A 56,938-nucleotide genomic window follows, 5' to 3' on the forward strand; every position below is an offset into this window, starting at 1 on the left:
TATCTCGTATATCCCGAAGAAAAAGGCAATCTCAAAGTTTGAAGTTTTTGGAGGTTTAATGTGGACAGCAATATGGGCTACCCTTTACTTTTATGCAAACCATCTTGTAGGCGTATATAATGGTACGGAAAACGGACTGAAGTTTATCGCGCCAACGTTTAATCAAGATGTTTTACTTCAATATTGGCCGATTATTTTGGTTATGATCGTTTTTGAAGTAGCTATATCTCTTTATAAGTTAGTACAAGGACAATGGACGAAAAGATTGGCAATCGGAAATGGTATTCTTCAAGTAGTCGGAACGATAGTATTCATTGTAATTGTAGTAAATCCACATATATTTAACGAAGGATTTATTACGTATTTGGCAAATGTGTTTACTATTTCCCCAGAAGGATTTAAAACGTGGTTAGTTGGCGGTGGAATTATCATTTATACGTTGTCCGCTGCGATTAATATATTTGATGGTTTCCGAAAAGCAAGTATTCGTATGTGGAAATAAAACAGAAATTTCGGTAAAATAAAATTATTAAAAAGATAGCGAAAGAAGATTAACATTAGGAAAGGAAGAAAACGATGATCAGGGAAGCAACGAAAAGAGATGTAGCATATATTTTAGACATTTATAACGATGCGATACTTTATACAACAGCTGTATATGCATATAAACCTGTAACCCTTGAAAATAGAATAGATTGGTATGAACAAAAAAAGGCTGATGGCTATCCAATTTTCGTATACGAACTAGATAATAAAGTAGTAGGATTTGCGACATTCGGCTCATTTAGAGCGTGGCCTGCTTACAAATATTCAATTGAACATTCTGTGTATGTTGATAAGGAATATAGAAAAAATGGAATTGGCTCCTCTTTGATGGAAGAATTAATCGCAACCGCAAAAGAAAGAGAATATATGACCTTAATTGCTGGAATCGATGCGGAAAACGAGAAAAGTATAGCCTTGCATCAAAATTATGGATTTGTTCATGCCGGAACAATACAAAAAGCTGGTTATAAGTTTAATAGATGGCTGAATTTAGCCTTTTATCAATTGGAGCTTAACGGGCCTGAAAATCCTATAAAAGAATAAAAGTCTTTCGTGAAAATGAACGTTTTAGGTAGCAAAGAGTAATTCATGCTACCTTTTTCTAATTGTCATTACAAATATAACTTGTCAAAAAAAGGTTTTTTATATTCCATATTGAATTATTAGAAGGTGATATAACGATATGAAAAGAGGAATGGAAATGGAAACTGTCATTCAAAAAATGAAAGAGATACAAGTTGGTCATGTAGGAGTAGCTATTTATTCTACAAAAAACGAATGTATAATTACTTCATATAATAGTGAATTATATATTCCATTAGCATCGGCAGCAAAAGTAGTAATTGGATTTGTAGCAGCACAAATGGTGAAGGAAAATAAACGTAATTGGAATGATATACTTCATCACGTTAAATTTCATCCACATGAAGATAGTGCACAGTTATATCCGCATCTACAAGGAAGAAGTACTTTAACACTTAGTAAAGCAGTAGAAGTGATGATAGCTTGTCACGACAGTTATATTGCTCACTCGGTTGTAAAGCACTGCGGTGGATGGGATGCTGTGAAAATAAATGCCCAAACGTATTTTTCAAATATTTATATACAAGAGAATGCTAGAGATGAGAAAAATGTTGGAGAATTAAATCAAGTTCTTTCGCTTTTAGTACATATTTTTCAAGACTATAAAGTAGAACCAGCAGTATGGGAACCAATTATTAATGGAATGGTAAGACAACAAGGGGATTATGAAAGTATACCGTATTATCATTTAGCTCATATGACAGGTGGATTGTCTACAGCTATAATAAATATTGGTATAATGGGAATGTTTAACGAATTCCCGTTTCTTTATGTAATTGGGGGAAAAGATTTACCCGAGCGAGTTCATAATATAGAGGTTGATGAAACAATTACAACAGCTTTGAAATACATATACAAAACATATAGTGAAAGCATGCTAGGAGTGAGCGATTGAAACGAAACTTAAAGACTTCAACAATTATTATTTTAATTGTAACGATTATTGCTCTTGAAGTTGGAATCGCACTATATGATCACAATTTGTCATTAGATACCATTTACTTTGCAGCGATTCTTATTTGTATTGTATTGCTTTTTGGTACACGTGTTTCTGAAGAGAAAGAACGTACATCGAAACAGAGACGAAGAAAAACGGCTCTAATATTTTGGCCATCTATAATAATGTTAATTATTAGTTTTGCAGTTATAAGTTATGTACGAACAGGCTATGTCTCTGTACCTGGGATAATTGGTTTTTCGTGTTTTGTTACATATGGTGGATTTGTATTCATTAGTATTTTAAAAAGGCGAAATAAAAATTAGATGTAATTTACTAAGTTGAAAGGAAGAAATATATATGAAACACATAGAGAATGGTACTCGTAATGAAGGAGAATACATTAGAAATAAAGTCATTCAATATAATATGTCCATCTTAACAGATGAAGTAAAGCAGCCGATGGAACAAGTAAGCCTTGTAGTGAAAGATGAGGAAGGAAAAATCTTTGGCGGCGTAACAGGAACGATGTATTTTTATCATCTTCATATCGATTTTTTATGGGTTGATGAATCCGTTCGTCATGATGGTTATGGAAGTCAACTGATACATAAAATCGAAGACATTGCGAAGGAAAAAGGATGTAGACTCATATTACTAGATTCATTTAGTTTCCAAGCACCGGAATTTTATAAAAAGCACGGCTACCGAGAATATGGTGTCGTTGAAGATCATCCGAAAGGGTATAGTCAACACTTTTTAGAAAAGAGATTATAATAATATTATGTATACTAGTTGATGGGAGAAAGAATATGTACACGTATAAATTACAACATGAACGACCAATTTGTGCAGAGAAAATAAAGAAGCTTTACGACTCTGTCGGTTGGTGGCCAGAAAGAAAAGAAATCGATATTGAAAAAATGTTAAAGAATAGCATAGCAATTGGGGTATGGAAAGAAAATGAGTTAATTGGGTTTGCTAGAGTCGTTTCAGATGGTGTTTTTCGAGCGTACATAGAAGATGTTGTCGTACATGCAAGTGTAAGAAATAAAGGCATTGGAGAGAATATGCTTACAATGTTACTGGAAGAGATATCTCATATTGATATTGTTAGTCTATTTTGCGGAGAGAAACTCATAAAGTTTTATGGGGAACAGCAATTTAAAGCGACGAAGCAAATTGTGATGCATCGTAATCAAATAGTGAAAGAATAAGAGGTGCCATTTAAAATGAATGCAACGAGAGCATATTGTTTATCAAAAAGAAAAGCGACAGAGGATTCTCCAAATGGCTGGAGTGCAACATGTATGAGACTCAATAATAAAATATTTGCGATAGTGAACCATGAAGAAGGTGAAAAAGCTGCGATTACATTAAAATGTGATCCTGAGTTCGCTTTACGAATAAGAGAAGATTATCCAGACACAATAATTCCAGGGTATCATATGAATAAGAAACATTGGAATACAGTGTATATACATAAGGGAGTAGAACAGGAGCAAATTAATAAAATGATCGATTGGTCGTATGAGTTAGTACTACAATCATTTTCAAAGAAAAAGCAGCAAGAGTTAATGGATTAATATGTATTAGGGGTGGATATAATGAAAGACGCAGTCAAAGATACGTATGATAAATTAGCGAGTACATATAAAGAAAATATAGATTTGGCAAATCCATATAATAGTTATTATGAAAGACCTGCGATGATGGAGATTATTCCAAGGGAACTAGAAGGGAAGAGAATACTAGATGCTGGATGTGCCGCTGGATGGTATACTTCTCAATTCGTAGGAAGAGGGGCTAACGTTACAGCAATTGACATAAGTCCTGAAATGGTAAAAGCCGTAAAAGAAAGTATGGGAGAAAAAGCAACGTTCCTTTGTCACGATTTGCAAGAAACATTGCCATTTGAAAATAATACGTATGATATCATTGTAAGTTCGTTAACTCTTCATTACTTAGAAAATTGGACGCAAGTATTTCAAGAGTTTCAGCGCGTATTGAAGCCGGGTGGAGAACTTATATATTCCGTTCATCATCCTTTTATGGATTTCACAAAGTTTACATGTGAAGATTATTTTGAAAAACAATTATTAGTAGATACTTGGGTTAAACCAAATATTACAATAGAAGTTAGTTTTTTTAGGAGGTCGCTCCAAGACATAATCAATGAAACAACAAACTATTTTGTATTAGAAAAAATAGTGGAACCGAAGCCGATTGAAAAGATGAGAGAAGTAGACAGAAAATCATATCATTATTTAAGTACAAATCCACATTTTCTTATTATGAAAGCAAGTAATAAATAGCTAGTAAAATGATTGTATTTTACTAGCTATTTGCAGTTTTACATGATGAATTAGGAGCTTTTGAAATGAATATAAAACGAAATCAATTACTATATGTAATGTTTACTATAGTCGTTATTATGTTAGGTCTTAGTTCTAGAAAATTTGCTTTTGCGTTACCTCATTTATTAAATGATTACTTAGGTGATGCTTTATGGGCATTAATGATTTTCGTTGGATTCGGATTTTTGTTTCCTAAAATAGAAACGAAGAAATTAGCTTTTATGAGTTTAATATTTTGCTACGGGATTGAAATTAGCCAATTGTACCATGCACCTTGGATTGATAATATTCGTGCAACGACTATAGGGGGACTCGTTTTAGGTTACGGATTTTTGTGGAGTGATGTAGTTGCTTATACAATTGGTGTTGGGATAGGAATGCTTTGTGAATTTATGTTACGGAAGAAATAAGTGAATTTTAAAAGGGGTATTTGTATATGGAGGATATATTAGAAATTGCAAAGTTTTGGTTTGAAGATGAAGATATCACAACTATTGAAGTTCAACCAAACGTAACGAAGATTTACTGTAATAATAAAGCGTATATTTTAAAGGAAAAGGGATCGATAAAACATTTTCTAGTTGAACTAAATGTATTAGAACAGCTTGATGAAAAAGGAGTTAAAGTACAGAAACTAGTAAAAATGAGAAATGATGAAAGGTACGTATTTTATAAAGAGAAGTATTATTGTTTGTACGAATATATTGGTGGAAGTGTACTAGAAATAAAAGATACAGAAAAGCTAAAAGAGCTAGGAAGTACAATTGGAGAGAAGATAGCTAATTTACATCAAGCACTATATTCAATGAATAGTGCTAACGAGTTAATAAAAAGAGAATTGTATAAAGTGGTATACAAATGGGCCTTACCAATTTTAGAAAAGAATGCATCTGTCCATCGGAATGTCGTTCGAAAAATGGATCAAATACGTACAGTTTTGAAGGAAACGGTTCACCCACTACCAAAACAAATTATTCATCGTGATATGCACTTATCGAATGTGATTTTTCATGACAATGAATTTCAAGGATTTATAGATTTTGAACTTTTAGAAAGCAATGTAAGAGTATTTGATTTATGCTACTGCTGTACAAGTATATTAAGTGAGCTATTTAGTGATGAAACAGGAAGAGGGAAATGGTTACATATTGTCAGCAAAATCTTTGAAGGATATTATAAACAAAGCATTTTAACGAGAGAAGAACTACAATCTATTTGGTATGTCATGCTTTCTATTCAAGTTATCTTTATTACTTATTTTGTTCAGTTACCAAATTTATTAAAGTTGAATGAAGAGATGTTCTTCTGGATTTTTGCAAATAAGGAAGATATTGAAGAATCTATAGTAAGGACCGTATGAATATGAAAAAAATCATATTAATTGGTTCTGGTGGTTCAGGAAAATCTACATTAGCAAAGCAGTTAGGAAATAAACTAAATATTAAGGTGCATCATCTTGATGCATTGTTTTGGAAAGCGAACTGGGAAGGTGTTCCTCGAGAAGAACAAAGAAAAGTTCAAAAAAACTTAATTAAAGAAGAAGAGTGGATTATTGATGGGAATTATGGCGGGACGATGGATTTAAGACTGAATGCAGCGGATACAATTATCTTTCTTGATATTCATAGAACGATTTGTGTTTATCGTGCTTTTAAAAGAATTGTACAATATCGAAATAAAACAAGACCGGATATGGGTGCCGGATGTGAAGAAAGACTAGATTTACAATTCTTTAAATGGATATGGGAGTATCCGAATAAGAAAAAACCTGCCATTTTAAAAAGACTAGATCAATTAAGTAAAGGAAAAGAAGTGATTATTTTAAAATCTCCAAATGAAGTGAAACGGTTTTTGAAGAAGTACGATAAGTAGTTAGATTTTAAAAAGAAGTAATATGGGGGGATACTATTGAATACATTCATTCGCTCGATTGATTCTAATATGATGGAAATTCCAGCAGGAGAGGTAGTATTAAGAGATGATCGAATAAAAAAAGAATGGCAAGTTCAAATAAAACCATTCCTTCTTGCAAAGTATGCTGTAACAATGGAAATATATAATGCCATTACAAATCCTACATTAAATAATGATAAAGATAGTAATAAACCAATTGTAAATATTTCATGGAATGATACAATTGCTTTTTGTAATTTACTTTCTAAACAAGCGGGATTAACAGCGTATTATTCTATTAGTGATGATGGAAAAAAGGTTAGTTGTAATATAGAATCTGACGGCTACCGATTGCCATATGAGGCAGAGTGGCAATACGCATGTAAAGCAGGTACGACGGGATATACATATGGGGAACTTCAGAAAATAGCGTGGTATAATGAAAATTCAATTGGACAAATTCATGACGTCGGTAAAAAAGAGCCGAATGCATGGGGACTTTATGATATGTTAGGAAACGTTTGGGAATGGTGCTATGATTTGTATGATGAAAAAGTGTACGGATCGTACCGAATTTTTCGTGGTGGTAGTTGGGCTGAAGCAGCTAGAGGTTGCGGTGCGACTTGTCGCCGTCGTAGCCATCCTACATTTCATATAGACGATCTCGGTTTTAGGCTTGCTAGGTCAATTAAGCAGGAAAATGATACATAAAATACCGTGAAGAGTATGGAAAATATCCATACTCTTTACAACATAGAAATTTTAAAATGTAAGGAGTATTTTGAATGGCACGTATTTTATTCATTAACGCTGGATCAGAAGGACATATAAATCCAACATTACAAGTTGTAGAAGAACTGATTTCTCGCGGTGAAGAGGTCGTTTATTTTTCAATAGAGGCTTTCAGGGAGCGTATTGAGAAGACAGGTGCTACTGTACGAACGATAGATGATCAAAAATTTATACAAGCATTTCTTTCCGGTGGTCGAAATTATTTACAGGAAAGAATAAACGGCCTTCTACATACAGCAGATATTGTAATACCTAGTGTTTTAGAGCAAATTGAAGGAGAATATTTTGATTACATGATCCACGATTCTATGTTTGGCTGTGGTCATTTAATTGCCCAAATTCTTAATCTTCCGGCCATAAATTCCTGTACATCTTTTGCGCAGGATGAAAAATCATTTAAACAAATGTTAGACCATCTTTCTAAAAATATCCCAGTGGAAGTGCAGAATAGAATATATAATGATTTTCAAAACTTAACTAGAGAAATTGCAGGGAAATATGGTGTTGAAATAAATTCACCGTATGAAGTTTTCTGTAATCCAGCACCGCTTACTATTGTGTATACGATTAAGGAGTTCCAACCTTTTGGTAATACGTTTAATGAAACATTTAAATTTGTAGGTCCATCTATTTCTGCACAAGGGGAAAATGAAGATTTTGATTATACTTCAATTGAAGAACAAAGCCTGATTTACATTTCACTAGGTACTGTTTTTAATGAAGCAATTAATTTTTATAAACTTTGTATGAAGGCATTCGAAAATAGTAAACATACAATTGTTATGTCTATTGGTAGTAAAACGAAAATAAGTGATTTAGGTGATATTCCTAAAAACTTCATTGTGAAAAACTATGTACCGCAAACTGAACTACTTACATATACAAAATTATTTATTACACATGGCGGGATGAACAGTACGCATGAAGGACTATATAACGGAGTTCCACTCGTTGTAATTCCGCAAAGTGCAGATCAGCCAGTAATCGCAAAGCGAGTAGAGAGTCTCGGAGCAGGAGTTAAATTGCAAATGCAAGGATTAACTGCGGATAAACTTAGTAAAAGTGTAGAAATAGTATTAAGTAATCCATCATATAAAGAAGCTGCTTTGAATTTGAAGGAGTCTCTCCGAAAATCAGGTGGGTATACGCAAGCAGTTGATGAAGTTTTTAAATTTACTGGCCGGTATTAAAACTATATATGTGAAAGGGTGTCTATATTAAATGATGTAGACACTTTTATGTTATATGAAGCGAGGAATTAATTATATGGAAAGAATGAAAGTATTAAATGTGAATTTTGAAGATATGACAGCTACACCATTTTTTCAAGTGGAGGCAAAAAATAGAATTAGATTTGATATAGAATTATTTGAGGGGAATTTGAGAAAATTAAGAGGACTACTGACTGAACTTTTTAAAAGCCCTGATACAATTGACGTTTCATTTACTTCCGGTTATATAACATATGGTAAAAGTAAGAGAGTAAATGAGAAAACAAAAATTGGAAGGTTCATGAAGATTAAAAATTGGACCGAAACGCAAGTAGACGTTGATGATCTTGAAAGTACAATCATATTTACTACGATTAAAGGTGTCAATGAAGATGAAGTATATAAATATTGCAAGTATGTCGTTAATGGTGGTCAGCAAGCGTATATTTCTTTTTATAACGATACTTATTTGCTGTATATAAGTACAGACGTAATTGACATTATTTCACCAGATACAAGTTTAATAGAAAAATTAAAAATCCAATACTATGAAGAGTATGACAAGTTTTATGAGACTATTTTGAAACATTAAGGATTATTCGCAATACATAAGTAATTTCACGTACCCAATAGATATATATATTGAATATGGAAATGGAAGGGTGTTTCAAAAAATTTAATCTCACATTACTATGCATATCAAGTTGATTAAGAAATATTTCGAGAAGACTTGGTGCAATCCATCCGCTTATACAAAATGCTTTTATATGGCCTTTTTTTACAAGATTTATAATTGCTATTGCGAACTTTTACTTTATAATTTTAAGATGTAGTTTTATGTGTTAGTAATAATTTCACTGTTTCTGCACAACTTCTGCACGTGTTTAGGTAATTTCTATGTCATGATATATTCAGTAAGTGAAATATATCACATGGAATGAAATATTTCTTTACTACGGTGTATGCATAACTTATGCATACATCACTACAATATTGTCTCGTGTTATTCTTTTACATCAAAGCCCACATTACACTACGAAGTATAACAAGAAGGGGACATGAACATGAATAATCGAATTTTAAAACATCTACAGAACATGAAAATGAACAAAAAAAGTCTAGGAGCTGTTGCATTAACAGCGGGAATTATCGGCACGACACTTATTCCTCAAAATGCTTACGCGCATGGTTTTGTTGAAAAGCCTGGCAGCCGTTCCGCTTTATGTAGTCCAACTTATGGTGCACTAAATGTAAACTGCGGAAGTGTTATGTATGAACCACAAAGCTTAGAAGCACCAAAAGGATTCCCGCAAGCTGGTCCAGTTGATGGACAAATCGCTTCTGCAGGCGGAAAATTTGGTGGTATTTTGGATCAACAAACAGCGGATCGTTGGTTTAAAAATACAATCACTGGCGGAGAAAATACGTTTACTTGGAAGTTTACAGCGCCACATTTAACAAGCAAATGGCACTACTACATTACTAAAATAGGCTGGAATCCAAATAAAGCACTAACAAGAGCAGACTTTGAGCCAATTGGAACTGTACAACATGATGGTTCCGCAGCTTCAAATAATGTAGCACACAAAATCAATGTACCTACGGATCGTAGTGGCTACCATGTGATTTTAGCTGTATGGGATGTAGCTGATACAGCAAATGCGTTCTATAATGTAATTGATGTAAATCTCATCAATAATGTGAAACCAGACACAGAAGCGCCAAGTATTCCAAATGGAATTCAGACACAAAAAGTAACAGCGAATAGTATAGAACTAACATGGAACACTTCTACGGATAATGTAGGAGTAAAAGGGTATCAAATCTTCCGTAACGGAGAGATGATTGACACCGTACCAGGCACTCATTTTATTGATAAGAAATTACAACCAAGTACAGAATACTCTTATACTGTAAAAGCAATTGACGCAGCTGGCAATGTATCGAAAGAAAGTACAGCGCTTACAGCAAAAACAACAGTTGAGGCTCCTGATACAGAAGCACCAACACAACCAAAAGGATTACATAGTATGGGAACGACAGCGTCAAGTGTGGACCTAATGTGGAGTCCATCTGACGATAATGTTGGTGTAGACCACTACGATATTTATAGAGAAATAGAAGGAACAATGAAAAAAATCGCAACATCTAATACGACTTCTTATATGGATAATAATTTACTCGCTAATAAGACTTATAAATATGTAGTGAAAGCTGTTGATGTAGCTGGAAATGAATCCGTACAAAGTGATATATTCACAATTACTACAAAAACTGAAAGCGTTTCATATGGAGAGTGGGATGCAAAGAAAGCGTATAAAAAGGGTGATAGAGTCCTATACGAAGGAAAAGTGTATGAAGCCGTACAAAATCATCAAGGAAATGGGGATCCAAACTGGATTTATGCTTTATCCTTATGGAGAGCAGTGTAAGTTTTACCTCAAAATGAAATAAAAGATAATGGGCTTTGATGCAAAAAAAGGAAGCTTGAGAATTCACTTTTCTGCTTATAAAAAAGACGACGTATTCAGCGTCGTCTTTTTTATAAATTTTACTTTCCTCCATTAAATGATGATAAGTCCCGTAATTAAACAAAAGCGTTAATATAATAAAAAAGGAGAAATGAGAAATGTATAGAAAAATCGTTGAGTATGATTCTAAAATGTTTTTAAAAATGTGGTGAGTGAAAAAAAGAACCCTTTATAAAAGGGGTTCTTCTGGTGAGTGAATCTATTAATTGCAATCTTGATAATATTCATCACATGAATCGTTATTCTCGTTACAGCAAATACAAAATGTTTTTTTGACAAATAAACTAACTATACTAGTAGAACCTTCCTGTTTTGTAAGAGTAAGACTTTGAAAATCTTCAACTTGAAATATTTTTGTTTGAACAGGTTGTAATGTTGTAGTAATTGGGCGGCTAGATTTTCTTGTGAGAATAGTTACTTGAACGGGTGCACTCATGCCGACGACGAATAACTGAATTAATGTTTTATTATGATTGTTTGTAAAATCCTCGAATACAGTTTGTGGAGCAGTGGTTTCAAGGAAAACAGATACAGGTATATTTCCATTTGCATTTTCTGCAGAACCAGCAATTGTATGGGTTTCAATAAAACAGTTATTTTTTTGATCGTCCGAATGTGATTGTTTTTTATAATATTTTTTACCATCTTTATAAAAATAATTTGCCATACTTATGTTACTCTCCTTTCTTTGAGATATCAATATATATTATTAAACAAAAGGAAAAAGTGCTTGTACAAAAGGTTAACATCCGCTATCGTAAATAATTGAAAACGCTATTTGATATGTATATAATTTGAGAATGTTTTAGTTTTTAAGTAAAAATAAAGCACACATTAAAGTGTGCTCCTATGAAAGCTTTAAATTTGTATGACTAAATAGTCACCATACAATAAAATATGCTTATTTAATATAAATGTGTGTCGAATCTATAATAATATATTTCGGCTCACATTGCGTTTTTATTACCGAATTTGTGCAACCGTTAACGCTGCCGAACGAATGTCTACAGTACCAATTACTTCAACGGGTACAATTTGAATTAAATCACCAGGGTTTAAGTTAATGAGAATGACACCACTGGATACATCAACTTCACCAGTGCCAAAAATATTAGAACGGACTGCGGTTCCAGATCCTGCAATAATATTAGTTGATGAGTTTAGTGTCAAGAAAAATCGTGCTGCTTCCGGTGCTACGGGAACATTATCAAGGCTAATTGTTAGTGTATAACTAATTTGATATATACCAGCTATTTGAATTCTAATACCAGTTCCAATACTAATTGTATCATTTATTACGGGAACGGTAATATTAGGATTTGGCCCTGTACTAGGTAATAGTAGTGGGGTGAATAATGTTGCAAATTGAGGTGAAGTAGCATTGAAAGCAAAACCAAGGGCAGGTAGTGTACTAGGGGCTTGTGCACCACAATTAAAGTGCGTGAATTTACGACTAGATGAGAGCATATTTTCACTCCTTTCTTTCATTTAGATAACGTAAGTAATAATCTCACGTTTTGGACAAGCATAATACAATATATGAAAATTTATAGTACAAAGTGCAGAAGTGTTACTATTACGGATAATTTTTAATTTTATATAGAAAAAAGCAGCTAGCCGAATTAGCAAACTACTTGGTAGGTTTTTAAAGAGAAAACAGGAGAATATTGACGGGATATAGATCTTTATTCAGAGGGTTCAAATACCATTAAAGAAAAAATATAGCATACCGCATTCCAAATCATGCAATCTAAATAATTGTAAAGGTTATATATTATAAAATCTATATAAATAGTCCTCTTGAAAAATGTTGAAATTGGCTAGCAATACAGGGGTAGGTGTAATAGTATCAATTTTAAATTTTATATAGAAGTCACTATTAGGTACATGAATGTATGACTCTCAATACATGGGGATTAAATTTTTTGTACAAGAATTTCATCTTGCGGGTCGTTGTTTTTAATAACTCGAAAGCGGTAGGAACATTATACTGCCAGCAAATTGAAAGTTTATAGATATGATATTAGAATATCCACCAAAAATAATTCAAAACGAATAAGATACAAAAAAGGTTACTATAAGAATACTTCATGTAAATTCATATAGTAACCTTTCTATTATGATAATACTTTCGTCATAAGTATATGTGGAATGCTATCTTCCATAAATACATTGGAAGAAGTTTGATAGTCTAATTTTTTATAAAATCCTTCAGCTTGTGTTTGCCCGTGTAGTTTCACTTTTGTAGCTTTTTTACTACGGGCAATTTCTTCTAACGTTTGAATAATTACTTTACCTAATCCGTATGTACGATAATCTTTTAAAATACAAATGCGTTCTAATTTTCCGGCACCATCAACAAATCGTATACGACCTGTACCTACAGGAAGCTCATTATAATAAACTAAAATATGTTTACATTCTTCACCGATTTCATCAAATGTATCGAATTCATCTTCAAGAGGAACACCTTGTTCTTTTACAAATACTTCTTTTCGAATGTGAAAGGCAGTTTCTAAATCTGTAAGTTTTGTTATGAGTTTGGATTGCAAATTGTTCAGTCCTTTCTAGTGTAATCAGTTTTTGTTTTCATAGTATATCATAATAAATAGCTATAAAGAGAAGAAGAAAATAATAAAAAGCCGACTTTAAAAAGTCAGCTTTCATTATAGTTCCTTTATCCCGTTTTTAGTACCGATAATCGCTTTCCTTGTCATATTTATAAACAATCCTGAATCAACTACACCAGTAATCATTTTTAATTGTTCGTGTAAATTAGCAGGGTTAGATATATGATTAGGAAATATACAATCGATAATCATGTTATTATTATCGGTAATAAAGGTTTCATTATTTTTTATACGTAACGTTGTTTGACACCCTAAAGATTGAACTTTACTTTCGGTTTGTTTCCATGAAAAAGGGATAATTTCAACAGGCAATGGGAAATTACCTAAACGAGCCACAAGTTTTGATTCATCAGCAATAATAATGAGTTCTTTAGAGGAGGAGGCAACAATTTTCTCACGAAGTAATGCGCCACCGCCGCCTTTTATGAGCTGTAAATCGGAATCAATTTCATCCGCTCCATCAATTGTAAGATCAAGACTTTGTACGTCGTTTAAAGAAATCAGGGGGATGTTTAGTTGCTTTGCTAAAGCTTCAGTTTCCTTTGATGTTGGAACAGCTTGAAAGTATAGTCCTTCTTGTACAAGTTGACCTAATTTTTGTATCGTCCAATATACGGTAGATCCTGTACCTAGTCCAATGTTCATTCCATCTTTTACAAAGTTAGCAGCATATTCGCCAACAAGTTGTTTTAAATTCATCATTTTACTCCGCTGGGCGTGGACCGGCAGCTAATCCTGAATTTTCAACTGTAAGTACCGGACGAACGACTATATCTTTATGTACACGCATTTGACAAGATAATCGTAAATGATCTTCAATCCCTTTTTCTGTAATCGCATTTTTTTCATTCGCACTCGCTTCACAGAAATCACCCGCTATAATTTCTACTCTACAAGTTGTGCAACGTGCATTTCCACCACAACGATGAAGAATGTTTACACCGTTATCTTCAATTGCTAATACTAACTTTGTTCCTTCTTTCACATCAAAAGTGCCAGCACCTTCAATTGTTAATTTTGGCAAATTTGTTCCTCCTCACGTAAAATTGTACATAACATATTTATGACCGCGAATTATTGAACATAAACATTATTTTTTTATAAGTCCCGTAACTTTTTCGTTTCATCAATCGTTTATTAAGTAAGCGCTGAAAAGGAGTGGTTATTTTGTGCACAAAAGTAACGCAATTGTTTAAGAAACATATCGATATGAATCATTCAAATATAAATTTTTTGATTGAAAATTATGCAGAGTTAAAAAGGTATTGTACGTTTTTAACGAAAAACAGATGGGATGGGGAAGATCTCGCCCAAGAAACAGTTTGTAAAGTTCTTCAAAAATATAGTAATAAAGATATTTGCATGACACTTGTATATAAAATAGCTAGAAATCGTTGGTTAGACCAGATAAAGTCAAAATCAGTTCATGAAAAAATAAGGGAACAAGTTACTTTCGAAGAACCACATGAAAAAATTGCAGATTTGCATGAAATGGTAGGGAAAGTATTATCTTCATTAAATGTACAACAATCCACAATTTTATTATTAAAGGATGTTTTTCAATATAGTATCGCTGATATCGCTAAAGTATGTTCTGTATCGGAAGGAGCAGTGAAAGCTTCTTTATTTCGGAGTAGAAATAGGCTGAAAACTGTAAGTGAAGAAGGGCTTGAAATCGTTGAATTCACAGAAGATATTGATATTGTTGTAACGTCTATTCGTGAAGAAAGGCCGGAATTGTTAACTAAGCTTCTTCCAACAATAGATTTTACGAAGTTACCAACTAAACAACCTGTCTTATTATTCAGTGCGAAAAACTCTTCTTCCTACAGTTGTATGCTTTGTGCGGCATAACAATTATTGGAGGGATTTAAAATGAATGCAATTCCATATGTAGTAGAGCAAACGAAATTAGGAGAACGTTCCTATGATATATATTCAAGGTTATTAAAAGACCGAATTATTATTATCGGTTCAGAAATTAACGATCAAGTAGCGAGTAGTGTTGTAGCTCAATTATTATTTCTAGAAGCGGAAGATGCAGAGAAAGATATATATTTATACATTAATAGCCCAGGCGGATCAACGACAGCAGGTTTTGCAATATTAGATACAATGAACTTAATTAAACCAGACGTGCAAACACTTTGTATGGGATTTGCAGCATCATTTGGTGCGTTGTTACTCTTATCAGGTGCAAAAGGAAAACGATTTGCATTGCCTAACAGTGAAATTATGATTCATCAACCGCTTGGTGGTGCGCAAGGGCAGGCAACTGAAATCGAAATAACAGCAAAAAGAATTTTAAAGCTAAAGCATGATATTAATAAAATGATTGCAGAAAAAACAGGGCAACCGATTGAAAGGGTAGCACATGATACAGAAAGAGATTATTTTATGACTGCAGAAGAAGCGAAGGAATATGGGATTGTAGATGATGTTGTTACGAAAAAATAAGATAAAACAGGCTAGAGAATATGCGAATTCTCTAGCCTGTTTTATTAATCTTTTATCCATTCATCAACTAACGATTGATTCTTTTCAATCCATTTTCGTGCTGCTTCTTCTGGATCTTTCGTTTTATTTAGCATGACCATTAATGTACCAAGCTGCTCATCGTTCATTTTCCATTTATCAAAGTATTTCACAATATCCGGATGATCTTTTTCGAAACCTTTACGAACGGAGTAATAAATGTCATCTTTTTCACCATATACTTTCTTAGGGTCTTTTAAATATTTTAAATCAAATTCTGAAAAACCCCAATGAGGATTCCAAAGCGTAACAGCGATTGGTTTCTTTTTCGTATATGCCTTTTTTAATTCACTCATCATCGCAGCTTCTGAAGATTGGACAAGTTTTAGTTTAATATCATATTCCTTCATCGCCTTATTTGTTAAATTCATTAGGCTGCTGCCAGGTTCGATTCCGACAATTTTGTTATCTAGTTCATCTTTATGTGCATTTAAATCCTCGATACTGTTTATGTTTTTCAAATAAGAAGGAACGACAAGGCCAAGCCCTGTACCTTCATACCATTTTGATTTTAAGACAATGTCATTTTTATATCGATCATTTAATGGTTTATCCGTAACAGGCAGCCATACTTCTAAATTTGCATCAACATCACCACGAGCGACACCAGTCCAAATTGCCGCTTTTTCTAAATACATGAGTTCAACTTTGTAGCCTTTTTGTTCTAATAACACTTTCCACATGTTTGCAGTTGCAATATTTTCTTTCCAACTTGTTACACCAAGTTTAATTTTCCCTTTCGAATTTGCATTTGTTGCATTACATGAGGTGAAAATCATAGTAATAAATAATGCAAGGCATATAAGCCATATTTTCTTTCTCATTGAAAACCTCCTAAGAAACGTTTGCCTTTTTAAATAAATGTATAAGTAAGCATTCTTATTATGAACGGAAACGAGAATTTTAAAGAAATCTTATGAATGTCATTTTTATGTAATATTTCTTTGTAAAATCGCAACACTATGTAAATAGATGGGTAGAAAAGGAGTAGTGACATGGATAATACAAAGGTGCGTGTTGAAAACGTAACAAAAGTATTTGGGAAACACCCGCAAAGAGCCCTTTCTTTATTAAAAGAAGGAAAAAGCAAATCCGAAATTTTAAAAGAGACCGGAATGAATGTTGGTGTGAAAAAGGCAACGTTTGAAGTATACACCGGAGAAATTTTCGTTATTATGGGTTTATCCGGTAGCGGGAAATCAACGCTAGTTCGAATGCTAAATCAATTAATCAAACCGACAGCGGGGCATATATACATAGATGGTGAAGACATCGCAACGATGGGAAAAGAAGAATTACGAAGAGTAAGAAGAACGAAAATGAGTATGGTGTTTCAGAAGTTTGCTCTATTTCCGCATCGTACTGTTTTACAAAATGTTGCATACGGATTAGAAATACAAGGAGTTCCAGTAGAGGAACGAGAGAAAAAAGCGTTAGAGTCACTTAAGTTAGTGGGACTCGATCATCATAAAGACAATTATCCAAGTCAACTTAGTGGTGGGATGCAACAGCGAGTTGGTATTGCGAGAGCGCTTACGAATGATCCGGATGTTTTACTTATGGATGAATCATTTAGTGCATTAGATCCGCTTATTCGAAAAGAAATGCAAGATGAATTGTTAGAGCTACAAGATAAAATGGAGAAAACAATAATATTTATTACTCATGATTTAGATGAAGCACTTCGAATTGGAGATCGTATTGCATTAATGAAAGATGGAGAAATTGTTCAAATTGGAACGCCTGAAGAAATTATGATGAGCCCTGCTAATGAATTTGTAGAGAAATTTGTTGCGGATGTGAATTTAGGAAAAGTAATTACGGCGGAGTCTATATTAAAACGACCGGAGACTTTATTAATTGACCGTGGACCTCGTGTGGCACTGCAAATTATGAGAAATGCGGGCGTTTCTACAGTATATGTTGTAAACAAAAAGTATGAGTTTTTAGGTATATTAACTGCAGATGATGCAAGTAAAGCAGTACAAAAACAGTGGCCGATTGCTGATTTATTACTTAACGATATTCCGCACGTTTATTTAGATACTTTACTTGAAGAGACGTATGCAAAAATGGCAGAGATGAAATATCCGTTACCCGTTATTGATGAGAAGAAAAGGTTAAGAGGAATTATTAAACGTGAAAGTGTCATTCAAGCTCTTGCAGGTAACATTGAGGAAGAGGTGAAAGACGATGAATAGTATACCGCGTATTCCATTAGGGGAATGGGTCGACTCGTTTGTTGCAAGTTTATATGAGAACTTTGAAGGCTTGTTCCGAGGATTCTCTTATATTATCGGTGGATTCGTTGATTTACTCACTAATTTTTTAACAATAATACCAGCTATATTGATGATTATTATACTATGTTTCCTCATTTGGTACACAACGAGAAAATTATCTTTAGTTATTTTTACACTCATCGGATTGTTATTTATTTTAAATATTAACTATTGGGCACAAACGATGCAAACATTAGCGCTCGTACTTACGTCTGTTATTATTTCGATTATTGTCGGAATTCCAATCGGTATTTTAGCATCTCAAAATGAGCGTTTCTCAAAGTTTTTAAAACCAACATTAGATTTTATGCAAACAATGCCCGCATTCGTATATCTCATACCAGCGATTACATTTTTCGGAGTAGGTGTAGTACCTGGCATAATTGCATCAGTAATCTTTGCGATGCCACCAACAATCAGATTTACAGACTTAGGAATTAGACAAGTTCCGGAAGATTTAATTGAAGCAGCGAATGCATTTGGATCCACAGCATCACAAAAACTATTTAAAGTACAATTACCACTCGCAACTGGGACGATCATGGCCGGAGTGAATCAAAGTATTATGCTTTCGTTATCGATGGTTGTAACAGCGTCACTTGTAGGAGCACCAGGACTAGGAGTAGATGTGTACCGTTCTGTAACACAAGTTAATATCGGAATGGGATTTGAAGCGGGACTAGCCATTGTTGTCATCGCGATTATATTAGACCGCATTACACAAGGATTTCACCAAAAAAGAAAATAACAAAAAAAAACACACTTTATTATACAAAGTGTGTTTTTTGTTCGAAAAGATTACATACGAACAATAACAGAACCGCCAGCTGGTGCACAAACTTGATTTTTTTCTTGTTCCATTGATTTTATTAATTGATTATTTTCTTCGATTAATGAGATTAATTTCGCTAATTGGCTTTCAAGACTTGCGATGCGCTGCATCATATATTGAGAATCGTGATGCAGTGTATTTCTTACGGGATGGGGGGAGTAAGCATATTGTTGATTTATATTTGGATTCCAATGAGGATACATTTGAATCGTTCCTCCTTCAATGAATAACTGATCTTTCTTATAGTAAATGCCTATGTAGATGTAATGGTGACTTGAAAATTCTTTCATATAAAGAGGATTAAATAGGGGGAATGGAAAAGTAATAAAGTACATTTTTTGGAAATTTTCAAGTGGGATAGAAAATATATTAGGAAATAGCAACATTCATGTAAATATTATATTGGGAGAAATGATGAGAGGAGATGCTATTTTGGCTAATAATAAAAAAAGAAATAATGCAATGACAATTGGTGTCGCTATAGGCGTTGTAATCGGCGTAGTACCTGGCTTATTTACTGATAATGTAGTAATTGGAATTGCGATTGGGATTGTAATTGGAATGGGGATTGCGGTTTTGAAGAAGGAATGAGGTGCAAATTATTAAAATGAAATAATGTAAAAATTCCTAATTAAAAAGATTGAATTTTCGGAATAAAAAACCTGTTTTTTCCTTTTTTTATGATATTATATATAAAAAGGATGGTGATGGATATGTCAATATACAATCCAGCAGAACAAAACTGCTTCATTTGTGAAAAACATAAAGGAAACATTATAGTTCCAGGTGACGCTATTTATGAAGACGATCTTATATACGTTGGACATGTCCATTGGGATACAGAAGAAACATATCTCGGTTACGTAATGATTGATATAAAAAGACATGTACCTGGTCTTGCTGAATTAAATGAAGATGAGGCGAAAGCATTTGGACTTATAACAAGTAGAATAAGTAAAGCGCTAACAGAAAACGAAGGTGCAGAACATATTTACACGTTTGTTTCGGGTAATGGTGTACCGCATTTACATATGCATATTATTCCCCGTTATCCGGATACACCAAGAGAATTTTGGTCGCCTACTGAAGTAGCAAATTGGACTGGTGCACCATATGGAGGTTCTGAAGAAATTAAAAAACTATGTGAAAGAATACGAAAGTATATGGTAAATGAGTATGCATACAACAAATAATAACCAATATTCATGGGTTGGAAATACGGAAATGTGTTTAGGGGAAATCTCAGTTAAGCAATATGATGACATTGTACTTGGTAAATACGGTGGGAATATAAGTGCCGGAGCAAAACAGAATGAAGACGGTGCGTTAGTTTGGTCAAATGATGATTGGGAATTTGCAGCTATTTTAGACGGGCATAATAGCGCAGAAAGTGTTGATTTAGTTATACATACAATCGAAAAAGAATATGAAAATATAAAAATAATGATGAATGAACGAATTGAAACAGTTTTTCAATCAGTTGCAAATCATATACTTACAATTTTTCAATCCTCCTCATTTAAAGAAAAGTGCAAAAGAGTTAAAGGTGAAACAGCTTTTTTACTATGTGTAAGAAAAGAAAACTATATATGGTGGCTATCTATTGGAGACTGTCTCGTTTATGTATTTCATGATGAATTACATAAATTAGGGCAATACGCACTAAATCAACGTCATTTTTACGAATGGATTGGCAATGTAAATACATTTGAATTACCTGTACCTTGCTATTCATCAGGAATTCGTGAATTACGTACTGGCAACAATCGAATTGTAATGGTGACAGATGGGGTATTAGAATGTGGGGAACGTCGTTATGAAACGCCATTAAATCTGTATAACGATATGAATGAAAATAAGATAGAGCTTAAAGAAAATGTTCACAATGTTTTAGAACACGTGCATCATCAATTGGGGCGAGATAGTGCAACAATTATTAGTTGGGATGTTGAAAATAAAAAGAATGCTACGTATCCGAGTGATCAGCCGGAGAAAATGAAAGTAAGAAAATAAAAGGAGGGGGGTCCGTCAATTATAAAAATGGCTCTATTAATTTTATAGGTACTATCCATATTCGCTTATGAAAGAATAGCAAGAAAAAAGTTAAACATCCTGAAACAAAAAGGATGAGAAATAGATTGTTGTTGTACAATACATAAAACATGTCTTGATAAAACTACTACTTAAGCATAAAGAAAATGAAAACATTATCGAAACATGGAAAAATTATATAGTCTACTTTATTAAAAATATAATTAATTTAATAGGAGGGAATGCAATGGGCAACTCTACTATTTGGATTATAGTTATTAGTATGATAATTGGAGGATATTTTTTAGAAAAGTTTTTAAGAAGAAAATTAAATATGCCAAAGGGCAATGTTTGGATATATAAGCATGTAAATAGTTTACATGTAAAATTAGAAATAGGTCTTTTTATCGTATATCTTATATTAAGTTTTATTTATCTGTTCAAAGCAGAAAATGCTAATATAGGAATTGTTGTACTTATTTATTTTGGAGCAATTTCCTTATTACGCGTATGGATGGAATGGAAGTATAACAGAGAGACAAAGGAATATATTCTTTCTATAATTGGATTCTTTGCATTTGTTTTTATGGTTTCAATGTTGTTTTATTTTGATCCTCTTTCTACATATTGATATCGTTTGGGTTTTTAATGATGAATATTTAATAAGAGTAGCTACCATTATTTATCTTGATAGTTACTCTTTTTATTTACATCTTCCTAAAACTCCTCAAAACAAGAAATTCCCACAATCTCCAAGGAAGAATCTTCTTCGCAAAAATCATAAATTTTACACCTTTTCCAATTGGATATCGTAAATTAGTACGCTTTGCTTCAGCAATTTCAACGATTTTATTAGCAACATCTATCGGATTACCAAATGTATCACTACCGCTATTAATATGTTTTTGTATTTTATCCATATATTCTTTGTAAGGAGATGTTGTACCAGATTGGTTTTCAGCTAGTTGTTTACCAACCTCCCATATGTTTGTGTTATAAGAACCTGGTTCAAGTAAAGCAACATCAATTCCGAAAGGTTTTACTTCTAAGCGAAGGGATTCACTCCAGCCTTCTAATGCATATTTTGAAGATACATAAGGAGATAAACCAGGGAATCCAACTTGGCCGCTAATGCTGCTTATATTAATGATTTTTCCACTTTTTTGTTCTCTCATATATGGTAAAACAAGCTGAGTGATTGATATAGCGCCAAAAAGATTCGTTTCAAATTGTTTACGATATTCCTCTACTAGAATTTCTTCTACAAATCCTCCATTTGCATATCCTGCATTGTTTATAAGGAGGTCTACTCTATTAATTTCTTTTAAAAACACTTGGAAGTTATGTATAGAGTTTTGATTTGTTACATCTAATTGTTGAATTTTTATGTTTTGTTGTAAGTTTAGTTTAGTAGCTTGAGATAGTAAGTTTACTTGTTTTTCAAGGTTTCGCATTGTAGCAATGACAATATAGTCTTTTTTTGCTAGTTCAAGTGTCGTTAATAGTCCGAATCCACTTGATGCTCCTGTAATAACCGCGATTTTTTTATTCATTGGTCGCTCGCTTTCTTTTTCTTTTATCATAACGAGTTATAGGAATAAAATCTATTAATGATACATGTTGTTTTAATAAGATTATATGATAAAGTGCTTTAGTTTTTTCATTTATATATGTATTGGAATGATTTAAAAAGGGAATTGTGTAGACTCAGCGTATATAGAGAAGTAAGTATTATATAAGCCAATGAAATGAGGGAAAAAAAATGGTCCATGTGAAAGACGTATTAGCAGATCAGTTGTTAGCAAATGCGAATGATCCTAGTTGGTATATGCCATTTTCAGATGCAGTGAAGGATTTATCAGAGAGAGAAGCTTTCTGGAAACCGAATGAAGAGAGTAATAGTATAGCAGAAATTGTACAACATTTACTGTATTGGAACTCAACGTGGCAAACTAGGTATAAAGAATCAAATGTTAATGCGGTACCCGCTATTGGTGACAATAACAAAAGCTTTATGCTATCAGATAATCAAACATTCGAAGAGTTAAGGGGAAAATTATTAGAGAAATTGTTACAATGGCAAAATCTCATTAATGAAGACAAGGTTGAAAGTGATGTAGTTGGATTTCCTGTATCCGCGAAGTGGTGGGAAGTGCTAGGTAATGTAACTACTCATAATGCGTATCATATTGGTCAAATTATTTACATCCGGAAACTACAAAAAAGTTTTGATAGTGAATAAGCGAATGATTCTCTAGTAAGGTGAACAAAAGTGGACAAAACGAGACAGCTGTCTCGCTTTGTCCACTTTTTTATTTTTAAAAAGAAGAGAAAGTCTATTAAATCAAGGTTAGAATTTGGCACGCTTCTTGCAATATAATAGATGAACAAGAAAATAGGAGGGCTGGACATGTTAAAAACAACTGAAAGTAAAGGGAATGAAATTACGAAAGAACAAGCTCGCTGGATGTATGAAAAAATGTTAGAGATTCGTAAATTTGAAGATAAGGTACATGAATTGTTCGCGCAAGGTGTTTTACCAGGTTTCGTTCATTTATATGCTGGAGAAGAAGCGGTAGCAGTTGGTGTATGTGCCCACTTAACGGATAGTGACAGTATTACAAGTACACATAGAGGTCACGGACATTGTATTGCAAAAGGTTGTGATTTAAATGGTATGATGGCTGAACTTTTCGGGAAAGCGACAGGATTATGTAAAGGTAAAGGCGGTTCCATGCATATTGCCGATTTAGATAAAGGAATGCTTGGTGCGAATGGCATTGTAGGCGGGGGTTTCCCACTTGCTTGCGGTTCAGCATTAACAGCTAAATATAAAGGAACGAAAGATGTAAGTGTTTGCTTCTTCGGTGACGGAGCAAATAATGAAGGAACATTCCATGAAGGGGTTAATTTAGCGGCGATTTGGAAGTTACCAGTTATTTTTATCGCTGAAAATAATGGTTACGGTGAAGCAACTACATTTGAATATGCTTCAAGTTGTGATTCTATTGCTGATCGTGCAAAAGCATATAACATTCCGGGAGTTCAAGTAGATGGAAAAGATTTACTAGCGGTATATAAAGCAGCGGAAGAGGCTGTTGAACGTGCACGTAATGGCGGTGGCCCAACTTTAATTGAATGTATGACATATCGTAATTACGGCCATTTCGAAGGGGAAGCACAAACGTATAAAACCTCAGAAGAAAAAGAAGAACATTTAAATGAAAAAGATGCGATTGTGAATTTCCGTAAGCATTTAATTCATGAAGGTTTATTAACGGAATCTGAACTTGTTGATATGGAAAAAGCAGTAGACGAAGCAGTGCAACGATCAATTGATTTTAGTGAAAATAGTCCATATCCAGAGGATGAAGAATTATTAAAAGATGTATACGTTTCTTACAAATAAGAGGAGGGTGAAAAATAATGACTAGAACAGTAAGTATGTCAACTGCTATCAATGAAGCGATGAAAATATCAATGCACCGTGATGAAAATGTAATTTTAATAGGTGAAGACGTTGCGGGTGGTGCACAAGTTGATCATTTGCAAGATGATGAAGCGTGGGGCGGTGTTCTTGGCGTTACGAAAGGGCTTGTACAAGAATTTGGCCGAAATCGTATTTTAGATACACCAATTTCTGAAGCTGGTTATATGGGAGCTGCGATGGCAGCGGCGGCAACGGGATTACGTCCGATCGCTGAATTAATGTTTAATGATTTTATCGGTAGTTGTCTTGATCAAGTTTTAAACCAAGGTGCAAAATTCCGTTACATGTTTGGTGGAAAAGCAAAAGTACCAGTTACAATTCGAACGATGCATGGTGCTGGATTTAGCGCAGCAGCTCAGCATTCTCAAAGTTTATACGCGTTATTTACGAGCATTCCAGGTATTAAAGTTATCGTTCCGTCCACCCCGTATGATGCAAAAGGCTTATTATTAGCGGCAATTGAAGATGATGATCCAGTAATCTTCTTTGAAGATAAAACACTTTACAATATGAAAGGTGAAGTGCCAGAAGGATATTATACAATTCCTTTAGGAAAAGCAGATATTAAACGGGAAGGCTCTCATATAACGATTGTCGCAATTGGGAAGCAAGTTCATACTGCGCTTGCGGCTGCGGAGCAATTATCGAAAAAAGGACTTGAGGTAGAAGTTATTGATCCACGCTCTTTATCACCGCTTGACGAAGATACAATTTTAGCATCTGTTGAAAAAACAAATCGTCTTATCGTTATTGATGAAGCAAACCCAAGATGTAGTATCGCAACAGACATTGCAGCAATTGTAGCGGATAAAGGGTTCGATTTATTAGATGCACCTATTAAACGAATTACAGCACCACATACACCAGTTCCGTTCTCACCACCACTTGAAAAACTATATTTACCAACGCCAGAGAAAGTAATTGAAACTGTATCAGAAATGATTGGGGACCGTTCTTTATTGAATGTGTAATGAAACGATGAGAAGGGAGAGAGAAATATGGCTGTAGAAGTTGTAATGCCGAAATTAGGAATGGCGATGAAAGAAGGTATTATTACGAGTTGGAATATTAAAGCTGGTGATAATGTAGCAAAAGGTGAATTAATTGCTAGTATTAATTCTGAAAAAATCGAAACAGAAATAGAAGCACCCGCTGATGGAACGGTACTGGATATAACTGTAAGTGAAGATGAAGGAGTTCCACCTGGTACTGTAATATGTTACATCGGAAAACCAAATGAACAGGTATCGGTAAATGAAACCGTAAATGCTACAGAAGAATCAATACCGAAAGTAGAACCTCAAAATGTACAACATCCTGAACCGTACGCGGAAGAAAGATCAAAGAAACAAAGAATAAAAATATCTCCTGTAGCAAAGAAAATGGCAACAGTTGAAAATATTGGAATTTCCACATTAATAGGAACAGGTCCTGGTGGGAGAATTACAAAGGTAGATGTATTAAAAGTACTTGAAGAAAAAGTTGCTACCCCAGAAACGTTTGTAAAAGAAGAAAGTAAAGTAATTCCTGTTACCGGTATGCGGAAAGAGATCGCAAATCGGATGCAAGCAAGCCTCCAAAATACCGCACAATTGACATTAACGATGAAAGTAGATGTTACGGATTTAGTTGCTTTACATAAAGAAATAGCGGAAGTTGTACAAAAACGGTACGATAACAAACTAACCATTACTGATTTGGTTTCTCGTGCTGTTGTATTAGCGCTTCAGGAGCATAAGGAAATGAACAGTGCTTATATAGATGATGCAATCCATCAATTTGAACATGTTCATTTAGGTATGGCAGTAGCGTTAGAAAACGGCTTAGTCGTTCCGGCTATTCGCTTTGCAAATAATCTATCTTTAGTAGAGTTATCTAAAGAGATTAAAAATGTGGCACAAAAGGCACGAGCAGGTAGTTTAAATAGTGATAATATGCAAGGAACGACATTTACAATTAGTAATTTAGGAAGCTTTGGTATCGAATATTTTACGCCAGTATTAAATACACCTGAAACTGGTATTTTAGGTGTAGGTGCAATTGAACATGTTCCAGTATATAAAGGAAAGAAAATAAAAAAAGGTAGTATGTTACCTTTAAGTTTAACATTTGATCATCGTGTACTAGACGGTGTACCAGCAGCTGCATTTTTACGCACAATTAAACAATACTTAGAAGAACCGGTAACAATTCTTTTATAAAGAGAAGGTGGGAGAATGAATAAATTAGTAGTTATTGGAGGCGGACCCGCTGGATATGTGGCGGCAATTACCGCAGCTCAAACTGGGAAAGATGTTACTCTTATTGATGAAGCTGATCTTGGTGGAACTTGTTTAAATGTCGGGTGCATGCCTACGAAATCTTTGTTAGAAAGTGCTGAAGTATACAATATTGTTAATCATGCGCAACGTTTTGGTGTATTAGTAGATAAGCAAAGTATATCAATTGATTGGAATCAAATACAGACCAAAAAATCACAAATTGTTGTGCAGCTCGTACAAGGAATACAATATTTAATGAAGAAAAATAAAATTAAAGTTATAAAGGGGAAAGGGAAATTTGAAACGGATCATCGTCTGCGAGTTATGCAGGGGAATAAGGAAGCGATAGTGGTTGGAGAACAATTCATTATTGCGGCAGGTTCAGAACCTACTGAATTACCTTTTGCTCCATTCGACAGGAAATGGATTTTAAATAGTAGTCATGCGATGTCTCTTGAAAACATACCAGCTTCATTACTTATTGTTGGCGGTGGCGTAATAGGTTGCGAATTTGCCAGTATATATAGTCGTCTTGGAACGAAAGTAATGATTGTTGAAATGGCACCGCAATTACTACCTGGTGAGGATGAAGATATCGCAAGCATTTTAAGAGAGAAACTAGAAAAAGATGGTGTAGAAATTTTCACAGGAGCAGCTTTAAAAGGATTAAACAATTATAAGAAACAGGCTTCGTTTGAATACGAAGGAAGTATGCACGAAGTAACTCCAGAATTTGTTCTCGTTTCTGTTGGTAGAAAACCTCGTGTGCAAGATTTAGGATTAGAAAAAGCAGGAGTTCAATTTTCAAATAAAGGGATTACTGTAAATGAGCATATGCAAACGAACGTATCACATATTTACGCAGCCGGTGATATTATTGGAGGAATACAGCTTGCTCACGTAGCCTTTCATGAAGGAACGACAGCGGCATTACATGCGAGCGGAGAAGATGTGAAAGTAAACTATCGTGCTGTGCCTCGTTGTATATACACAGCTCCAGAAATAGCTAGCGTCGGTTTAAGTGAAAAAGGTGCAAGAGAACAATATGGTGATATTATTATCGGAGAATTTCCTTTTACAGCGAATGGAAAAGCTCTTATTTTAGGAGAACAAATGGGGAAAGTAAAAGTCATTGTGGAACCTAAATATCAAGAAATTGTAGGGATTTCTATTATCGGTCCTCGTGCAACTGAACTAATTGGTCAAGGCACCGTAATGATTCATACAGAAGTTACCGCTGATATTATGAGAGGTTATATTGCAGCACATCCAACTTTATCTGAGGCAATTCATGAAGCTTTATTGCAGGCGATAGGACATGCTGTACATGCTTAAATGAAAATATAATAAACCACTATTCTCTAAATGAATGAGAGAATAGTGGTTTGAATTTTTACTATTTAATTTCAATAGCTGAAGTTATATCGTTCCAATCAGGAGCTAAATTAGCAGTTTTACCATACCAATCAGCGTGTTTAAATAAAACACCTTTTCCATATCCTTGTGTAGAAGTATGCTCCCAAAGTGTCGTTGAATAACTTGCAGAAGGTGACGCTGTACTTACAGAAGAAATTCTGTCGTTCCAGCTAGATGGTAAGTTTTTAAAGCCGCTACTCCAGTAAATATATTGGCCACCTTTATCTTTATGTTCATAAAAATCAGTACTACCAGCACCACTACCTAAAGGATTAATTTTATTTTTAAGTACTTTTTTATCCTTTTCAATATAAGCATCCAATGTTTCTCTACTAGTAAAACCATAAGCTAGCCAATCTCCATTTTCATTTTGCTCTGGTAATACCATAGTAATTTGGATGTCTTTCTTATCCTGATCACTTAATTTTGCAAATGAAGTAACATTCTGTTCATCCACTTTTAAATAATCAAATGACTTAATTGTGTTACCTTTTTCTTCAGCACTTGCTACGCCTAGTCCGCCAGTTAATGCAAAACCCGCTACTAATGTTCCTGCTACTAATTTCTTCAACATATAACCATCCCTTTTTGTTTAGATTTTTGTACAGGTGAATCTTGTACAATTAAAATGTATTCTAATTTATTATTTTTGTAAATATTCTGAAGTTTTAGAAAAAATAGGCGGAATATTTACATTTTTACATTTTTTTTTTAGAAAAAATGATTATTGGAATGATATAATAAGCGGATACATTGCTTTTCTTGGATGATAAAATGTTTTAGGAGAGATGTAATTGAAATATTTCACAAAAGATTGGTATAAAGAAATGCAAATTTCAGGATTTGTGCATTTCATAGAGTCAATAGAAGAATGGAAAGACATAGATCCCGATTATATACAAAGTTTGAAAGACGAAGTAGAAGAAAGGAAAGAAGATTTATTACACTATCTTCCTGAAACACTACATCCATACATTCATAACAACATGTTTGATTCAGTATATCTACCTAATGAATTAAAGAAACTTTTGTTAGAGTGGACAGCAGATTATGAGGCAAGAATGGCACAATTAGATCAATCATACTTAAAACATTTTAATTCCATTAAGAAAAAACTTCCGTCTCATGTTGCTCAGCTACATGAGATGTCACTACATGATAGTGTGATTAAAGTAGTAAAGAGAAAATCAGAAGATACTTTGTCTATCGTATTAGATTGCAGTGGTACTTTTAGTGAATTTGATAAACTTGAAGTAACTTTTATAGGAGTAACCAAGTGTTCTATGCCAGAAAACTTTGAAAGTGCTTGGTGGCTATATCATGAAATAGCTCTTACTGAAGATGGTTTTGAACTAGGTGTTTTATTTGACTGTCCATTTAGAGAAGTGACGATTTGGGCAGCAGATGTATTCCTTGAGAAAAAATGATTAAGTTACATGTATATTAACTAATAATAAAGAGAGTTCCTTTAGATGGTATTTACAAGTTCAACAATAAAAAAACAGTCAATAAAGACTGTTTTTTTATTTTGATGCTAGATTCCCAAGCTTCCAATATGTATTTGTTAATGGAGCAACTTTACTATCAATATACAAATACATGTTATTTAAGTCTTTAGGAGAAGTTTTCATTTCAAATACAACGTCAGTAGTTAAAGAAAATTTGTGTGGAACATTTTATAGTGCTCGTCATCTATCGGATGAGCTTCACCTTCATATTTCTGACCAGTTTTTTCATCTTGTATGAAATATTTTATTTTCGAAAGATCAATAGTTTGTCCATCGTCTCGAACATTATTAATCATAACACGAGTAGTAAGGCGCCACTCTTTGTCTATTTTTTCAAATTTTGCATTTTCAACTGTTGCTCTATAGTATTCGTTTTTAACTATTTCTCCATAGTGCATTGCATTCTTTTCGAGAGCGCTCTTTTCTTGTTTTGGTGTAGTATTGCTATTACATCCTGTTAATATTCCTGTAAATAATAATGCTGTACATGTCGTTTTGATTAATGATTTCATAGTAATTCCTTTCTGTATTAAAAAGTAAAACATAGGAATAATTTTACATGAATAAGGAAATAAATAGAAGTCTTTTAGTAAAATATACAAATGTGCATTTATTTTATGTAAAGTTAACAAAATAGAAAAAGAGAGAAAACCTGCATAAAGACGGAAGAAAAAGGATTGAAAATATTGTGAAACGGAAGAAACGTGCATATAATTAACATAAAGTTCAAATTTCTGAATCTTCAATAACGGTGGTGATAACATGTTTACTGAAGAACGTCGGGAGAAAATTTTAGAACTACTTAGTACAGATGGAAGAGTAATCGTAAAAGATCTTGCGGAAAGATTTGATATGTCTATTGATTCTATAAGAAGAGATTTGTCTATTATGGAAAAGGATGGTTTATTAAAAAGAACGCACGGAGGTGCAATTGAACTTACGCGAGTGAGAAACTTAGCTGTGGAACCAGCTAAACGTTATAGTGATAGCTCAATATATGAGGACACAATTGCAAGAGTTGCGGTATCTTATATAAAAGAAGGTGATTCAATTTTTATTGGTGGGGCTTCCGTTCATAATGCGATGCTGAAATATTTACCGGAAGTATCATTTACGGTTATTACGAATTCTATAGAAATAGCTGGTTATCTACGAGAATATAAGAATATTGATACGTATTTAATTGGCGGAAAAGTAAAACCTTCAGGGAATATTACTGATACACTTGCCTCTGAATTGATAAGTAGATTTTCTATTGATCTTTATTTCTCTACAGGTGGAGGCATTTCATTACAAGGTATTAGTACTGCAACACCTGAAGTTGCTTATTTTAGTAAAAGAGTAAGTGAAATTGCTAGAAGAAATATTTGTTTAGTTCCGCATAATAAACTTGGAATAGATTGTTTTATAAGAGGAGAGTCTCTAAAAGAAATTGACATTATTATAACTGACGAAGAGGCTAGTAAAGAAACTGTTCAGGACTTTGAGAAACAAGGTAAACAAGTTGTAATAGCGCCATTATATTCATTTGAAAGGAGTTTGACATGATTGTAAAAGAGCAAAAGTTTCATATAAATGGATTAACTTATACAATTCGTTCTGCAGCTGAGAAAGATGCTGAGCAGTTATCGAAAATTAGAGTTCAGATTGATGGAGAAACTGAAAATATGGATAGAGATGCTGGAGAGGGATTTATAGATAATCTAGGGTTTCAAAAAATAATAAAAACAGATATTGAAGAGACGAAGAATCTCTTTTTAGTTGTAGAAGTGCACAATCGAATTGTTGGATTTTCAAGATGTGAAGGATCAAATTTTAAGAGATTATCTCATAAAGTGGAGTTTGGCGTTTGTATTTTAAAAGAGTTTTGGGGATATAGAATGGGTAAGAGCCTATTACAACAATCTATTAAATGGGCTGACGAAAATGCAGTAAATAAAATATCTTTACAAGTATTAGAGACAAACGAGAAAGCTATTCATCTTTATAAAAAATTAGGTTTTGAAGTAGAAGGCATTTTGAAAAATGACAAAAGACTATCGGATGGAAAGTATTATAATACGGTAGTGATGGGAAGGTTTACTGATACTTTTCATAAAAGAGGTGAAGAAGTATGTTTTACAGAAGGAAGTACTATGTAGTGAAAAATGAATTCATAGAAGTATTTAATGATCATTTCAATAACACAAACTTACCTAATCAATTAAAGCATGGTTCTAGGCTAATAGGACGCTGGATGAAAGATAATAAGAATGGTACGTCTGAAGTATTTGCCATATGGGAATATGATAGTTATGAACAGTATAAAGAAATAGAATCGAAAATTAGAAGTGACGAGAGGCATGTTAGAAGAATACATGAATGGTATGAAAACCATGGCGGGAAAGAATATGTTTTACAGGAGTACATAGTAGAGATGAAAAATGAAGAGTTAGTATGTACTGTAAAGTAACAGAGGGGTGAGGGATAATAGAAATTAAAACAAAATTATATTTTAGTTTAGCATCCACTATTTTATTTGCAGCCGTGATTGTTTTCTTTATAAATGGTAATCCACAAAAATGGTTTTGGTTATGTATTTTCTTTGCGTCCATTATACAAAATATAGTGCTACTAAAAAAGAATAAAGAAATGCATTAAGATATTCAAATTATTAACATATTTGTGTCGTCTTTCTAGTTGTATTGAAAACGCTTTTATTCAGTTTTATAATAAAAGTATGTTTTATAAAGTGAAACTTTAATCAGTGGAGGTGTTATTCATCCCTCACTAATTATTAGTTAAACCAATCAGGCTTTTACGGGCAGCCTGACCCCCACCTAACTTCTTTGCTCTAGCTGAATTTTGAGGTGGGGGTCTTACTGCCCGTTAATGCGGAATAAATCTCCAAAACAATTAAAAGGGAGATGATACAATGTTAGCTTCACCGTTTTACTTACACACATGGAAAAAGTTTATTGATAAAGGAGTCCTTGATTCGAACCGTATAAACGAAAGAATTTCAGAGTCATGGCATCGATGTAAACAAGCAAATGTGAATCCTCATATGAATAAAGGTCAGAAAATTTTGTCTTCTAATATTTTTCAAGAACAAAAGAAAAAGAGTGAAATTTTCCTTGATATAGCATTACCTCAAATACAAAATATGAGAAAAACCATTGATGAACTACAAATGATGGCATTATTAATCGATCCAGATGGTTATGTTCTATCCTTAAGTGGAAATAAACAAACGTTAAAGCGAGCGAAACATATTAATTTTATTGAAGGTGTAAAATGGACGGAAGCAGCTGTGGGGACAAACGCAATAGGAACAGCATTAGAAATTGAAGAAGCTATTATGATAAGTGGTACTGAACATTACTCCGTGGCATCTCATAGCTGGAGTTGTGCGGCTGCTCCCATTCATAACGATGACGGGAAATTAATTGGTGTTCTAGATTTCTCCTGTGCAATTGAATTTTCGCATCCATATATGCTCGGTATGGTAACTTCAATTGCACATGCGATAGAACGTGAATGTAGCATAAGAGTTCATCAAAATGAATTACACTTAATTCATCGTTTTTTAGATGTCATTGATAGTGATGAACAAGTAGTTATTTGTAATCATCGTGATGTTATCGTTTCTGCGAGTAAGAGCGTTCGGGAACGAGTAACTAATTGGTCAAGAATGAAACTTGAAGATTTAATGCGCTATGGATTGGAAACTAAATTAGAGATACCAGTATATAGTAATGAAAGAATGATCGGGAAATGTATGTATTTAAAGGAAAACAAACAAATGAATACATATTCTGCTTTCACATTTATAAAAGGAATTACTTTTTCAGGAGTTACCGGGACAAGCAAAGCATTTCAACACACACTAGAAGAAATTAAGCTTGTTTCACCGACTGATGCTAGTGTGTATGTATGTGGTGAGACAGGAGTAGGAAAGGAATATGTTGCGAGAGCGATTCATGAAAATAGTCCAAGAAAAGACGGGCCCTTTATAGCTGTTAACTGCGGTTCTTTGCCTAAAGAATTAATGGAAAGTGAATTGTTCGGTTATGCTGAAGGTGCGTTTACAGGTGCGCGACGTCAAGGATATAAAGGGAAATTTGAACAAGCGAATGGAGGAACATTGTTTTTAGATGAAATTGGTGAAGTACCATCAGAGATGCAAGTAGCATTATTGCGTGTTTTACAAGAACGCACAATAACTCCAATAGGAAGTTCAAAAGAGGTAACAGTAAATATTCGTATTATTACTGCCACACATAAAGATTTACTACGGTTAGTAGAAGAAGGGAAATTCCGTCAAGATTTATATTATCGTTTGCACGTTTATCCGTTATATGTTCCATCGTTACTAGAAAGAAAAGAGGATATTCCATATTTTATACAACACTTTTGCGAACGGAAGAATTGGAATGTTGTATTTCCAAAGAGTATTTGCAATCAATTTTTACAACATACATGGCCCGGAAATATTCGAGAACTAGTAAATGTATTAGAACGCATTTACATTTTGTCGCAAGGGCGGGAAATATGCGAAAAACAAGTCGCTTTTTTGTTACAAACAATGATGGGAAATCAACAACAACTTGAGTTACAAGTTGAAAATAAAACAGAACATACATTGAATTTTCGCGAAAAAATACAGCGTGATAGCATGATTGAAGCATTACAAAAGACAAACGGAAATGTTTCGTTAGCTGTAAAACTATTAGATGTACCCCGTAGTACATTTTATAAACGAATGCAAAAATTTAATCTATAAAAGTAGATTTTTGTAATCTGCTTTTTCTTTTTGAGCTCATGTTCTGTCGGAATGTGCGCTTCCCAGGGAAATAATAAAGTAGTTAGACGGGAAATTCCCTAAAGGAGGTTAGTATGTGAAGTATATTGAAATTGGTATCGGGAATAGATGGTTCGTTCGAACAGAGACCGAAAATACAGACGGTACTGAATTTGAGGAAAAAGGAATTGTGAGACCTATTTATTTTGAATCATTTTATGTCCGTGTTTGGTTTCGGAAAACGTGTTTTATTTTTGATACGAAAGAGGGCTTTAAGAAAGTAAGGAAAAGTAGAGCTGAGTATAAGTTTATTATTGGAATTGTGAGTAGGTTAAAACAATAAAATAAAACAGGTTGTATTTTTATGATTATAATAATCACATACATACTCGCAATTATTATAATAGGCTATTCCATTTATAGTTAGAATGATGATTTTAAGAAAAAATAGCACACTTTAAATATGTGAAGTGCGCTATTTATATAATCCCGTTGTATACATCTCCGTTAATGTATACACTATTTCTTCTAGTTTTACTTCTTTGTTATTTTGTACAATAGTCCAAAGAAACATTTCATTCATTGCGAACCAACCGCGTGCCACGAGCTCTTTATTTAATTCAGGATGCGCTAATCCACTTTCTTGAGAGTAAGTAATATCCTGCGAAATACTTTTTATAAAGCGTTCGCGAATCTCACCCCATTTTTGACGTATCTCTTTTGATAATCCGATTGCTTCTTCGACAACTTGCAAAATAGCTCGTTCTTCTTCTGCTAATTGTAGGAATGCTCTAACGTGATTTTGAATCAAGTCACGTGCTGCTGCTTTCGTTTGAGGGAAGAAAGAGCGCCCAGCAATATTATAAAAACGATTCATAACATCTTCCATTAACACGATAAGGAGATCATCTTTGTTTTTAAAGTATACATATGCTGTTCCATAACCAGTTTCTGCATGTTTAATAATTTGCGTGATTGTCGTTTTCTGAAATCCATTAGTAATAAAAATAGTGTAACCCGAATGTAATAGTTTCTTTTTTGTTTCTAAGGAGCGGTGTTTTCTTGTTGAAAGAGTAGTGTTTTTCAAAGAATCACCTCTTTATACTGAAATATCTGAAAATATAATTGTATTGTAAAAGAAGATAGTATGTAAAGTCAACTGACATAATATCATTGACGTTATATCAACTAAGGTGATATATTTCAATTAGTTAGAATAAAAAGAAAATTAAGAGAAGGTGACACCATGTATAAAGAACCATTTCAACCAACTTATGAGTATGCGCTTGAGTGTGATAAACATGATGAACTGAAAGATTTTCAAACTGAATTCTATAAAAAAGAAGGAACTATATATTTAGATGGAAACTCATTAGGACTACTTTCGAAAAGAGCAGAAAAATCGTTACTTACTTTACTAGATTCATGGAAAGAGTATGGCATTGATGGCTGGACAGAAGGCGAACATCCATGGTTTTTCCTTTCGGAGAAATTAGGTGAACTGACGGCACCTCTTATTGGAGCTTTACCAGAAGAAACTATTGTAACCGGTTCCACGACTGCGAATATACACCAAGTTATTGCGACGTTTTATGAGCCGAAAGGAATACGTACAAAAATTCTTGCGGATGAATTAACTTTCCCGTCAGATATTTATGCACTTCAAAGTCAAATTCGTTTAAAAGGCTTAGAGCCAGATGAGCATTTAGTAAGGGTGAAAAGCCAAGATGGTCGAACACTTTCTGAAGAAGATATTATTCAGGCAATGGAAGATGATATCGCTTTAATTTTATTACCTTCAGTCTTATATAGAAGTGGTCAAATTCTTGATATGAAACGTTTAACAGTGGAAGCTCATAAACGTGGCATTCATATCGGATTTGATTTATGTCATTCAATTGGTTCTATTCCACATCATTTTAAAGAGTGGGATGTTGATTTCGCTGTATGGTGCAATTATAAATATTTAAATGCAGGGCCGGGTGGTGTTGCAGGTCTTTATGTAAATAGTAAACATTTTAATAGACTGCCAGGATTGTCTGGATGGTTTAGTTCTAGAAAAGATAAACAGTTTGATATGGAGCATACATTAACTGCAGCTGATCATGCAGGTGCTTATCAAATTGGTACACCTCACGTATTAAGTACAGCACCGTTAATCGGTTCTCTTGAAATTTTTAAAGATGCTGGTATGGAACGTTTACGTAAAAAGTCTTTACATATTACGAGATACATGCTGGATTTAATTGATCATGAATTAAAAGATTTCGGATTTACAATTGGAAACCCGTTAGAGGATGAAAAACGAGGTGGACATATTTATTTAGAGCATGCGGAAGCAGCGCGTATCTGTAAAGCACTAAAGGCAAATGGAGTAATTCCAGATTTCAGAGCACCAAATGGGATAAGACTTGCGCCAGTAGCTTTATACAATACGTATGAAGAAGTATGGAAGTCTGTTCAAATTTTAAAGAAAGTTATGAAAGAGGAAGAGTATAAACAATTTGAAAATAAACGAGAGGTTGTGGCATAAGAATGAAAACATCAAAGTGGATTGATATTTCACAGCCATTAAATAATGATATTGCAACTTGGCCAGGAGATACACCGTTCTCGTATGAAGTTTCATGGTCAAAAGAAGAGAGCGGTTCAGTAAACGTCGGAAAGTTAACGATGAGTATTCATACAGGTACTCATATTGATGCGCCTTTTCATTTTGATAATGACGGAAAGAAAGTAATAGATTTAGATGTTCAAGTTTATGTCGGACCTACGCGAATCATTGACGTTTCTAACCTTGAAAGCATCGGAAAAAAAGAATTAGAAAGTTTTCATTTAGAAGGTGTAGAACGACTATTATTACGTACATCTTCACATGGTAAAGCAGAAGAATTTCCAGATGTGATCCCGCATTTACGTGCTGATATTGCACCGTTTCTTTCTGATAAGGGAATTCGTTTAATCGGAGTGGATGTACCATCAGTTGATCCGTTAGATGATAAAGAACTAGCAGCACATCATCAATTGTTTAAATATGGAATTCATATTTTAGAAAATGTCGTACTAGATCATGTAGCAGACGGCGATTACGAATTAATTGCATTACCACTTGCGTTAACAGATGCAGATGGAAGTCCAGTTCGAGCTGTCATTAGACCAATATAAGTAGAAACATATAAAAGGGGTGCTTGACTAATATGAAAGAAAATGAAAAGGTAATTATGGAAAAAGGGATTCACACGGATTTTAAGGAAAATATGACGTATGGTGAGTATTTACAATTAGATAGTTTACTATCTTCTCAAAAGAGATTATCAGACCATCATGATGAAATGTTATTTATCGTTATTCACCAAGCTAGTGAGCTTTGGATGAAGCTTATTTTACATGAACTAAATGCAGCAATTGAATCGATTAAAAACGATAAATTAGCACCGGCATTTAAAATGTTAGCACGTGTATCAAAAATTCAATCGCAAATTATTCAATCTTGGGATATTCTTGCGACATTAACGCCATCTGAGTATATTGAATTCCGTGATTCACTCGGTCAAGCTTCAGGCTTTCAATCGTATCAATATCGAATGATTGAGTACGCACTTGGTTATAAAACACCACATGCATTAAAGATTTATGAAAAAGATCCAGAATTACACGCTCGTCTTCATAAAGCGCTACACGCACCAAGTTTGTATGATGTTGCGATACAGGCGCTTGTTAAAGAAGGCTTCCCAATTCATAAAGATGTGTTAAATCGTGATATTACGCAGCCTTACGAAGAAGATGCAACTGTAGAAGCGGCTTGGATAGAAGTGTATGCGGACGTGAAGCAATATTGGGATTTATATCAGCTTGCTGAAAAATTAATTGATATCGAAGATTGGCTACAACAATGGCGTTTCCGTCATATGAAAACGGTAGAACGCATTATCGGAAATAAAATGGGAACTGGCGGATCTTCAGGTGTATCTTATTTAAAACGAGTACTTGATCAACAGTTCTTCCCTGAACTTTGGAATGTTCGTACGAAATTATAGGAATAAGCTTGTCAGCTAATTATAGCTGATAAGCTTATTTTTTTATTTGAGCACAATTATGTTTTAATAAAAGGAACAAGATATAATAAATGAAGTAACTATTTTAATGGAGGTAAGATTTTTAGATTTTAAGCAACTACAAAATAAATTTGAAAAGAAAAAAGTGAACACATTTCTTATTTATCAAAAAGGGGAATTAACAACTGAGTATTATAAAACACCAGAATGTGCAAATAACTTATATAAAATAAATTCGATTACAAAAAGTATCGTATCTTTATTAATTGGTATTGCAATTGATAAGGGCTATATAAATGATATACATACACCGATTACAGAGTGGATTGAAAATGTACCTGGGGAGAAACATGATTTAACGCTGTATCACTTATTAACAATGACTACTGGTGAGGATTGGAAAGAGTTTGGGAATGGAGTAGTATTCCCAAACGACTTTGTAGAATCAGAGAACTGGGTACAGTACATATTAGAAAAGCCAATAATTGAAGAACCTGCTACAAAAATGAATTATAATTCAGGTTCTTCACATTTACTTAGCTATATTATTCAAGAAGCTACTGGGATGTCGACAGAGCAGTTTGCGAAAAGATATTTATTTGAGCCATTAGAAATTAGCGAATATGAGTGGCAACAAGATCCGCAAGGTATATATGTCGGCGGCTTCGGTATGAAAATGAAATCTACCGATTTATTAAAATTAGGAAAATTATGTTTGCAAAATGGATATTGGAATGAGAAAGAAATTGTATCAGCGAAATGGTTAGAAGAGTCAAGTAGGGCGCAATTTGAAACATATGAACATGTTGGCGCATATGGATATCACTGGTGGGTATTACATAACGAAAGATTTCACATACCGTATTGTATATATTTCGCTATGGGGTACGGCGGACAATACATCGTTATCATTCCTCAGTTAGAAGTAGTAGCTATTATAAGTAGTCATATGCCAAAACGTGGGCTCGTTCCATTAAAATTATTTATTGAGCATGTACAGGGAAATTCCAATTATATATAAGAAAAGGAGGGAATGTATGAGGGATGAAAAAACTTTATCTTTATTTAGACTATGTTTAAGTCTTCTAGCATGTAGTGCCATTATTACGCAATTCATAATCAGGGCACAATTGAAACCGTTCAATCCAGTTAATTTTTTTAGTTTCTTTACGATTGAAAGTAACATTTTAGTTGTATGTATTCTCCTTTTAAGCAGTATCGGAACAGCTACATTTGGTCGCTCAGAACAATTTAGTATACTTCGAGGTGCGGCAACGGTATACATACTTACGACAGGACTCATTTATTTTTTGCTATTAAGAGGATTAGAAGAGTCACTTCAAACGGCAATACCATGGGTAAATACAGTGCTACATTATATCATGCCGATTGCAATGCTTTTAGATTGGATTTTAAATCCACCTATTAAGAAAATCACTTGGAAACAATCTACAAGCTGGCTCTTATTCCCGTTTTTTTACGTTGTATATAGCTTAATACGTGGCCCAATCGTGAATTGGTATCCATATCCGTTTTTAGATCCAAGAATAGGTGGGTATGGTAAAGTACTTTTATACAGTATAGGGATAGCGGTTGTAATTGGCGCTATTTGTATATTGGTAAGATTTTTAGGGAATCGAAACTTTAGGAAAGAATTTTAGAAATGCAAGGAGCCCCACTGTTTCCGTTTTTAATAGTGGGGTTTCATTTTATCCCGCATTAACGGGGCAGTAAGACCCCCACCTCAAAATTCAGCGAAAGCAAAGAAGTTAGATGGGGGATCAACTGCCCGTAAAAGCCCGATTGGTTCAACTAATAATCAGTGGGAGATGAACAAACCCCCCCACTGATTAAAGTTTTACTTTATCTACTCGTCTTCTGAAACGACAACTTTATAAATTTCTCTGTCTTCGTTTCAAATTCTACATCAACAAAAACACCATATTCTTTTCCATCTTCACGTAGCCACAATTTAAACTTTTCAACAGTTATTTGAACCGTTTTTGGTTTTCTACCTATATGAAGATAATCAACAATCTCTGCTTTCGGATATTGTTCTTTCGTCTTTTCTACAGCAAGTTTACCCCATTTTGCATAAGGCGGTTGTGCATGAACAATCGATGACCCGGTATATATATTTAAACATGTTGTTAATAAAAGAATGACGAATGCGATACGCTTTAACAATTGCTTCATAATGAACTCCTTTTCTCCTTTTTGTATATTGTTTACATATTCTTTCAACGATATAAGTTTGGATTTTTTTGTCTTCTTTACATAAAAGCGAGGCTTTTACAAAACATAACCAAGAAATCATTTCTGTAATTAAGGAGGGAAAATTATGCGCCAAAAAGCTATTTTTAAAATAGTAGTTTTACTTGCGTTCATAGGACTGTCTTTAATGGTCAGTAGTATACAACTAAAGAATGTAGAAGCTTTTTCTAATCAAGTCATTCAAAGAGGAGCATCCGGTGAAGATGTCATTGAACTACAATCTCGTTTGAAATATAACGGATTTTATACAGGAAAAGTAGATGGTGTTTTCGGATGGGGTACATATTGGGCACTTCGGAATTTTCAAGAGAAATTTGGACTACCTGTTGATGGTTTAGCGGGTGCTAAAACGAAGCAGATGCTCGTAAAGGCAACAAAGTATGATAAGTCGACTGCGAATAAAGGGACGACAACGAATAAAGGAAATAGTGGTGGCACTGCACAAGAAAATAAACCACCACAAAATAAAGGGACAAATGTTCCGAACGGTTATTCCCAAAATGACATTCAGCTCATGGCAAATGCAGTATATGGAGAATCACGTGGTGAGCCGTATTTAGGACAAGTTGCAGTAGCTGCAGTTATTTTGAACCGTGTTACAAGCGCATCATTCCCAAATACCGTTTCAGGTGTAATCTTTGAGCCGAGAGCGTTTACAGCGGTGGCTGATGGACAAATATATTTAACGCCAAATGAAACAGCGAAAAAAGCGGTTTTAGATGCGATAAACGGCTGGGATCCAACAGGAAATGCTTTATATTATTTCAACCCAGATACTGCGACAAGTAAATGGATTTGGACTCGTCCACAAATTAAAAAAATTGGTAAACATATTTTCTGTAAATAGAGCGGAGGTGGGACAATGTTAAGAGGTATTATCATTGTATTATTAACAGTTGGTGTAGTTGGAACAGGATATTGGGGCTATAAAGAGCACCAAGAGAAAAATGCGGTTTTAATTCGAGCGGAAAATAGTTATCAACGAGCATTCCATGATTTAGCATACGAAGTTGATTTATTACACGATAAAATTGGTACAACACTTGCGATGAATTCACGCTCATCTTTATCACCTGCATTAGCAGATGTATGGCGTTTAACATCTGAAGCTCGTTCAGATGTAGGACAACTCCCGTTAACATTAATGCCGTTTAATAAAACGGAAGAGTTTTTAGCAAATATCGGTGATTTTAGTTACCGTGCAGCCATTCGTGATTTAGAAAAAGAGCCGTTAAATGAACAAGAATATAAAACGTTGCAAACTTTATATTCAAATGCGGGAAATATACAAGATGAACTAAGGAAAGTACAACATCTTGTTTTGAAAAATAATTTACGCTGGATGGATGTTGAAATGGCACTTGCATCAAATCGCGATCCAGCAGATAACACAATTATTGATGGATTAAAAACTGTAGAGAAAAACGTAACATCATACTCTTCTACAAACTTCGGACCGACCTTTACAAGTGCACAAAAAAATAAAAAAGGTGGATTTGAAGCAGAAGGAAAGGCAATTTCTAAAGATGAAGCAGCAAAAATCGCAAAATCATTTTTAAATTTAAAAGGAAATGAAAAAGTCGATGTAGAGAAAAGTGGAAAAGGTGCGAAAGAATCATTCTATAGTGTGAAGATTAAAGACTCTGCAACGAATAATGAGTTTTACATGGATATTACCGGAAAAGGCGGATATCCAATTTGGGTAATGAATAATCGAGAAATTAAAGAACAGAAAATTAGTTTAAATGATGCAGGAAGTAAAGGATTGACGTTTTTAAAGGATCATAAGTTTAATAATATGGAGCTCTATGATAGTTCTCAATATGATACTATCGGCGTGTTTACTTATGTAGTAAATGAGAATGGCGTACGGATTTATCCGGAAGCAATCCAAATGAAAATTGCTTTAGACGACGGATCTATCGTTGGATTTTCTGCAAAAGAATATTTAGCATCACATCAAAAACGAACAATTCCGTCTGCCAAGCTAACTGCAGCAGAAGCAAGGAAGAAAATTAACCCTGATGTGAAAGTGATGGAAGAGCGAAAAGCAGTTGTAGTAAATGATTTGCATAATGAAGTACTTTGCTATGAATTTGTTGGAACGTTAGGGAAAGATACGTATCAAATTTTCATCAATGCGAATAGCGGAGCAGAAGAAAAAGTGAAAAAAATGCAAGCTGTTGAAAAAATTTATGATTAAACCTTAATAGTAAAGTGGTGAAAAGAATGAAAATCCTAATATATGTGTTGATGCTTTGCTTTTTTATAACTGGATGCAGTATTGGAAAAAAAGACAATCCAAATGAAAAGCCAGAACAAAAAAATGTCTCAATGAAAAATGTTAATTATACAAACAAATCAAATAAGCCAAATGAAAAAGCAGCGGATCATTTAGCATCTTTAGCGGCAAGTGTGCCAGGTGTGAATGATGCAACAGCAGTAGTTGTTGGAAAATATGCTATTGTAGGTATTGATGTAAAAGCGAAACTAGACCGAACTCGTGTTGAGTCAATTAAGTACTCTGTTGCAGAAAGTTTAAAAAACGATCCGGATGGTGCGAATGCAGTCGTTGTAGCTGATGTTGATACGTATGAACGGCTGAAACAAATTGGAAAGCAAATTAAAAAAGGGAAAACTGGCGAAGGTATACTGGATGAATTAGCAGCAATTGTTGGCCGCGTGATGCCACAAGTTCCGAATGATATGATTGAAAATAGAGAAACGAATCCAATTAAAGATAATGACAAGCAATTACCAAAAGATGAAGAACAAGAACTAAGAAAAGAACAGAATGACCAATCTAATAATCATTTGAATAAGTAAAATGAGCCTCGTACTAAATTGTACGAGGCTTTTTAAATATAATATTAAATATTCAGTTTATTTTTAAGGGAATATATGGTTTAATTATTGTGGGAGGGACAACTGTTATGATGAAAAAAAGTGCATTTATTTTATGTGGTTTCTGCCTAAGTTTCAGTATGACAGCCTGTGAACAAAAGAAAGAAGTGAAAAAGCAAACAGCGACTTCTTCTACTGTGATGGAAAGTCAGAAGAAAGAATTTATCAATATAAATCATTTCTCAAAAATAGATGAAGGAATGACTTATACAGAAGTGAAAGATTTAATCGGTTTTGAAGGAAATTTACTTATAGAAGAAGGGGTAGAACATTCTACACAAATTAAACAAATTTTTGCTTGGAAGGGGAATAATCCAAATTCATTTGTTGAAATTACATTTTTGGATGGAAAAGTGCATTCTAAATCACAGCAAGGTTTAAGTTAATTTGATAAAAATGGGAGAGTATAGCATGAACATACATACTGGGGAAATACAATTAGTTCCGTATAAGGAGACGTATAAAGAAATTATACAATCATTTACTTTACCAAGTGAACAAGTTCAATTCACATCAGATCCAGGCGAATTATTGAAAAAAGCAAAAAGCGATCGCACAAAAAATGTAATTGTTATTTTAGATTACAACGGGGTACCTGTTGGTCTTTTCGCATTACAAACAGGCGAAAGAGTACAAGAGTTCACAGAGAATGAAGATGCTTTACTTTTAACATCATTTTCTATAAATTATAATAAACAAAGAAGAGGATACGCTAAAAAATCATTGGCATTATTAAAAGATTTTGTAAAACGTTATTTTCCAATAGAAAATGAAGTTGTACTTGCTGTAAATGAAAAAAATATGCCAGCACAAAAGTTATATGAAAAAGTTGGCTTCGAAGATAGAGGCTTTAGAAGAATGGGACCGATTGGTCAACAAATAATAATGCATTTACCTATAATAAAATAACGGGATAGAAAACTTACTCTTGAACATTCTTGTAGTAAGTTCTTTTTATTTTGTGCTATGTTAGTAAAAACGAAAGTCGGTATCAAAAAAGATAAAGGTTTCAATATATATAGTTGAAAGGTCAATGAATATGCGAGGAGTAATGATATGACAATTTATATTGCGTTACTAAGGGGAATCAATGTAGGTGGACATAAAATAATCAAAATGGCAGATTTAAAACGATTGTTTGAATCAATAGGATTAAAACAAGTGAAAACATATATTCAAAGCGGTAATATCGTGTTTGAATCTAAGGAAGATATAAACGCTCTAAAAGTAAAAATTGAATTTGAAATTAAAAAGGAATTTAATTTTGATGTTCAAGTTATCCTAAAAACAAATGAAGAATTAATAAATACTATAAAATATTCCCCTTATAAGGCGGATGCTTTGTTAGAAGGAGAAAGTATACACGTTGCCTTTTTAGCTCATCCATTTTCTGAAGATGAGAGGAAGCAGTTACTTATGTACAAAAGTGAACTTGAAGATTGCTATATAGATGAGAAGGTTGTATATTTGTATTTCAAAAATACCATTCGGAATTCTAAATTAATGAACCAATTTCAGAAGTTACATACACCAGCTACAGTAAGGAATTGGCGAACTGTTAATAAATTAAAAGCAATTGTAGAGGGTATGTAAATATAAAAAGATGAGGTTTCTATATATAGAAAACCTCATCTTTTATTTATATTGTTTTGCAACTATGAGTTCGACAATAGGATAAATAAAGAATGAAGAACAAAGTGCGATAAACAGTGGTAGGTTTTTAACTCCATCTAAATTGGAACCCATAGAAAAACCTTCCGAGAAGAGTAATAGAAGGAACAATACAACTACAAGTACAAAATACGCGATTTTAAAGCTTTTATATGTAATTTGCTGTCCCATTTCATCCTGACTTTCTTCTGATACACCGTGGGATCTCCCCATGTAATATGATTGATGAGGTAGCTAAGTATTAAAGCGCTTGTAAAAATTGTTCCACCTAAAATTACACCTCCATTGATGTATTTATAAGCTCCGTGTATAAGTACTCCGACTAATGATAAAACAATTGTTATTAAAATGAATTTTTTACGATTCATATTAGAACAACACCCCCACGATTGTAAAAAACTCTTTCCATTTATAGTATAAAATTGGAAAAGGTTCATGTCAAATACTTTTTACAAGCAAGGCGAAGGTATATAGTATTTTGTTTTAATGATAAATAAAAAATTACATTACATTTGAATGTAAAAGAATAGGCTCGCATATATTTGGAAGGGATGTCAGATTAATTTAGGGGGTAGTTATGTCTATACTTTTAAAAGCTGGTGCAGATGCAGGAAATAACGGTTTGAAGTTAATGGTGAAAGGGCAAGACCCTATTTTTATTCCGAGTATTTATTCTTTATATATAGGTGAGCCTACAGGATTGTTAGATGAGGGGGATGTGTCATTATCTGAATTAGAAAATCATATCGATGTGACCATTAGTTCTCCATCGCTAATGTTAAATAATGTACGGTACATCGTTGGAGAAAAAGTCATTCAAGATCAATTAAAAGGTACTGAAGTGGAGAAGAAATCGAATAAGTCGACGGATGAGCTAATGGTTATTACAATACTATCGGGTTTAGCAGTAAGTGCTATGCGTCAAAGTCCAACTTCTAGTCATATTAACATTCGATATGATTTATCTGTCGCTCTTCCTATGCAGCTTATTACACAAGAAATAGCTGCCGAAAATGCAAAACGTTATATGGGAAATCATAAAGTTGTTTTCCATTATCCGAACGGTCGTGATGTTACTATTAATGTTTCTATTGAGTTTTGTAAATGTCTGCCTGAGGGCGCTTCTGGGACGTGGGGCATTGTATATGATGAAGAAGGAAATGTTGTGAAACATAAAATAGAATGTGAACAAAATCAAATTTCAGAAATAGATTTTGTTGATAAAACTTTATTGTCTTTTGATATTGGAGCGGGGACAACAGAAGAAGTTGTTTCGTTAGGGGTAAATTTCCGTCCGCAATTAAGTAAAGGATTATCGTACGGTGTAAAAGAAACGTTACTACAAATTATTACGAGATGGAACCGGAAGTATCCAACAAAGACGATTGACAGTATTACAGAATTCAATCAAATTTATTTAAATGATAAACATCCTAGGAATGCATTATTAGTTGAGGAATCACAACCAGCACTATTAGGATTAGCGGCGCGTGTCGCAACAGATATTATTAACAAAATTGATGATATGAAAGACGATCCATACGTGTTTATTTATGGCGGGGGCGCAGTTATCATTAAAAATAGCTTGAAAATGATTTTAAAACAAAAAGGGCGTTTAACAAATGTAATCTTTGTCGATAATCCATTATTTACAAATGCAAGAGGATTATTGGTCTACACTTGTTCGCCAAAGTATAGAGAACATAAACAAAAAGAGTTAGGGTTTACAAACTTAACGATAAGTTAGTTGGTGGCAACATGCGATCTAGGCGATATAAACGTGGTGATCGAGTGAAAATCAATATTCATAAATCAGTATCACCTGAAATGCTTGCATGGCTTAATAAACAATCAAACCCAACTAATTTCTTTTTCTTTGCAGCACAGCAATTATTTAAACAAGTAGGAGATATTGATGTGTCAAAAACTTTACCAAATAGCCATGTTTTCTCATTATATATGGAGCCCTCATCCTTATTAAAAGTCGAAGTAAATCCTTTTAAAAACGTACCACTAGAAGCGAATAAATCCACCGAAAGTGTAAAAAAAAAATCATGGGAATCTGTTGATCAGTTAGATTGTCCATTTTTTTAAACATAGAAAAATATAGGTAAGCCCATCACTATACATATGGATACAGTGATGGGTTTTTGTTAGTGTACCACTAGTCCAATAAATAGAAGGGGCACAATACAAATTTGTGCCCCTTCTATTTATTATTTATCTATATTTTAGATGTATGTTCTGTTACTGCTTGAATAATGTTTTTCCAGTCATCAGGATGATTTTCATGTCCTGCTCCTTCAAGAGTTAAAAGTGCTGAGTTTGGAATTTCATCAATAAGTGCGAGACCATGTTCAAATGGTAGTGCTGTATCGTCAGTTCCGTGAATTACTAATGTGGGTGCTTGTATGGAGCTAAGTACACCTTCATAAGCATCATCACCTTGAAGTAAAGCGTGATTAAACATACTTAATAGATTGTTAGCCCTTTCTATTTCGAGTTTTACTTGTGTATAAACTCTGTTTTCATCAAATGAACGTTTTGAGCCGCACAATAGACGAGAGCCTGTAACTAAATACTCTGTCACAGCGTTTTGATTTGACCAATCTAAATTTGCACCATTTGCGTGATGTATTAAAATTCTTTCATCCATCGGAGGTAAATCGCGAGTGTTGTTATCTGAGCCTATAACACTTGTTGCTAGTAAAGTTAACGTTAAAATTCTTTCAGGATGTTTTACAGCGGCAATTTGAGCAATCATGCCACCTAATGACATACCAAATAAGTGCGCTTTATCAATATGATAGGCATCCAGCACCCCAATTGCATCTTCAGCCATAGTTGTTACCGTATAATTGGAAGTTCCAGGTTCGTATGTAACAGAGCGTCCTACATCACGGTTATCAAAGCGAATGACAAATTTCCCTGTGCTAGCTAACTGTTCACAAAATTCTTCATCCCAATAAACCATTGAACACGTAGCTCCCATAATTAATAAAATTGCTGGATTATTAGGATTTCCAAAGCTTTCTGTACAAATATCAGTCCCGTTTGTTTTAATCATCTTTTCGGTCATAGTGTTATCTCCATTTCTTTTGGATTTTATTACAAACATAGAAAATAAAATTCTGTATGATTCTAAGATGTACACAAAATTGAATTTGGAACTCACATTAATTAATAGCGTAGCATAAATACCACCTCTAAACATGTTTATTGTCATTCAAAGCAAAAAAATTTGAAAAATAATTGTAAGTTATTAAAATAAACAGCAAGGAGGAGAGGAAATGAAAGCAATTGTTATTGATGAATATGGTAGTGTTGAAGAACTAAAAGAAAGACAAATTTTAAAACCAGTTGTTACATATAACGAGGTATTAATACGCATTCTCGCAACATCTGTTAATCCAGTTGATTGGAAAACTAGAAAAGGAGACTTACAACAACAATTGCAATTTTCATTTCCAATTACTTTAGGGTTAGATGTAGCTGGAGTTATCGAAGAGGTTGGAGAAGAGGTAGAAGGTTTCAAAATAGGAGATAAAGTGTTTACGAAACCTGAAAATATAGGGAAGGGATCTTATGCTGAATTCATTGCGGTAAAATCAGATTTAGTAACTTATATGCCTACTAACCTAAGTTTTGAAGAGGCAGCTTCTATTCCACTCGCAGGACTTACTGCTTGGCAAAGTCTTGTAGATTACGCAAAAATAAAAGAAAATGACCGAGTATTTATTCACGCTGGAGCTGGTGGTGTCGGAAGTTTGGCAATCCAAATTGCAAAATCATTTGGAGCTTTTGTTGCAACTACTGCAAGTGGTAAAAATGAAGAATTTTTAAAGGATTTAGGAGCGGATCTCGTTATTGATTATAAAAAAGATAAATTTGAAGAGCTACTATCAGATTTTGATATTGTATTAGATACAATCGGTGGCGAAGTACAAGAAAAAAGTTTTCAAATTATTAAACCTGGCGGTGTTCTAGTTTCGATTGTTCATGAACCAAATTATAAAATGAAAGGGATAAAATCAGGATTTTTATGGCTAAAACCAAGTGGAAAACAATTAGAAGAGTTATCAAATTTAATTGTACATGGAAAAATCAAACCGATCATAAGTAAAGTTGTGTCACTTAATGAAGAAGGGGTTAGAGAAGCTCATATTTTGAGTGAAGGGCAACATGTTAGAGGTAAGATTGTAATTAAAGTGGAATGATGATAGCCGCTGTATATTGACTTGTAGTGAATAAAGATAAATTGGAGTACTCCATAATTTTATAATACCCCAAAGTACTTTTATTTTGGGGTATTAGCTTTTCTTAGTTTGATGGGCTAGTGAACATACTTTTAAAAATTAAAGTTTCGTATTGTATCATGTAATTTCTCTAATCCAATCGCCATATCTTTTTCATTTAACATGGAATAGCTAATTCTTAATTGGTTATTATTTGTATCGTTATTTAATAGACAAGCTGTTCCAGGTAAAAAAGAGACATCTGCTTCATTTGCTTTTTGTAATAAGTTAAAAGGATCAATTGTATTAGGAAGTGTAATCCATAAATTAAAGCCGCCATTTGGTATTTTAAAGTGTATTTCTTTTAGTGGCGATAATATAGCGATTGTTAAATCGCGTCTAATTTGTAAAGCGGTGCGTAATTTTTCTAAATGATTTTTCATACGTTCTGCACGTAAGAAAGGAAGTAGTGCTTTTTGCGTTAATAACGGGCTACCGATATCCATCGAACCCTTCACAGCATATAACCATTCAAAAATAGGCCCATCGGCTATAAGTGCAGCGATACGTAGTCCAGGTGCTAACGTTTTACTAAAACCTTTTAAATATATTACATGACCATTCGTATCAAAACTTTTGATTGGAGGAGGAACTATAGCATCCTCAAAATATATTTCTCCGAAAGAATCATCTTCAATTATAAAAAACTCATATAACTCCGCTAGTTCTATAAGTTCCAATCTCCGTTCTTTACTCATTACTGTACCTGTTGGGTTTTGAAAAGTAGGATTCACATATAACAAAACAGGATTCTTTCTTTGACAAAGGTCATCTATTAAGTCTGAGCGAATGCCGTTTTTATCAAGACTAATAGGTATAATCTGCACTCCTTTGTTGAGAAAAACATCAAGTGCTGCGCCATAACAAGGGCTTTCTACTAATACTATATCTCCAGGTTTTAATAATGTTTGAGCGATCAAATCAATTCCTTGCTGGGCACCACTTGTAATTAATAATTGAGAGGGGTCTGTCACTAATTTCTGATGTTCTTTTAGATAATTAACTATTTCAACTCGAAGTTCATAATCGCCTTGAATAGGTCCATAAGTTGCTAGTAACATCGGATTTTTATCCAGCAATTTGTGCATTTCGTCTGCTAGAAATGGATTTGGTAATAGACGTGGATATAAAATCGCTTGTGAAAAATCATAATATTTTCGGTGTTGATTCATTGCATATTGAGAACGCATAACATTAATAGTTTTCGTTTGTTGCCATTTATAAGGAATAGTTTTGAACTCTTTCTTTACACGTTTATATATATAAGCGCCTTTTCCTTGCTCGATGCGTATATATCCTTTCGTTTCTAGCTGCTTATACGCCTTACGAACAGTCAATAAGCTAATTTGTAAATCTTCGGCCATATAACGTAATGATGGAAGGGAGTCACCATATGAAAGCATGCCACTTTGTACTCTTTCAACAATTTGCATATATATTTGTTGATAATACGGTATGTTGGATTCTTTCCGTATTACAATCTTCATGGCTTCACCTTGTTTCTTTTTTATTTAATTAAAGCGAAAAAAAGAAAGAGAATCAACTACAATTTGATGTAACTGTTATAAGCATAGATACACTGTTATACACGAAACCCTCTATACTCATGTTAAGAGTAAAAAGGAGGAAGAAAAATGGTCATTTTCAATTATATTTTAGTATGTATTATTTTCGGCACAACATTTTTAACGATAAAAATCGGAATTGAAGCAGGAGCGCCTCCATTATTTTCAGCAGGAATTCGTTTCTTTTTAGCAGGAGTAATCTTGATGTTTATATTTAAGTTGAAGCGAAAAGAAATTATGCCGCATGTATTTTCAAAACGTATTATGTATGCTGGCTTTTGTTTAACGTTCATGACATTCGCATCTTTGTACTGGGCTGAACAATATATTTCTTCTGGGTTAGCTGCTGTACTTTCTGCAACAGGTCCTATGATGATTTTATTATTACAAGCAAGAAGAAATAAGAAACAATTGCAAAAGGAGCAATTTTTCGCTTTAATTATTGCGTTAATAGGCGTTGTTTTTGTTTCTTTACCAGGAATGCATCAAGAAGTAAGTTTCATATGGAGTATTGCTTGTATTATTTTAGTAGTAGGGGAGTTATTTTACGGAATAGGTTCTATTCGCTCAAAAGAAATACTTTCGGATTTACGAAGTGTATCACCATTTCTTATTAATGGTATTCAAATGTTTTATGGAGGGATTTTGCTACTAATCGTATCATTCATAGTAGAGCAGCCGAATGTAACTGTATTAACCTCATGGAGCGTACAGTGGCCTATTTTATACCTCATATTTATCGGATCAATTGGTGGGCACGGATTATATTACTGGCTTTTATCAAAAACAAATCCTGTATTCCCATCGACGTGGTTATATGTATCACCATTAATAGCAATTATTGTAGGATATATTGTATTAGGAGAACCATTAAATCCTGCAATGGGTATAGGTGCTTGTTTCATATTGATAGGTGTATTTTTGGCCAATCGTTCAACACTACGGACTTATTTCAAACAAGGACGGTTATTAGAGAAGGAAATGTAGTTGGATAATGTAACGGCCCTGTATATTATCGGGCTAGTAAAATCAAAAACACAGCTGGGAAAATAACCAACTGTGTTTTTATAATTAATTCACTTTTTTAATAAACCCTTTGTAATGACGTTTCACAAGTTGACTTTCTAACGTCTTCATTGTTTCTAGTGCTACACCGACGATAATAAGTAAGCTTGTACCACCAATTTGAGCAGAAGGTGGTAACGTAGCAATTTTCGTAAATACGAGTGGTAATATTGAAATTGCACCTAAGAAAATTGCACCGATAAATGTTAAACGGTATAAAATTTTGGTTACATATTGCTCTGTCGCTTTACCAGGACGAATACCAGGAACATAACCGTTTTGCTTTTTCAAATTCTCAGCCATTTGTTCAGGATTTACTTGAATAAATGCGTAGAAGTATGTGAAAGCAACGATAAGACCGACATAAAGCGTCATTCCAATTGGGTGTGCAAAATCAAGGTTTGCGACTAACCATTTGGATACGCCTGAATCAGGGAAGAGCTGCGCAATTGTACGCGGCGTCATTAAAAAGGCTGAAGCAAAGATTACTGGAATTACACCAGCACTATTTACTTTAAGTGGTAAATGAGTGTTTTTTGCTCCTTGATATGGATTGTTTCCTGATACAGCTTTAGCGTATTGAATGGGTATTTTACGAACAGCTTGTTGAATGTAAATGACACCAACAACAATCGCTAAAATTACGAGTCCAATTAAAACCATTTTTATTATGTGCATGAATAATTGATCGCCTGCATTTTGAAATTGTTGCAAGTAAATTTGATTAGCAACATTCGGAATTGCCGCAACAAGTCCTGCGAAGATAATCATTGAAATCCCATTACCAACACCATTAGCGGTAATTTGTTCACCTAACCAAAGTAAAAATGCAGTACCTGCAGTTAAAACTGTCGCAATAAATAAGTATGTAGTCCAGCTTTGATCTGTTATTAATTGTCCACCTGCTATATTATTAAAACCATAAGACATCCCAATGGATTGTATGAATGCAAGAATGATTGTAAAGTATCGAGTAAATTGAGCTGACTTCTTACGGCCCATTTCACCTTGCTTTGCCCATTCCGAAAATTTAGGTATAACGTCCATTTGTAGTAATTGTACTATGATGGAAGCTGTAATATATGGTGTAATACCTACAGCGAAGATCGAGAAGTGTTGCAATGCTCCTCCACCAAATACGTTTAGCATACCTAAAACGTTGGCTTGATCTTGTACCTTTAATACCTCTGCGTTAGTATGAGGAACTGGAATAAATGTGCCAATTCGAAAAACAATTAGCATCGCTAGTGTAAAAAGAATTTTGTTTCTTATCTCAGCTACTCTCATGAAATTTGAAATCGTACGAAACATTATGTCGCCTCCTATATTTTTATCAGTTCAAAACTGATTATTATATCCCGATGAAGTAACCACAAACCTCCTTCCGCATTAAATTCATTTGACAAATGGAATTTCATACATTTTGCAGTTTTCACGGATATAAAAATATAAGGTGTTATACGAGCGACCTATTATCTTTTCGTAATCATTCAATACCCATAATATATCGAATAAATTAACAAATGTACATACATACGCATGAAAAATGAATAAATAGGGTGATTTTTTACATTTACTTAATGCTAGATTGATAATTAGGAACGTTTTACGTAGTTGTATCGAAAGGATTCAGTGGAAAGTATTATGGTGTAACTGTAGCACATGAAAACCTCAAGGATTTTGAGAAAACGCATATATTTCGTCGTGAATTAGAGAAACTATTAAAGCAAGAAAAGATTTGATTGAAATAGTAGTGAAGGAAAATCTTTTTTCTATAGAGAATATTTCTAACGTAGGAATCTAAGTATGTAGGTTCTAATGAAAGGAGAATTCACATGAATACATTTGTAAATGACAAGTTTGATGAAACGAGAAAGCAATTATTTGAGGAAATTACTTTGTTAAGTGATGCTCAATTTAATAGAAAACCAGATCAGGATAAATGGAGTATAGCACAAGTTTGTCATCACTTAGTTTTATTAGACGAGAGAGTTATAACAGTTATTTCGTCAGGATTAAAAAAGATGGATAGTATCCAAAATGAGCGTAAAGAAATTCACGCTATTGTATTAGATAGATCGATAAAATTTATAGCTCCAGAAATGATTGAACCAAGTATAGAAACATTTGAAGTACAGCAAATGATTGATTTGTTAAACAACGCTAGAAAAGAATTGATGCGTTTCCTGCGTACAATAGAAGATGAATCTATATTAGCGAAAAAATCAGTGATGCATCCAGCTCTTGGAGAATTACTTCTAGATCAGTGGATAGAACTGATCTATTTGCATGAACAGCGTCATATAGAACAAATTAAAGAGATAAAATTGCTTTGTGAAGTTGAAAAGTAAAAATCATTATCTTTTTATTGGGCGATTTGGGATAGTATCAAGGGTTCGAGTGATAAAATTCAAATCCTGATTAAAATTATGATGAATGTAGTTGAACGCAACTAATAAGCAGAAGAAAATACGAAACTAGCAGATCTTACTCCTGAAGAGGAAACGAACATTCGAAAAAAAACTGAATCCGATTTGCTGTATAAGTGGAACCCCGTCTTAAATGAAGAGCGGGGTTATTATTTTTGGAAGTGATCTCAGTATTTTCATATAGAAGGAAGTAAATTGGTAATGAAATCCGAAAATGAGTTATATGTCCAAAATTTTGAAAGCACATATACATCTACCGTTGGTTTAGCGCTCTTCACACGTTGGAGGAAGAAGTATTTTGTTAGAAAACGATAACATACTATTCTGTTAGGGGAAATATGCATTTGATTCTCTATATTTTCACAGTAAAACCACCTCCAAAATTATCTTTTGTAGTTGAATTTTTCCGAATAATAAGTTACATTTTTAAAGTTCAAGCAACTTTATGCCAGTACAAAAAGGGGAGAAATATTGTTATTATGCAAAAAATGAAATGGAAGAACTATGTATGCTATTTTATTATTCTTATGCTTCTTGTAACAGCAGTAACAGTCAAACCAGCTATTTCTAAGGCTGAGGAATCTGATGTTAACATTACATTGTTAGGTACTGCAGATATTCATGGTAGATTTATGCCTTGGGATTATGCGCTTGATGGAGCAAATATGAGTGGAAGTTTGACGCAGCTTTATACGGTTATAAAGAAGGTACGTCAAGAAAATCCAAATACCATATTAGTAGATGCCGGGGATACAATTCAAGGAAACTCAGTAGAATTATTCAACGATAAGCCACAATCGCCAATGATGGTAGCGATGAATACAATGGGATATGACGCCTGGGCATTTGGAAATCATGAATTCAACTTTGGATTAGATACATTGAAAAAAGTTAGTGAGCAATATAAAGGAAAGACGTTAGCAGGAAATATTTATAAGGAAAATGGAGAGCGTTTTCTTCCTGCATATACGATTGTTGAAAAAGGTGGAATTAAAGTCGGGATTATTGGTATGAATACACCAATGATTAGTGATTTTGAAAAAGGGACAGATCATTTGGATGGTTTAGTAGTGAAAAATCCAGTAGAAGAGACAAAAAAGGCAATTAAAGAATTAGAAGGTAAAGTAGATGTAATGGTAGGGGTTATGCATATGGGACTAGAAAATGAGAATGGAATCCCAGGTACTGGTGTTCAAGATATTGCGAATGCTTGTCCGGAACTAAGCGCTATTTTTGCGGCTCATATGCATAAACTTGTAAAAAAAGAAGTTGTAAATGGCGTAATTATTACAGAACCAGATAAATATGGAACGCATATTTCACGTATTGACCTTACTTTTACAAAGCAAGATGGAAAGCTTGTTTTAAAAGATAAAACAGCTACCGCTATACCTGTAAAAAATGCTGATGGAACAACAGTATTATCTGATTCTGCACTTGAAGAAACATTAACACCTTTTCATGAGTATGCAAGAGGAGATGCAAATGTTGTAGTTGCTCAATTAAAAGGGAGAAACCTTGTTCCTGAAAATGAAATAAAGGGTATTCCAAGTGTGCAGATTCAAGAGACACCTTTATCAGATTTCTTTCATGAAGTTATGCTCCATTACAGTAAAGCGGATGTAGTAGCCCATCAAATTGATAATGATTCTGCCCGTTTGGATATAGGGCCTATAAAGAAGAAAGATATTGCGTATAATTATCAATATGCTTTGGGAGAAATTACAGTTTACAAGATAACTGGAAAAGATTTAAAAGACTATATGGAATGGGCAGCAGGATATTTTAACTCATCTCGTGCCGGAGATGTAACAGTTAGTTTTGATAAAAACCGTCGCGCGTCTAAATACAGTACGAATGATTTCTTTGGAGGCGTAAAATACGAAATTGATTTAACAAAGCCATATGGTAGTAGAATTACAAATTTACGCTCTATTCGTACAAATAAACCGATTAAAATGAGCGATGTTATGACGCTAGGAATGAATGCGTATAGAATGGAGGCTCTACAGGCAAAAGGGGGAGCTTTAGAGGGACGTAAATTTGAACAAACTTGGTCATCT

At 33.8% G+C, this 56,938-nt stretch carries 65 protein-coding genes and 2 pseudogenes (2 of these 67 only partly in view); 51 read left to right on the plus strand and 16 right to left on the minus strand.

Translation table 11 applies throughout. The features are described from left to right. From G9F74_RS16695 to G9F74_RS16765, 15 genes are all read left to right on the plus strand, one after another. On the plus strand, window positions 1-502 hold the 3' portion of the coding sequence (locus tag G9F74_RS16695) for an HAAS signaling domain-containing protein (protein ID WP_000052360.1). It extends 506 nt beyond the left edge of the window; only the last 502 of its 1,008 coding nucleotides appear in the window; its start codon lies beyond the left edge, outside the window; its stop codon occupies window positions 500-502. 74 nt (window positions 503-576) lie between these two features. Then, window positions 577-1,089 (plus strand): GNAT family N-acetyltransferase, encoded by a 513-nt coding sequence (locus G9F74_RS16700; RefSeq protein ID WP_016108568.1) that lies wholly within the window; start codon window positions 577-579, stop codon window positions 1,087-1,089. Window positions 1,090-1,246: 157 nt separating this feature from the next. Beyond that, on the plus strand, window positions 1,247-2,023 hold the full coding sequence (locus G9F74_RS16705; RefSeq protein WP_033668531.1) for a serine hydrolase: 777 nt from the start codon (window positions 1,247-1,249) through the stop codon (window positions 2,021-2,023). Next, the gene (locus G9F74_RS16710; RefSeq protein ID WP_000828014.1) at window positions 2,020-2,391 is read left to right on the plus strand and encodes a hypothetical protein; all 372 of its coding nucleotides are present in this window, start codon (window positions 2,020-2,022) and stop codon (window positions 2,389-2,391) included. Before G9F74_RS16705 ends, G9F74_RS16710 begins: the two co-directional genes overlap by 4 nt. A gap of 34 nt (window positions 2,392-2,425) precedes the next feature. Continuing rightward, a complete protein-coding gene (locus G9F74_RS16715) occupies window positions 2,426-2,842 on the plus strand; it encodes a GNAT family N-acetyltransferase (protein ID WP_000680421.1) in 417 nt (138 codons plus the stop codon). 35 nt (window positions 2,843-2,877) lie between these two features. Further along, window positions 2,878-3,282, plus strand: a complete 405-nt coding sequence (locus tag G9F74_RS16720; protein WP_016108566.1) for a GNAT family N-acetyltransferase — start codon at window positions 2,878-2,880, stop codon at window positions 3,280-3,282. 15 nt (window positions 3,283-3,297) lie between these two features. Continuing rightward, window positions 3,298-3,651, plus strand: coding sequence for an MmcQ/YjbR family DNA-binding protein (locus G9F74_RS16725; protein WP_000994631.1), 354 nt, complete (start codon window positions 3,298-3,300; stop codon window positions 3,649-3,651). A gap of 21 nt (window positions 3,652-3,672) precedes the next feature. Next, window positions 3,673-4,380: a class I SAM-dependent methyltransferase gene (locus G9F74_RS16730; RefSeq protein ID WP_000650683.1), complete on the plus strand. Its 708-nt coding sequence runs from the start codon at window positions 3,673-3,675 to the stop codon at window positions 4,378-4,380. 65 nt (window positions 4,381-4,445) lie between these two features. After that, window positions 4,446-4,832, plus strand: a complete 387-nt coding sequence (locus G9F74_RS16735; protein WP_001022591.1) for a ribosomal maturation YjgA family protein — start codon at window positions 4,446-4,448, stop codon at window positions 4,830-4,832. A gap of 26 nt (window positions 4,833-4,858) precedes the next feature. Next, window positions 4,859-5,782, plus strand: coding sequence for a phosphotransferase enzyme family protein (locus G9F74_RS16740; protein ID WP_000389476.1), 924 nt, complete (start codon window positions 4,859-4,861; stop codon window positions 5,780-5,782). Window positions 5,783-5,784: 2 nt separating this feature from the next. Next, window positions 5,785-6,294: a DNA topology modulation protein gene (locus G9F74_RS16745; RefSeq protein WP_002106312.1), complete on the plus strand. Its 510-nt coding sequence runs from the start codon at window positions 5,785-5,787 to the stop codon at window positions 6,292-6,294. A gap of 36 nt (window positions 6,295-6,330) precedes the next feature. Beyond that, on the plus strand, window positions 6,331-7,026 hold the full coding sequence (locus G9F74_RS16750) for a formylglycine-generating enzyme family protein (RefSeq protein ID WP_016108565.1): 696 nt from the start codon (window positions 6,331-6,333) through the stop codon (window positions 7,024-7,026). 74 nt (window positions 7,027-7,100) lie between these two features. Then, window positions 7,101-8,297 carry a macrolide family glycosyltransferase gene (locus tag G9F74_RS16755; protein ID WP_016108564.1) on the plus strand — a complete coding sequence of 399 codons (1,197 nt, stop codon included), beginning with the start codon at window positions 7,101-7,103 and terminating at the stop codon, window positions 8,295-8,297. Between the two features lie 76 nt (window positions 8,298-8,373). Beyond that, window positions 8,374-8,910 carry a hypothetical protein gene (locus G9F74_RS16760; RefSeq protein ID WP_000440723.1) on the plus strand — a complete coding sequence of 179 codons (537 nt, stop codon included), beginning with the start codon at window positions 8,374-8,376 and terminating at the stop codon, window positions 8,908-8,910. 472 nt (window positions 8,911-9,382) lie between these two features. After that, window positions 9,383-10,750 (plus strand): lytic polysaccharide monooxygenase, encoded by a 1,368-nt coding sequence (locus G9F74_RS16765; protein ID WP_001065212.1) that lies wholly within the window; start codon window positions 9,383-9,385, stop codon window positions 10,748-10,750. Window positions 10,751-11,051: 301 nt separating this feature from the next. Here G9F74_RS16765 and G9F74_RS16770 read toward each other — a convergent pair whose 3' ends face one another. The 5 genes from G9F74_RS16770 to G9F74_RS16790 all read right to left on the minus strand — a co-directional run bounded on the left by G9F74_RS16770 (window position 11,052) and on the right by G9F74_RS16790 (window position 14,503). Continuing rightward, window positions 11,052-11,516 carry a hypothetical protein gene (locus G9F74_RS16770; RefSeq protein WP_000024958.1) on the minus strand — a complete coding sequence of 155 codons (465 nt, stop codon included), beginning with the start codon at window positions 11,514-11,516 and terminating at the stop codon, window positions 11,052-11,054. Window positions 11,517-11,812: 296 nt separating this feature from the next. Beyond that, the gene (gene exsF, locus G9F74_RS16775) at window positions 11,813-12,316 is read right to left on the minus strand and encodes an exosporium protein ExsF (RefSeq protein WP_000953228.1); all 504 of its coding nucleotides are present in this window, start codon (window positions 12,314-12,316) and stop codon (window positions 11,813-11,815) included. 650 nt (window positions 12,317-12,966) lie between these two features. Next, window positions 12,967-13,401: a GNAT family N-acetyltransferase gene (locus G9F74_RS16780; RefSeq protein ID WP_001190886.1), complete on the minus strand. Its 435-nt coding sequence runs from the start codon at window positions 13,399-13,401 to the stop codon at window positions 12,967-12,969. A 114-nt stretch (window positions 13,402-13,515) separates the two neighbouring features. Continuing rightward, window positions 13,516-14,178, minus strand: coding sequence for a ribose 5-phosphate isomerase A (gene rpiA / locus G9F74_RS16785; RefSeq protein WP_001050008.1), 663 nt, complete (start codon window positions 14,176-14,178; stop codon window positions 13,516-13,518). Window positions 14,179-14,182: 4 nt separating this feature from the next. Continuing rightward, on the minus strand, window positions 14,183-14,503 hold the full coding sequence (locus G9F74_RS16790; RefSeq protein WP_016108563.1) for a 2Fe-2S iron-sulfur cluster-binding protein: 321 nt from the start codon (window positions 14,501-14,503) through the stop codon (window positions 14,183-14,185). A 143-nt stretch (window positions 14,504-14,646) separates the two neighbouring features. Here G9F74_RS16790 and G9F74_RS16795 point away from each other — a divergent pair, with 143 nt between their 5' ends. Together G9F74_RS16795 and clpP are read left to right on the plus strand one after the other, a co-directional pair. Next, window positions 14,647-15,333, plus strand: coding sequence for an RNA polymerase subunit sigma-70 (locus G9F74_RS16795; protein ID WP_000337532.1), 687 nt, complete (start codon window positions 14,647-14,649; stop codon window positions 15,331-15,333). Window positions 15,334-15,354: 21 nt separating this feature from the next. Then, window positions 15,355-15,936 carry an ATP-dependent Clp endopeptidase proteolytic subunit ClpP gene (gene clpP / locus G9F74_RS16800; protein ID WP_000991620.1) on the plus strand — a complete coding sequence of 194 codons (582 nt, stop codon included), beginning with the start codon at window positions 15,355-15,357 and terminating at the stop codon, window positions 15,934-15,936. Between the two features lie 44 nt (window positions 15,937-15,980). Here clpP and G9F74_RS16805 read toward each other — a convergent pair whose 3' ends face one another. Beyond that, on the minus strand, window positions 15,981-16,838 hold the full coding sequence (locus G9F74_RS16805; protein ID WP_001227651.1) for a glycine betaine ABC transporter substrate-binding protein: 858 nt from the start codon (window positions 16,836-16,838) through the stop codon (window positions 15,981-15,983). Window positions 16,839-17,009: 171 nt separating this feature from the next. Between G9F74_RS16805 and G9F74_RS16810 the strand changes: the two genes are divergently transcribed. Together G9F74_RS16810 and G9F74_RS16815 are read left to right on the plus strand one after the other, a co-directional pair. Next, entirely contained in the window at window positions 17,010-18,215 is a 1,206-nt protein-coding gene (locus G9F74_RS16810; protein ID WP_000370617.1) for a quaternary amine ABC transporter ATP-binding protein, read from the plus strand. Continuing rightward, complete coding sequence (locus G9F74_RS16815) at window positions 18,208-19,044, plus strand: ABC transporter permease (RefSeq protein ID WP_001084772.1); 837 nt, start codon at window positions 18,208-18,210, stop codon at window positions 19,042-19,044. Before G9F74_RS16810 ends, G9F74_RS16815 begins: the two co-directional genes overlap by 8 nt. 50 nt (window positions 19,045-19,094) lie before the next feature. Here the strand turns inward: G9F74_RS16815 and G9F74_RS16820 are convergent, their stop codons facing one another. Then, entirely contained in the window at window positions 19,095-19,331 is a 237-nt protein-coding gene (locus tag G9F74_RS16820) for a hypothetical protein (protein WP_000283217.1), read from the minus strand. Between the two features lie 211 nt (window positions 19,332-19,542). Here G9F74_RS16820 and G9F74_RS16825 point away from each other — a divergent pair, with 211 nt between their 5' ends. The 4 genes from G9F74_RS16825 to G9F74_RS16840 all read left to right on the plus strand — a co-directional run bounded on the left by G9F74_RS16825 (window position 19,543) and on the right by G9F74_RS16840 (window position 21,790). Continuing rightward, a complete protein-coding gene (locus G9F74_RS16825; RefSeq protein WP_001213777.1) occupies window positions 19,543-19,719 on the plus strand; it encodes a glycine zipper domain-containing protein in 177 nt (58 codons plus the stop codon). 116 nt (window positions 19,720-19,835) lie between these two features. Continuing rightward, on the plus strand, window positions 19,836-20,321 hold the full coding sequence (locus tag G9F74_RS16830; protein WP_002093704.1) for an HIT family protein: 486 nt from the start codon (window positions 19,836-19,838) through the stop codon (window positions 20,319-20,321). Beyond that, window positions 20,299-21,141 carry a PP2C family serine/threonine-protein phosphatase gene (locus G9F74_RS16835; RefSeq protein ID WP_016108562.1) on the plus strand — a complete coding sequence of 281 codons (843 nt, stop codon included), beginning with the start codon at window positions 20,299-20,301 and terminating at the stop codon, window positions 21,139-21,141. Before G9F74_RS16830 ends, G9F74_RS16835 begins: the two co-directional genes overlap by 23 nt. Before the next feature lie 265 nt (window positions 21,142-21,406). Next, on the plus strand, window positions 21,407-21,790 hold the full coding sequence (locus G9F74_RS16840) for a DUF4181 domain-containing protein (protein WP_000528453.1): 384 nt from the start codon (window positions 21,407-21,409) through the stop codon (window positions 21,788-21,790). Window positions 21,791-21,866: 76 nt separating this feature from the next. Here G9F74_RS16840 and G9F74_RS16845 read toward each other — a convergent pair whose 3' ends face one another. Continuing rightward, the gene (locus G9F74_RS16845) at window positions 21,867-22,712 is read right to left on the minus strand and encodes an oxidoreductase (RefSeq protein WP_001034822.1); all 846 of its coding nucleotides are present in this window, start codon (window positions 22,710-22,712) and stop codon (window positions 21,867-21,869) included. Window positions 22,713-22,921: 209 nt separating this feature from the next. On the opposite strand from G9F74_RS16845, the gene G9F74_RS16850 reads away from it, so the two are divergent. The 5 genes from G9F74_RS16850 to lpdA all read left to right on the plus strand — a co-directional run bounded on the left by G9F74_RS16850 (window position 22,922) and on the right by lpdA (window position 28,245). Then, the gene (locus tag G9F74_RS16850; protein ID WP_000233796.1) at window positions 22,922-23,401 is read left to right on the plus strand and encodes a DinB family protein; all 480 of its coding nucleotides are present in this window, start codon (window positions 22,922-22,924) and stop codon (window positions 23,399-23,401) included. 168 nt (window positions 23,402-23,569) lie between these two features. Next, window positions 23,570-24,568, plus strand: a complete 999-nt coding sequence (gene acoA, locus G9F74_RS16855; protein WP_000921287.1) for an acetoin:2,6-dichlorophenolindophenol oxidoreductase subunit alpha — start codon at window positions 23,570-23,572, stop codon at window positions 24,566-24,568. A gap of 17 nt (window positions 24,569-24,585) precedes the next feature. Then, complete coding sequence (acoB, locus tag G9F74_RS16860; RefSeq protein WP_000198878.1) at window positions 24,586-25,620, plus strand: acetoin:2,6-dichlorophenolindophenol oxidoreductase subunit beta; 1,035 nt, start codon at window positions 24,586-24,588, stop codon at window positions 25,618-25,620. 27 nt (window positions 25,621-25,647) lie between these two features. After that, window positions 25,648-26,850, plus strand: a complete 1,203-nt coding sequence (locus G9F74_RS16865; protein WP_000257789.1) for a dihydrolipoamide acetyltransferase family protein — start codon at window positions 25,648-25,650, stop codon at window positions 26,848-26,850. Window positions 26,851-26,865: 15 nt separating this feature from the next. Further along, complete coding sequence (gene lpdA / locus G9F74_RS16870; RefSeq protein ID WP_001038364.1) at window positions 26,866-28,245, plus strand: dihydrolipoyl dehydrogenase; 1,380 nt, start codon at window positions 26,866-26,868, stop codon at window positions 28,243-28,245. 61 nt (window positions 28,246-28,306) lie between these two features. Here lpdA and G9F74_RS16875 read toward each other — a convergent pair whose 3' ends face one another. Then, on the minus strand, window positions 28,307-28,900 hold the full coding sequence (locus G9F74_RS16875; protein ID WP_000914452.1) for a hypothetical protein: 594 nt from the start codon (window positions 28,898-28,900) through the stop codon (window positions 28,307-28,309). 220 nt (window positions 28,901-29,120) lie between these two features. Here G9F74_RS16875 and G9F74_RS16880 point away from each other — a divergent pair, with 220 nt between their 5' ends. After that, window positions 29,121-29,753, plus strand: a complete 633-nt coding sequence (locus tag G9F74_RS16880; protein ID WP_000873423.1) for a DUF4085 family protein — start codon at window positions 29,121-29,123, stop codon at window positions 29,751-29,753. A 96-nt stretch (window positions 29,754-29,849) separates the two neighbouring features. Here G9F74_RS16880 and G9F74_RS16885 read toward each other — a convergent pair. After that, a pseudogene (locus G9F74_RS16885) lies at window positions 29,850-30,346 on the minus strand (hypothetical protein). 250 nt (window positions 30,347-30,596) lie between these two features. Here G9F74_RS16885 and G9F74_RS16890 point away from each other — a divergent pair. The 5 genes from G9F74_RS16890 to G9F74_RS16910 all read left to right on the plus strand — a co-directional run bounded on the left by G9F74_RS16890 (window position 30,597) and on the right by G9F74_RS16910 (window position 34,960). Continuing rightward, entirely contained in the window at window positions 30,597-31,382 is a 786-nt protein-coding gene (locus G9F74_RS16890) for a DeoR/GlpR family DNA-binding transcription regulator (RefSeq protein WP_016108560.1), read from the plus strand. Continuing rightward, window positions 31,379-31,975, plus strand: a complete 597-nt coding sequence (locus G9F74_RS16895; protein WP_000635700.1) for a GNAT family N-acetyltransferase — start codon at window positions 31,379-31,381, stop codon at window positions 31,973-31,975. Before G9F74_RS16890 ends, G9F74_RS16895 begins: the two co-directional genes overlap by 4 nt. Further along, entirely contained in the window at window positions 31,948-32,286 is a 339-nt protein-coding gene (locus G9F74_RS16900) for an NIPSNAP family protein (RefSeq protein WP_000499990.1), read from the plus strand. Before G9F74_RS16895 ends, G9F74_RS16900 begins: the two co-directional genes overlap by 28 nt. A 462-nt stretch (window positions 32,287-32,748) precedes the next feature. Continuing rightward, a complete protein-coding gene (locus G9F74_RS16905; RefSeq protein WP_016108559.1) occupies window positions 32,749-34,599 on the plus strand; it encodes a sigma-54-dependent Fis family transcriptional regulator in 1,851 nt (616 codons plus the stop codon). A gap of 115 nt (window positions 34,600-34,714) precedes the next feature. Continuing rightward, window positions 34,715-34,960, plus strand: a complete 246-nt coding sequence (locus G9F74_RS16910; protein ID WP_000873854.1) for a DUF3977 family protein — start codon at window positions 34,715-34,717, stop codon at window positions 34,958-34,960. 132 nt (window positions 34,961-35,092) lie between these two features. On the opposite strand, the gene G9F74_RS16915 is transcribed toward G9F74_RS16910, so the two are convergent. Then, window positions 35,093-35,704, minus strand: a complete 612-nt coding sequence (locus G9F74_RS16915; protein ID WP_000799614.1) for a TetR/AcrR family transcriptional regulator — start codon at window positions 35,702-35,704, stop codon at window positions 35,093-35,095. A 159-nt stretch (window positions 35,705-35,863) separates the two neighbouring features. On the opposite strand from G9F74_RS16915, the gene kynU reads away from it, so the two are divergent. From kynU to G9F74_RS16940, 5 genes are all read left to right on the plus strand, one after another. Further along, window positions 35,864-37,150, plus strand: a complete 1,287-nt coding sequence (gene kynU, locus G9F74_RS16920; RefSeq protein WP_000276279.1) for a kynureninase — start codon at window positions 35,864-35,866, stop codon at window positions 37,148-37,150. Between the two features lie 2 nt (window positions 37,151-37,152). Then, window positions 37,153-37,782, plus strand: coding sequence for an arylformamidase (gene kynB / locus G9F74_RS16925; RefSeq protein WP_000858202.1), 630 nt, complete (start codon window positions 37,153-37,155; stop codon window positions 37,780-37,782). Window positions 37,783-37,814: 32 nt separating this feature from the next. Then, window positions 37,815-38,654: a tryptophan 2,3-dioxygenase gene (gene kynA, locus G9F74_RS16930; protein WP_000661948.1), complete on the plus strand. Its 840-nt coding sequence runs from the start codon at window positions 37,815-37,817 to the stop codon at window positions 38,652-38,654. A 106-nt stretch (window positions 38,655-38,760) separates the two neighbouring features. Beyond that, window positions 38,761-39,693 carry a serine hydrolase domain-containing protein gene (locus tag G9F74_RS16935; RefSeq protein ID WP_016108558.1) on the plus strand — a complete coding sequence of 311 codons (933 nt, stop codon included), beginning with the start codon at window positions 38,761-38,763 and terminating at the stop codon, window positions 39,691-39,693. 16 nt (window positions 39,694-39,709) lie between these two features. Next, complete coding sequence (locus G9F74_RS16940) at window positions 39,710-40,333, plus strand: Pr6Pr family membrane protein (RefSeq protein ID WP_001204118.1); 624 nt, start codon at window positions 39,710-39,712, stop codon at window positions 40,331-40,333. A 202-nt stretch (window positions 40,334-40,535) separates the two neighbouring features. On the opposite strand, the gene G9F74_RS16945 is transcribed toward G9F74_RS16940, so the two are convergent. Beyond that, entirely contained in the window at window positions 40,536-40,868 is a 333-nt protein-coding gene (locus G9F74_RS16945) for a YqzG/YhdC family protein (protein ID WP_000811610.1), read from the minus strand. 145 nt (window positions 40,869-41,013) lie between these two features. Here G9F74_RS16945 and sleB point away from each other — a divergent pair, with 145 nt between their 5' ends. The 6 genes from sleB (at window position 41,014) to G9F74_RS16975 (ending at window position 45,443) form a co-directional block, all read left to right on the plus strand. Next, window positions 41,014-41,793 carry a spore cortex-lytic enzyme gene (sleB, locus tag G9F74_RS16950; RefSeq protein WP_001249060.1) on the plus strand — a complete coding sequence of 260 codons (780 nt, stop codon included), beginning with the start codon at window positions 41,014-41,016 and terminating at the stop codon, window positions 41,791-41,793. A 15-nt stretch (window positions 41,794-41,808) separates the two neighbouring features. Then, a complete protein-coding gene (ypeB, locus tag G9F74_RS16955) occupies window positions 41,809-43,149 on the plus strand; it encodes a germination protein YpeB (protein ID WP_000943731.1) in 1,341 nt (446 codons plus the stop codon). 26 nt (window positions 43,150-43,175) lie between these two features. Further along, on the plus strand, window positions 43,176-43,772 hold the full coding sequence (locus tag G9F74_RS16960) for a YhcN/YlaJ family sporulation lipoprotein (protein WP_000698005.1): 597 nt from the start codon (window positions 43,176-43,178) through the stop codon (window positions 43,770-43,772). A 107-nt stretch (window positions 43,773-43,879) separates the two neighbouring features. After that, window positions 43,880-44,236, plus strand: a complete 357-nt coding sequence (locus G9F74_RS16965) for a hypothetical protein (protein ID WP_000976449.1) — start codon at window positions 43,880-43,882, stop codon at window positions 44,234-44,236. A 25-nt stretch (window positions 44,237-44,261) separates the two neighbouring features. Continuing rightward, on the plus strand, window positions 44,262-44,759 hold the full coding sequence (locus G9F74_RS16970; protein ID WP_001020893.1) for a GNAT family N-acetyltransferase: 498 nt from the start codon (window positions 44,262-44,264) through the stop codon (window positions 44,757-44,759). Window positions 44,760-44,906: 147 nt separating this feature from the next. Beyond that, a complete protein-coding gene (locus tag G9F74_RS16975) occupies window positions 44,907-45,443 on the plus strand; it encodes a DUF1697 domain-containing protein (RefSeq protein WP_000158250.1) in 537 nt (178 codons plus the stop codon). Window positions 45,444-45,485: 42 nt separating this feature from the next. Here G9F74_RS16975 and G9F74_RS16980 read toward each other — a convergent pair. After that, window positions 45,486-45,889 (minus strand): annotated as a pseudogene (locus tag G9F74_RS16980) (DUF2178 domain-containing protein). Window positions 45,890-46,098: 209 nt separating this feature from the next. On the opposite strand from G9F74_RS16980, the gene G9F74_RS16985 reads away from it, so the two are divergent. Both G9F74_RS16985 and G9F74_RS16990 read left to right on the plus strand, forming a co-directional pair. Further along, window positions 46,099-47,268, plus strand: a complete 1,170-nt coding sequence (locus G9F74_RS16985) for a ParM/StbA family protein (protein ID WP_000025612.1) — start codon at window positions 46,099-46,101, stop codon at window positions 47,266-47,268. Between the two features lie 11 nt (window positions 47,269-47,279). Further along, the gene (locus G9F74_RS16990) at window positions 47,280-47,615 is read left to right on the plus strand and encodes a hypothetical protein (RefSeq protein ID WP_001257765.1); all 336 of its coding nucleotides are present in this window, start codon (window positions 47,280-47,282) and stop codon (window positions 47,613-47,615) included. Window positions 47,616-47,745: 130 nt separating this feature from the next. On the opposite strand, the gene mleBCA is transcribed toward G9F74_RS16990, so the two are convergent. Next, a complete protein-coding gene (gene mleBCA, locus G9F74_RS16995; protein WP_000136875.1) occupies window positions 47,746-48,600 on the minus strand; it encodes a BCA family alpha/beta fold macrolide esterase in 855 nt (284 codons plus the stop codon). Window positions 48,601-48,811: 211 nt separating this feature from the next. On the opposite strand from mleBCA, the gene G9F74_RS17000 reads away from it, so the two are divergent. Then, window positions 48,812-49,738, plus strand: a complete 927-nt coding sequence (locus tag G9F74_RS17000) for an NADP-dependent oxidoreductase (RefSeq protein ID WP_000644551.1) — start codon at window positions 48,812-48,814, stop codon at window positions 49,736-49,738. A gap of 131 nt (window positions 49,739-49,869) precedes the next feature. Here the strand turns inward: G9F74_RS17000 and pdxR are convergent, their stop codons facing one another. After that, the gene (pdxR, locus tag G9F74_RS17005; protein WP_000706569.1) at window positions 49,870-51,303 is read right to left on the minus strand and encodes a MocR-like pyridoxine biosynthesis transcription factor PdxR; all 1,434 of its coding nucleotides are present in this window, start codon (window positions 51,301-51,303) and stop codon (window positions 49,870-49,872) included. A 147-nt stretch (window positions 51,304-51,450) separates the two neighbouring features. On the opposite strand from pdxR, the gene G9F74_RS17010 reads away from it, so the two are divergent. Continuing rightward, window positions 51,451-52,368, plus strand: a complete 918-nt coding sequence (locus tag G9F74_RS17010; RefSeq protein WP_000234345.1) for a DMT family transporter — start codon at window positions 51,451-51,453, stop codon at window positions 52,366-52,368. 84 nt (window positions 52,369-52,452) lie between these two features. Here G9F74_RS17010 and secY read toward each other — a convergent pair whose 3' ends face one another. After that, complete coding sequence (gene secY, locus G9F74_RS17015; protein ID WP_000490108.1) at window positions 52,453-53,757, minus strand: preprotein translocase subunit SecY; 1,305 nt, start codon at window positions 53,755-53,757, stop codon at window positions 52,453-52,455. A 524-nt stretch (window positions 53,758-54,281) separates the two neighbouring features. Here secY and G9F74_RS17020 point away from each other — a divergent pair. Both G9F74_RS17020 and G9F74_RS17025 read left to right on the plus strand, forming a co-directional pair. Continuing rightward, on the plus strand, window positions 54,282-54,797 hold the full coding sequence (locus G9F74_RS17020) for a DinB family protein (RefSeq protein WP_001091625.1): 516 nt from the start codon (window positions 54,282-54,284) through the stop codon (window positions 54,795-54,797). A gap of 557 nt (window positions 54,798-55,354) precedes the next feature. Further along, window positions 55,355-56,938, plus strand: the 5' portion of a protein-coding gene (locus tag G9F74_RS17025) for a bifunctional metallophosphatase/5'-nucleotidase (RefSeq protein ID WP_002038889.1). Its footprint extends 369 nt past the window's final position; 1,584 of the gene's 1,953 nt are visible here — the first part of the coding sequence; it begins with the start codon at window positions 55,355-55,357; the stop codon falls past the right edge of the window.

The sequence above is a fragment of the Bacillus sp. EKM202B genome (assembly GCF_011066025.1).
GTDB classification, from domain to species: domain Bacteria; phylum Bacillota; class Bacilli; order Bacillales; family Bacillaceae_G; genus Bacillus_A; species Bacillus_A toyonensis.

What these genes read in the sequence shown, in the direction of transcription:
- G9F74_RS16700 (WP_016108568.1), top strand. Translation starts at nt 577, where the DNA reads ATGATCAGGGAAGCAACGAAAAGAGATGTAGCATATATTTTAGACATT.
- G9F74_RS16705 (WP_033668531.1), top strand. Translation starts at nt 1,247, where the DNA reads ATGGAAACTGTCATTCAAAAAATGAAAGAGATACAAGTTGGTCATGTA.
- G9F74_RS16715 (WP_000680421.1), top strand. Translation starts at nt 2,426, where the DNA reads ATGAAACACATAGAGAATGGTACTCGTAATGAAGGAGAATACATTAGA.
- G9F74_RS16720 (WP_016108566.1), top strand. Translation starts at nt 2,878, where the DNA reads ATGTACACGTATAAATTACAACATGAACGACCAATTTGTGCAGAGAAA.
- G9F74_RS16725 (WP_000994631.1), top strand. Translation starts at nt 3,298, where the DNA reads ATGAATGCAACGAGAGCATATTGTTTATCAAAAAGAAAAGCGACAGAG.
- G9F74_RS16730 (WP_000650683.1), top strand. Translation starts at nt 3,673, where the DNA reads ATGAAAGACGCAGTCAAAGATACGTATGATAAATTAGCGAGTACATAT.
- G9F74_RS16735 (WP_001022591.1), top strand. Translation starts at nt 4,446, where the DNA reads ATGAATATAAAACGAAATCAATTACTATATGTAATGTTTACTATAGTC.
- G9F74_RS16740 (WP_000389476.1), top strand. Translation starts at nt 4,859, where the DNA reads ATGGAGGATATATTAGAAATTGCAAAGTTTTGGTTTGAAGATGAAGAT.
- G9F74_RS16745 (WP_002106312.1), top strand. Translation starts at nt 5,785, where the DNA reads ATGAAAAAAATCATATTAATTGGTTCTGGTGGTTCAGGAAAATCTACA.
- G9F74_RS16755 (WP_016108564.1), top strand. Translation starts at nt 7,101, where the DNA reads ATGGCACGTATTTTATTCATTAACGCTGGATCAGAAGGACATATAAAT.
- G9F74_RS16760 (WP_000440723.1), top strand. Translation starts at nt 8,374, where the DNA reads ATGGAAAGAATGAAAGTATTAAATGTGAATTTTGAAGATATGACAGCT.
- G9F74_RS16765 (WP_001065212.1), top strand. Translation starts at nt 9,383, where the DNA reads ATGAATAATCGAATTTTAAAACATCTACAGAACATGAAAATGAACAAA.
- G9F74_RS16770 (WP_000024958.1), bottom strand. Translation starts at nt 11,516, where the DNA reads ATGGCAAATTATTTTTATAAAGATGGTAAAAAATATTATAAAAAACAA.
- exsF (WP_000953228.1), bottom strand. Translation starts at nt 12,316, where the DNA reads ATGCTCTCATCTAGTCGTAAATTCACGCACTTTAATTGTGGTGCACAA.
- rpiA (WP_001050008.1), bottom strand. Translation starts at nt 14,178, where the DNA reads ATGAATTTAAAACAACTTGTTGGCGAATATGCTGCTAACTTTGTAAAA.
- clpP (WP_000991620.1), top strand. Translation starts at nt 15,355, where the DNA reads ATGAATGCAATTCCATATGTAGTAGAGCAAACGAAATTAGGAGAACGT.
- G9F74_RS16805 (WP_001227651.1), bottom strand. Translation starts at nt 16,838, where the DNA reads ATGAGAAAGAAAATATGGCTTATATGCCTTGCATTATTTATTACTATG.
- G9F74_RS16810 (WP_000370617.1), top strand. Translation starts at nt 17,010, where the DNA reads ATGGATAATACAAAGGTGCGTGTTGAAAACGTAACAAAAGTATTTGGG.
- G9F74_RS16815 (WP_001084772.1), top strand. Translation starts at nt 18,208, where the DNA reads ATGAATAGTATACCGCGTATTCCATTAGGGGAATGGGTCGACTCGTTT.
- G9F74_RS16820 (WP_000283217.1), bottom strand. Translation starts at nt 19,331, where the DNA reads ATGTATCCTCATTGGAATCCAAATATAAATCAACAATATGCTTACTCC.
- G9F74_RS16825 (WP_001213777.1), top strand. Translation starts at nt 19,543, where the DNA reads ATGAGAGGAGATGCTATTTTGGCTAATAATAAAAAAAGAAATAATGCA.
- G9F74_RS16830 (WP_002093704.1), top strand. Translation starts at nt 19,836, where the DNA reads ATGGATATGTCAATATACAATCCAGCAGAACAAAACTGCTTCATTTGT.
- G9F74_RS16835 (WP_016108562.1), top strand. Translation starts at nt 20,299, where the DNA reads ATGAGTATGCATACAACAAATAATAACCAATATTCATGGGTTGGAAAT.
- G9F74_RS16840 (WP_000528453.1), top strand. Translation starts at nt 21,407, where the DNA reads ATGGGCAACTCTACTATTTGGATTATAGTTATTAGTATGATAATTGGA.
- G9F74_RS16845 (WP_001034822.1), bottom strand. Translation starts at nt 22,712, where the DNA reads ATGAATAAAAAAATCGCGGTTATTACAGGAGCATCAAGTGGATTCGGA.
- G9F74_RS16850 (WP_000233796.1), top strand. Translation starts at nt 22,922, where the DNA reads ATGGTCCATGTGAAAGACGTATTAGCAGATCAGTTGTTAGCAAATGCG.
- acoA (WP_000921287.1), top strand. Translation starts at nt 23,570, where the DNA reads ATGTTAAAAACAACTGAAAGTAAAGGGAATGAAATTACGAAAGAACAA.
- acoB (WP_000198878.1), top strand. Translation starts at nt 24,586, where the DNA reads ATGACTAGAACAGTAAGTATGTCAACTGCTATCAATGAAGCGATGAAA.
- G9F74_RS16865 (WP_000257789.1), top strand. Translation starts at nt 25,648, where the DNA reads ATGGCTGTAGAAGTTGTAATGCCGAAATTAGGAATGGCGATGAAAGAA.
- lpdA (WP_001038364.1), top strand. Translation starts at nt 26,866, where the DNA reads ATGAATAAATTAGTAGTTATTGGAGGCGGACCCGCTGGATATGTGGCG.
- G9F74_RS16875 (WP_000914452.1), bottom strand. Translation starts at nt 28,900, where the DNA reads ATGTTGAAGAAATTAGTAGCAGGAACATTAGTAGCGGGTTTTGCATTA.
- G9F74_RS16890 (WP_016108560.1), top strand. Translation starts at nt 30,597, where the DNA reads ATGTTTACTGAAGAACGTCGGGAGAAAATTTTAGAACTACTTAGTACA.
- G9F74_RS16895 (WP_000635700.1), top strand. Translation starts at nt 31,379, where the DNA reads ATGATTGTAAAAGAGCAAAAGTTTCATATAAATGGATTAACTTATACA.
- G9F74_RS16900 (WP_000499990.1), top strand. Translation starts at nt 31,948, where the DNA reads ATGTTTTACAGAAGGAAGTACTATGTAGTGAAAAATGAATTCATAGAA.
- G9F74_RS16905 (WP_016108559.1), top strand. Translation starts at nt 32,749, where the DNA reads ATGTTAGCTTCACCGTTTTACTTACACACATGGAAAAAGTTTATTGAT.
- kynU (WP_000276279.1), top strand. Translation starts at nt 35,864, where the DNA reads ATGTATAAAGAACCATTTCAACCAACTTATGAGTATGCGCTTGAGTGT.
- kynB (WP_000858202.1), top strand. Translation starts at nt 37,153, where the DNA reads ATGAAAACATCAAAGTGGATTGATATTTCACAGCCATTAAATAATGAT.
- kynA (WP_000661948.1), top strand. Translation starts at nt 37,815, where the DNA reads ATGAAAGAAAATGAAAAGGTAATTATGGAAAAAGGGATTCACACGGAT.
- G9F74_RS16935 (WP_016108558.1), top strand. Translation starts at nt 38,761, where the DNA reads ATGGAGGTAAGATTTTTAGATTTTAAGCAACTACAAAATAAATTTGAA.
- G9F74_RS16940 (WP_001204118.1), top strand. Translation starts at nt 39,710, where the DNA reads ATGAGGGATGAAAAAACTTTATCTTTATTTAGACTATGTTTAAGTCTT.
- G9F74_RS16945 (WP_000811610.1), bottom strand. Translation starts at nt 40,868, where the DNA reads ATGAAGCAATTGTTAAAGCGTATCGCATTCGTCATTCTTTTATTAACA.
- sleB (WP_001249060.1), top strand. Translation starts at nt 41,014, where the DNA reads ATGCGCCAAAAAGCTATTTTTAAAATAGTAGTTTTACTTGCGTTCATA.
- ypeB (WP_000943731.1), top strand. Translation starts at nt 41,809, where the DNA reads ATGTTAAGAGGTATTATCATTGTATTATTAACAGTTGGTGTAGTTGGA.
- G9F74_RS16960 (WP_000698005.1), top strand. Translation starts at nt 43,176, where the DNA reads ATGAAAATCCTAATATATGTGTTGATGCTTTGCTTTTTTATAACTGGA.
- G9F74_RS16965 (WP_000976449.1), top strand. Translation starts at nt 43,880, where the DNA reads ATGATGAAAAAAAGTGCATTTATTTTATGTGGTTTCTGCCTAAGTTTC.
- G9F74_RS16970 (WP_001020893.1), top strand. Translation starts at nt 44,262, where the DNA reads ATGAACATACATACTGGGGAAATACAATTAGTTCCGTATAAGGAGACG.
- G9F74_RS16975 (WP_000158250.1), top strand. Translation starts at nt 44,907, where the DNA reads ATGACAATTTATATTGCGTTACTAAGGGGAATCAATGTAGGTGGACAT.
- G9F74_RS16985 (WP_000025612.1), top strand. Translation starts at nt 46,099, where the DNA reads ATGTCTATACTTTTAAAAGCTGGTGCAGATGCAGGAAATAACGGTTTG.
- G9F74_RS16990 (WP_001257765.1), top strand. Translation starts at nt 47,280, where the DNA reads ATGCGATCTAGGCGATATAAACGTGGTGATCGAGTGAAAATCAATATT.
- mleBCA (WP_000136875.1), bottom strand. Translation starts at nt 48,600, where the DNA reads ATGACCGAAAAGATGATTAAAACAAACGGGACTGATATTTGTACAGAA.
- G9F74_RS17000 (WP_000644551.1), top strand. Translation starts at nt 48,812, where the DNA reads ATGAAAGCAATTGTTATTGATGAATATGGTAGTGTTGAAGAACTAAAA.
- pdxR (WP_000706569.1), bottom strand. Translation starts at nt 51,303, where the DNA reads ATGAAGATTGTAATACGGAAAGAATCCAACATACCGTATTATCAACAA.
- G9F74_RS17010 (WP_000234345.1), top strand. Translation starts at nt 51,451, where the DNA reads ATGGTCATTTTCAATTATATTTTAGTATGTATTATTTTCGGCACAACA.
- secY (WP_000490108.1), bottom strand. Translation starts at nt 53,757, where the DNA reads ATGTTTCGTACGATTTCAAATTTCATGAGAGTAGCTGAGATAAGAAAC.
- G9F74_RS17020 (WP_001091625.1), top strand. Translation starts at nt 54,282, where the DNA reads ATGAATACATTTGTAAATGACAAGTTTGATGAAACGAGAAAGCAATTA.